The sequence below is a fragment of the Natronoarchaeum philippinense genome, from assembly GCF_900215575.1.
In the GTDB taxonomy this organism is placed as follows: domain Archaea; phylum Halobacteriota; class Halobacteria; order Halobacteriales; family Natronoarchaeaceae; genus Natronoarchaeum; species Natronoarchaeum philippinense.
On the sequence record NZ_OBEJ01000002.1, the window covers coordinates 106314 to 161163 of the forward strand.

61 protein-coding genes and 1 tRNA gene (2 of these 62 only partly in view) are annotated in these 54850 nt (G+C 64.6%); 38 read left to right on the plus strand and 24 right to left on the minus strand.

Annotation, left to right across the window (positions count from 1 at the left end; translation table 11 throughout):
* Together CRO01_RS07250 and CRO01_RS07255 are read left to right on the plus strand one after the other, a co-directional pair.
* Positions 1 to 390, plus strand: the 3' portion of a protein-coding gene (locus CRO01_RS07250; protein ID WP_097008476.1) for a tyrosine-type recombinase/integrase. It extends 150 nt beyond the left edge of the window; the window shows 390 of its 540 coding nt (coding positions 151-540); the start codon falls outside the window, past its left edge; it ends in the stop codon at positions 388 to 390.
* Positions 391 to 497: 107 nt separating this feature from the next.
* Positions 498 to 3389: an ATP-dependent helicase gene (locus CRO01_RS07255; protein ID WP_097008477.1), complete on the plus strand. Its 2892-nt coding sequence runs from the start codon at positions 498 to 500 to the stop codon at positions 3387 to 3389.
* Positions 3390 to 3393: 4 nt separating this feature from the next.
* Here CRO01_RS07255 and CRO01_RS07260 read toward each other — a convergent pair whose 3' ends face one another.
* Complete coding sequence (locus CRO01_RS07260) at positions 3394 to 4542, minus strand: DNA cytosine methyltransferase (RefSeq protein ID WP_097008478.1); 1149 nt, start codon at positions 4540 to 4542, stop codon at positions 3394 to 3396.
* A gap of 417 nt (positions 4543 to 4959) precedes the next feature.
* Complete coding sequence (locus tag CRO01_RS17110; protein WP_097008480.1) at positions 4960 to 5271, minus strand: PhiH1 repressor; 312 nt, start codon at positions 5269 to 5271, stop codon at positions 4960 to 4962.
* 212 nt (positions 5272 to 5483) lie between these two features.
* Here CRO01_RS17110 and CRO01_RS16350 point away from each other — a divergent pair, with 212 nt between their 5' ends.
* The 7 genes from CRO01_RS16350 (at position 5484) to CRO01_RS07300 (ending at position 10862) form a co-directional block, all read left to right on the plus strand.
* Positions 5484 to 5693: a hypothetical protein gene (locus CRO01_RS16350; protein ID WP_143824926.1), complete on the plus strand. Its 210-nt coding sequence runs from the start codon at positions 5484 to 5486 to the stop codon at positions 5691 to 5693.
* Positions 5686 to 6408, plus strand: a complete 723-nt coding sequence (locus CRO01_RS07275) for a hypothetical protein (protein ID WP_097008481.1) — start codon at positions 5686 to 5688, stop codon at positions 6406 to 6408. Before CRO01_RS16350 ends, CRO01_RS07275 begins: the two co-directional genes overlap by 8 nt.
* Positions 6405 to 7283 (plus strand): hypothetical protein, encoded by an 879-nt coding sequence (locus CRO01_RS07280; RefSeq protein WP_097008482.1) that lies wholly within the window; start codon positions 6405 to 6407, stop codon positions 7281 to 7283. The genes CRO01_RS07275 and CRO01_RS07280 overlap by 4 nt, the downstream gene beginning before the upstream one ends.
* Positions 7276 to 7665 carry a hypothetical protein gene (locus tag CRO01_RS07285; RefSeq protein WP_097008483.1) on the plus strand — a complete coding sequence of 130 codons (390 nt, stop codon included), beginning with the start codon at positions 7276 to 7278 and terminating at the stop codon, positions 7663 to 7665. The genes CRO01_RS07280 and CRO01_RS07285 overlap by 8 nt, the downstream gene beginning before the upstream one ends.
* A complete protein-coding gene (locus CRO01_RS07290) occupies positions 7662 to 8531 on the plus strand; it encodes a deazapurine DNA modification protein DpdA family protein (protein WP_097008484.1) in 870 nt (289 codons plus the stop codon). Before CRO01_RS07285 ends, CRO01_RS07290 begins: the two co-directional genes overlap by 4 nt.
* Before the next feature lie 41 nt (positions 8532 to 8572).
* A complete protein-coding gene (locus tag CRO01_RS07295) occupies positions 8573 to 9568 on the plus strand; it encodes a tyrosine-type recombinase/integrase (RefSeq protein ID WP_097008485.1) in 996 nt (331 codons plus the stop codon).
* A gap of 457 nt (positions 9569 to 10025) precedes the next feature.
* Complete coding sequence (locus tag CRO01_RS07300; RefSeq protein ID WP_097008486.1) at positions 10026 to 10862, plus strand: hypothetical protein; 837 nt, start codon at positions 10026 to 10028, stop codon at positions 10860 to 10862.
* A gap of 173 nt (positions 10863 to 11035) precedes the next feature.
* On the opposite strand, the gene CRO01_RS07305 is transcribed toward CRO01_RS07300, so the two are convergent.
* The 3 genes from CRO01_RS07305 to CRO01_RS17010 form a co-directional block, all read right to left on the minus strand.
* Positions 11036 to 11109: transfer RNA gene (locus CRO01_RS07305), tRNA-Lys, on the minus strand.
* A gap of 50 nt (positions 11110 to 11159) precedes the next feature.
* The gene (locus CRO01_RS07310) at positions 11160 to 11891 is read right to left on the minus strand and encodes a DUF7119 family protein (protein ID WP_245838525.1); all 732 of its coding nucleotides are present in this window, start codon (positions 11889 to 11891) and stop codon (positions 11160 to 11162) included.
* Between the two features lie 66 nt (positions 11892 to 11957).
* On the minus strand, positions 11958 to 12089 hold the full coding sequence (locus tag CRO01_RS17010; protein WP_259370011.1) for a hypothetical protein: 132 nt from the start codon (positions 12087 to 12089) through the stop codon (positions 11958 to 11960).
* Positions 12090 to 12405: 316 nt separating this feature from the next.
* Between CRO01_RS17010 and CRO01_RS07315 the strand changes: the two genes are divergently transcribed.
* From CRO01_RS07315 to CRO01_RS07325, 3 genes are all read left to right on the plus strand, one after another.
* Positions 12406 to 12720 carry a hypothetical protein gene (locus tag CRO01_RS07315; RefSeq protein WP_097008487.1) on the plus strand — a complete coding sequence of 105 codons (315 nt, stop codon included), beginning with the start codon at positions 12406 to 12408 and terminating at the stop codon, positions 12718 to 12720.
* A gap of 196 nt (positions 12721 to 12916) precedes the next feature.
* Complete coding sequence (locus tag CRO01_RS07320; RefSeq protein ID WP_097008488.1) at positions 12917 to 14692, plus strand: nitrite/sulfite reductase; 1776 nt, start codon at positions 12917 to 12919, stop codon at positions 14690 to 14692.
* 74 nt (positions 14693 to 14766) lie between these two features.
* Complete coding sequence (locus CRO01_RS07325) at positions 14767 to 15051, plus strand: DUF6360 family protein (RefSeq protein ID WP_097009151.1); 285 nt, start codon at positions 14767 to 14769, stop codon at positions 15049 to 15051.
* A 58-nt stretch (positions 15052 to 15109) separates the two neighbouring features.
* On the opposite strand, the gene CRO01_RS07330 is transcribed toward CRO01_RS07325, so the two are convergent.
* Positions 15110 to 15529, minus strand: a complete 420-nt coding sequence (locus CRO01_RS07330; protein WP_097008489.1) for a hypothetical protein — start codon at positions 15527 to 15529, stop codon at positions 15110 to 15112.
* 197 nt (positions 15530 to 15726) lie between these two features.
* Here CRO01_RS07330 and CRO01_RS07335 point away from each other — a divergent pair, with 197 nt between their 5' ends.
* Positions 15727 to 16794, plus strand: coding sequence for a hemolysin family protein (locus tag CRO01_RS07335; protein WP_097009152.1), 1068 nt, complete (start codon positions 15727 to 15729; stop codon positions 16792 to 16794).
* Here CRO01_RS07335 and CRO01_RS07340 read toward each other — a convergent pair.
* A complete protein-coding gene (locus tag CRO01_RS07340; protein ID WP_097008490.1) occupies positions 16780 to 17172 on the minus strand; it encodes a hypothetical protein in 393 nt (130 codons plus the stop codon). The genes CRO01_RS07335 and CRO01_RS07340 overlap by 15 nt on opposite strands.
* A 105-nt stretch (positions 17173 to 17277) precedes the next feature.
* Here CRO01_RS07340 and CRO01_RS07345 point away from each other — a divergent pair, with 105 nt between their 5' ends.
* Both CRO01_RS07345 and CRO01_RS07350 read left to right on the plus strand, forming a co-directional pair.
* On the plus strand, positions 17278 to 17622 hold the full coding sequence (locus CRO01_RS07345) for a helix-turn-helix domain-containing protein (protein ID WP_097008491.1): 345 nt from the start codon (positions 17278 to 17280) through the stop codon (positions 17620 to 17622).
* 2 nt (positions 17623 to 17624) lie between these two features.
* Complete coding sequence (locus tag CRO01_RS07350) at positions 17625 to 17948, plus strand: DUF7521 family protein (protein ID WP_097008492.1); 324 nt, start codon at positions 17625 to 17627, stop codon at positions 17946 to 17948.
* Between the two features lies 1 nt (position 17949).
* On the opposite strand, the gene CRO01_RS07355 is transcribed toward CRO01_RS07350, so the two are convergent.
* The gene (locus CRO01_RS07355; protein ID WP_097008493.1) at positions 17950 to 18804 is read right to left on the minus strand and encodes an aldo/keto reductase; all 855 of its coding nucleotides are present in this window, start codon (positions 18802 to 18804) and stop codon (positions 17950 to 17952) included.
* A gap of 234 nt (positions 18805 to 19038) precedes the next feature.
* On the opposite strand from CRO01_RS07355, the gene CRO01_RS07360 reads away from it, so the two are divergent.
* Entirely contained in the window at positions 19039 to 20934 is a 1896-nt protein-coding gene (locus CRO01_RS07360) for an ABC transporter ATP-binding protein (RefSeq protein ID WP_097008494.1), read from the plus strand.
* 54 nt (positions 20935 to 20988) lie between these two features.
* Here the strand turns inward: CRO01_RS07360 and CRO01_RS07365 are convergent, their stop codons facing one another.
* A complete protein-coding gene (locus CRO01_RS07365) occupies positions 20989 to 21723 on the minus strand; it encodes a type 1 glutamine amidotransferase (RefSeq protein ID WP_097008495.1) in 735 nt (244 codons plus the stop codon).
* A gap of 135 nt (positions 21724 to 21858) precedes the next feature.
* A complete protein-coding gene (locus CRO01_RS07370) occupies positions 21859 to 22659 on the minus strand; it encodes an alpha/beta fold hydrolase (RefSeq protein WP_097008496.1) in 801 nt (266 codons plus the stop codon).
* 120 nt (positions 22660 to 22779) lie between these two features.
* Between CRO01_RS07370 and CRO01_RS16260 the strand changes: the two genes are divergently transcribed.
* Positions 22780 to 23058, plus strand: coding sequence for a DUF7577 domain-containing protein (locus tag CRO01_RS16260; protein WP_099458952.1), 279 nt, complete (start codon positions 22780 to 22782; stop codon positions 23056 to 23058).
* 59 nt (positions 23059 to 23117) lie between these two features.
* Positions 23118 to 24032 carry a CPBP family intramembrane glutamic endopeptidase gene (locus tag CRO01_RS07380; protein WP_097008497.1) on the plus strand — a complete coding sequence of 305 codons (915 nt, stop codon included), beginning with the start codon at positions 23118 to 23120 and terminating at the stop codon, positions 24030 to 24032.
* Positions 24033 to 24093: 61 nt separating this feature from the next.
* On the opposite strand, the gene CRO01_RS16585 is transcribed toward CRO01_RS07380, so the two are convergent.
* The gene (locus CRO01_RS16585; RefSeq protein ID WP_179747424.1) at positions 24094 to 24267 is read right to left on the minus strand and encodes a DUF7535 family protein; all 174 of its coding nucleotides are present in this window, start codon (positions 24265 to 24267) and stop codon (positions 24094 to 24096) included.
* A gap of 78 nt (positions 24268 to 24345) precedes the next feature.
* Positions 24346 to 24891: a CDP-2,3-bis-(O-geranylgeranyl)-sn-glycerol synthase gene (locus CRO01_RS07385; protein ID WP_097008498.1), complete on the minus strand. Its 546-nt coding sequence runs from the start codon at positions 24889 to 24891 to the stop codon at positions 24346 to 24348.
* Positions 24892 to 25039: 148 nt separating this feature from the next.
* Here CRO01_RS07385 and CRO01_RS07390 point away from each other — a divergent pair, with 148 nt between their 5' ends.
* Positions 25040 to 25876, plus strand: a complete 837-nt coding sequence (locus CRO01_RS07390) for a proline dehydrogenase family protein (protein ID WP_097008499.1) — start codon at positions 25040 to 25042, stop codon at positions 25874 to 25876.
* 110 nt (positions 25877 to 25986) lie between these two features.
* Positions 25987 to 26709, plus strand: a complete 723-nt coding sequence (locus tag CRO01_RS07395; protein WP_179747425.1) for a DUF502 domain-containing protein — start codon at positions 25987 to 25989, stop codon at positions 26707 to 26709.
* Positions 26710 to 26817: 108 nt separating this feature from the next.
* Here CRO01_RS07395 and CRO01_RS07400 read toward each other — a convergent pair whose 3' ends face one another.
* The 6 genes from CRO01_RS07400 to CRO01_RS07425 all read right to left on the minus strand — a co-directional run bounded on the left by CRO01_RS07400 (position 26818) and on the right by CRO01_RS07425 (position 31080).
* A complete protein-coding gene (locus CRO01_RS07400) occupies positions 26818 to 27747 on the minus strand; it encodes a branched-chain amino acid transaminase (protein ID WP_097008501.1) in 930 nt (309 codons plus the stop codon).
* A 277-nt stretch (positions 27748 to 28024) separates the two neighbouring features.
* The gene (locus CRO01_RS07405) at positions 28025 to 28630 is read right to left on the minus strand and encodes a GTP-dependent dephospho-CoA kinase family protein (RefSeq protein WP_097008502.1); all 606 of its coding nucleotides are present in this window, start codon (positions 28628 to 28630) and stop codon (positions 28025 to 28027) included.
* 6 nt (positions 28631 to 28636) lie between these two features.
* On the minus strand, positions 28637 to 28834 hold the full coding sequence (gene spt4 / locus CRO01_RS07410; RefSeq protein WP_097008503.1) for a transcription elongation factor subunit Spt4: 198 nt from the start codon (positions 28832 to 28834) through the stop codon (positions 28637 to 28639).
* Positions 28834 to 29406, minus strand: a complete 573-nt coding sequence (locus tag CRO01_RS07415) for a DNA-directed RNA polymerase (RefSeq protein WP_097008504.1) — start codon at positions 29404 to 29406, stop codon at positions 28834 to 28836. Before CRO01_RS07415 ends, spt4 begins: the two co-directional genes overlap by 1 nt.
* Positions 29407 to 29408: 2 nt before the next feature.
* The gene (locus CRO01_RS07420) at positions 29409 to 29846 is read right to left on the minus strand and encodes a PIN domain-containing protein (protein WP_097008505.1); all 438 of its coding nucleotides are present in this window, start codon (positions 29844 to 29846) and stop codon (positions 29409 to 29411) included.
* A gap of 1 nt (position 29847) precedes the next feature.
* Complete coding sequence (locus tag CRO01_RS07425; protein ID WP_097008506.1) at positions 29848 to 31080, minus strand: translation initiation factor IF-2 subunit gamma; 1233 nt, start codon at positions 31078 to 31080, stop codon at positions 29848 to 29850.
* Positions 31081 to 31374: 294 nt separating this feature from the next.
* Between CRO01_RS07425 and CRO01_RS07430 the strand changes: the two genes are divergently transcribed.
* Both CRO01_RS07430 and CRO01_RS07435 read left to right on the plus strand, forming a co-directional pair.
* Entirely contained in the window at positions 31375 to 33084 is a 1710-nt protein-coding gene (locus tag CRO01_RS07430; protein ID WP_218839160.1) for an L-lactate permease, read from the plus strand.
* 59 nt (positions 33085 to 33143) lie between these two features.
* Positions 33144 to 34136: a DUF5787 family protein gene (locus tag CRO01_RS07435; protein WP_097008508.1), complete on the plus strand. Its 993-nt coding sequence runs from the start codon at positions 33144 to 33146 to the stop codon at positions 34134 to 34136.
* A gap of 20 nt (positions 34137 to 34156) precedes the next feature.
* On the opposite strand, the gene CRO01_RS07440 is transcribed toward CRO01_RS07435, so the two are convergent.
* On the minus strand, positions 34157 to 35104 hold the full coding sequence (locus CRO01_RS07440) for a hypothetical protein (RefSeq protein WP_097008509.1): 948 nt from the start codon (positions 35102 to 35104) through the stop codon (positions 34157 to 34159).
* Between the two features lie 198 nt (positions 35105 to 35302).
* On the opposite strand from CRO01_RS07440, the gene CRO01_RS07445 reads away from it, so the two are divergent.
* Positions 35303 to 36085: an AzlC family ABC transporter permease gene (locus CRO01_RS07445; protein WP_097008510.1), complete on the plus strand. Its 783-nt coding sequence runs from the start codon at positions 35303 to 35305 to the stop codon at positions 36083 to 36085.
* Positions 36075 to 36389: an AzlD family protein gene (locus tag CRO01_RS07450; protein ID WP_097008511.1), complete on the plus strand. Its 315-nt coding sequence runs from the start codon at positions 36075 to 36077 to the stop codon at positions 36387 to 36389. Before CRO01_RS07445 ends, CRO01_RS07450 begins: the two co-directional genes overlap by 11 nt.
* A 29-nt stretch (positions 36390 to 36418) precedes the next feature.
* Here CRO01_RS07450 and CRO01_RS07455 read toward each other — a convergent pair whose 3' ends face one another.
* Together CRO01_RS07455 and CRO01_RS07460 are read right to left on the minus strand one after the other, a co-directional pair.
* Positions 36419 to 37300, minus strand: a complete 882-nt coding sequence (locus tag CRO01_RS07455) for an MBL fold metallo-hydrolase (RefSeq protein ID WP_097008512.1) — start codon at positions 37298 to 37300, stop codon at positions 36419 to 36421.
* Between the two features lie 9 nt (positions 37301 to 37309).
* Positions 37310 to 38653: an ATP-binding protein gene (locus CRO01_RS07460; RefSeq protein ID WP_097008513.1), complete on the minus strand. Its 1344-nt coding sequence runs from the start codon at positions 38651 to 38653 to the stop codon at positions 37310 to 37312.
* 153 nt (positions 38654 to 38806) lie between these two features.
* Between CRO01_RS07460 and CRO01_RS07465 the strand changes: the two genes are divergently transcribed.
* The 5 genes from CRO01_RS07465 to CRO01_RS07485 all read left to right on the plus strand — a co-directional run bounded on the left by CRO01_RS07465 (position 38807) and on the right by CRO01_RS07485 (position 43400).
* Positions 38807 to 39949, plus strand: a complete 1143-nt coding sequence (locus CRO01_RS07465) for a thiolase family protein (RefSeq protein ID WP_097008514.1) — start codon at positions 38807 to 38809, stop codon at positions 39947 to 39949.
* Positions 39950 to 40075: 126 nt separating this feature from the next.
* A complete protein-coding gene (locus CRO01_RS07470) occupies positions 40076 to 40852 on the plus strand; it encodes an ABC transporter ATP-binding protein (RefSeq protein WP_179747426.1) in 777 nt (258 codons plus the stop codon).
* On the plus strand, positions 40849 to 42462 hold the full coding sequence (locus tag CRO01_RS07475) for a hypothetical protein (RefSeq protein ID WP_097008516.1): 1614 nt from the start codon (positions 40849 to 40851) through the stop codon (positions 42460 to 42462). Before CRO01_RS07470 ends, CRO01_RS07475 begins: the two co-directional genes overlap by 4 nt.
* An 87-nt stretch (positions 42463 to 42549) precedes the next feature.
* Positions 42550 to 42822 carry a DUF5808 domain-containing protein gene (locus tag CRO01_RS07480; RefSeq protein WP_097008517.1) on the plus strand — a complete coding sequence of 91 codons (273 nt, stop codon included), beginning with the start codon at positions 42550 to 42552 and terminating at the stop codon, positions 42820 to 42822.
* A 38-nt stretch (positions 42823 to 42860) separates the two neighbouring features.
* The gene (locus tag CRO01_RS07485) at positions 42861 to 43400 is read left to right on the plus strand and encodes an XTP/dITP diphosphatase (RefSeq protein WP_097008518.1); all 540 of its coding nucleotides are present in this window, start codon (positions 42861 to 42863) and stop codon (positions 43398 to 43400) included.
* A gap of 18 nt (positions 43401 to 43418) precedes the next feature.
* Here CRO01_RS07485 and CRO01_RS07490 read toward each other — a convergent pair whose 3' ends face one another.
* Together CRO01_RS07490 and CRO01_RS07495 are read right to left on the minus strand one after the other, a co-directional pair.
* The gene (locus CRO01_RS07490; protein ID WP_097008519.1) at positions 43419 to 43892 is read right to left on the minus strand and encodes a DUF7384 family protein; all 474 of its coding nucleotides are present in this window, start codon (positions 43890 to 43892) and stop codon (positions 43419 to 43421) included.
* A gap of 362 nt (positions 43893 to 44254) precedes the next feature.
* Positions 44255 to 44536 carry a winged helix-turn-helix domain-containing protein gene (locus tag CRO01_RS07495; RefSeq protein WP_097008520.1) on the minus strand — a complete coding sequence of 94 codons (282 nt, stop codon included), beginning with the start codon at positions 44534 to 44536 and terminating at the stop codon, positions 44255 to 44257.
* A gap of 169 nt (positions 44537 to 44705) precedes the next feature.
* Here CRO01_RS07495 and CRO01_RS07500 point away from each other — a divergent pair, with 169 nt between their 5' ends.
* Positions 44706 to 45023: an EMC6-like membrane protein gene (locus CRO01_RS07500; RefSeq protein WP_097008521.1), complete on the plus strand. Its 318-nt coding sequence runs from the start codon at positions 44706 to 44708 to the stop codon at positions 45021 to 45023.
* Between the two features lies 1 nt (position 45024).
* The gene (locus CRO01_RS07505; protein WP_097008522.1) at positions 45025 to 46839 is read left to right on the plus strand and encodes a ribosome biogenesis/translation initiation ATPase RLI; all 1815 of its coding nucleotides are present in this window, start codon (positions 45025 to 45027) and stop codon (positions 46837 to 46839) included.
* Positions 46840 to 46887: 48 nt separating this feature from the next.
* Here CRO01_RS07505 and CRO01_RS16590 read toward each other — a convergent pair whose 3' ends face one another.
* Positions 46888 to 47064, minus strand: coding sequence for a hypothetical protein (locus tag CRO01_RS16590; protein WP_179747427.1), 177 nt, complete (start codon positions 47062 to 47064; stop codon positions 46888 to 46890).
* Between the two features lie 747 nt (positions 47065 to 47811).
* Here CRO01_RS16590 and CRO01_RS07510 point away from each other — a divergent pair.
* The 7 genes from CRO01_RS07510 to CRO01_RS07540 all read left to right on the plus strand — a co-directional run.
* Positions 47812 to 48930: a hypothetical protein gene (locus CRO01_RS07510; RefSeq protein WP_097008523.1), complete on the plus strand. Its 1119-nt coding sequence runs from the start codon at positions 47812 to 47814 to the stop codon at positions 48928 to 48930.
* Positions 48927 to 49142 (plus strand): hypothetical protein, encoded by a 216-nt coding sequence (locus CRO01_RS07515; RefSeq protein ID WP_097008524.1) that lies wholly within the window; start codon positions 48927 to 48929, stop codon positions 49140 to 49142. Before CRO01_RS07510 ends, CRO01_RS07515 begins: the two co-directional genes overlap by 4 nt.
* 162 nt (positions 49143 to 49304) lie before the next feature.
* Positions 49305 to 50285, plus strand: a complete 981-nt coding sequence (locus CRO01_RS07520) for an AAA family ATPase (protein ID WP_097008525.1) — start codon at positions 49305 to 49307, stop codon at positions 50283 to 50285.
* A gap of 3 nt (positions 50286 to 50288) precedes the next feature.
* Positions 50289 to 51374, plus strand: a complete 1086-nt coding sequence (locus CRO01_RS07525) for a DUF58 domain-containing protein (protein ID WP_143824927.1) — start codon at positions 50289 to 50291, stop codon at positions 51372 to 51374.
* The gene (locus CRO01_RS07530; RefSeq protein WP_143824928.1) at positions 51371 to 53605 is read left to right on the plus strand and encodes a transglutaminase TgpA family protein; all 2235 of its coding nucleotides are present in this window, start codon (positions 51371 to 51373) and stop codon (positions 53603 to 53605) included. Before CRO01_RS07525 ends, CRO01_RS07530 begins: the two co-directional genes overlap by 4 nt.
* A 102-nt stretch (positions 53606 to 53707) precedes the next feature.
* Positions 53708 to 54001, plus strand: a complete 294-nt coding sequence (gene yciH, locus CRO01_RS07535; protein ID WP_097008528.1) for a stress response translation initiation inhibitor YciH — start codon at positions 53708 to 53710, stop codon at positions 53999 to 54001.
* A 169-nt stretch (positions 54002 to 54170) separates the two neighbouring features.
* Positions 54171 to 54850, plus strand: partial view of a DUF7504 family protein gene (locus tag CRO01_RS07540; RefSeq protein WP_097008529.1) — the 5' portion only. It continues 340 nt past the right edge of the window; the window shows 680 of its 1020 coding nt (coding positions 1-680); its start codon is at positions 54171 to 54173; the stop codon falls past the right edge of the window.

The following is a 54850-nucleotide window of genomic DNA, read 5'->3' on the forward strand; positions in this document are numbered from 1 at the left end:
TGGATGGACTGGCAGAACGAACAGCTCCGGGTACCTGCCGAACAGGACGGCTGGACGCCCAAGACCGAGCACGCCGCGCGGACGATCCCCGTTCGTGACCCCGACACATTGCGAGTGATCCGCGAGTTCTTCAAGCGCAACGAGGCTGTGGGCGTGGGCCGGCAGGCGGTGTATCACCGCGTGACGCGTGTTGCCGACGAGACGGAGATTCAGAAGAAGGTGACGCCGCACGTGCTCCGGCACACTTACGGGACGCTCATCGCATCGAAAGGTGCGACGCCACAGTACATCCGCCAGACGATGGGCCACGCCGATCTATCGAGCGCGAACACGTACATTGAGTACAGTGGCGTGCAGCTAAACGAGGAAGCGAGTGAGGTGTGGGGGTAATAGAAAGAGAGGGCCATACTGAAAAGGGCATAAGGCGTTGCCTTTGAATTCAGTAATAAGTTCATTTCTCCAATAGATTTAGGTACCCAGATTGCCCTTGTCGGTATATGCCCGACTTGACGGAAGATGACTTTTGGACGGACTCCCAGAGAAATGTAATTAATCACAAAGAAGGTCCAATTCAGGTGATTGCTTGCGCAGGTTCCGGTAAAACTCAAACAATCGCTGCTCGTGTCGCCCAAATGGTCCATGATGGTGTTGACCGAGACAGTATTGTCGCCTTCACTTTTACTGAAAATGCAGCTGAGGAATTGCAAGTTCGTATCCGGGACATGATGGATAAAGCGAATCCAGAAAACCCTATTCTCGGCGATATGTTTGTAGGAACTGTGCATGGCTTTTGTCTTGATGAGGTTTTGCACGAATTTGATCCAGACACACTCAGCTACGATGTTCTAAGTGACAACCAGCTCTCTGCATTTCTCTCTCGAGTATATCCATATATCGGGTTACATGAGATTGGCGACGACAGCGATCCGCCATACGGGAAAACTGGTCGAATACAACGCTTTATGAAGGATATTGACGCAATGCGTCGTGAACTGGTAGAAGAGGAAGTCAGGGCTTCAAATGATCCAGTTGCACAAGATTTCATTGAGGTGTATGATTCTTTTCTTGAAGAAATGCATGATACACATTTCTATGACTTTCAGGGGATTATTTACCAAGCAATTCATATCTTGGAAGAGAACCCCGAGATTCTTGAGAAGGTTCGTAATCAGTTTGAGTACCTGATAATCGACGAGTATCAAGACATCAATTTTGCTCAAGAACGCCTCATAGAGCTATTAGCTGGAGAAAAGAAGAATATTTGCGTAGTGGGAGATGACGACCAATCCATCTTTAAATGGAGGGGAGCGAGAACAGAGAATTTCCTTGAATTTGGAAACAGGTACGATGGAGAAGTGAGACGACTCGAGCAGAATTTCCGCTCAACGAGTGGAATCGTTGATATCGCTCAAGATAGTATTGAACGGAATGACCAACGTTTGGATAAGGAGATGTTCTCCAATACAGAGCCTGATATCGGAGACATCTATCAAAATTACTTTGAGACTGATAGCTCGGAATCTGAATTTATAGCTGACAAGATTCAGCACCATGTTCATACTTCCTTTGAGGATCCTGCTAGTGGGGAAGAGCGGCCGCTGAATTATGGGGACTTTGCGATACTATTCCGTAGAAAAAGGGACATGGAGATCGTCCAAGAAGAACTTGATGATCGTGAAATACCATATACTGTGCGTGGCCAAGAGAGTATCTTTGCCCGGCCAGAAACAGAGATAATCCGTCTTGCAATTGGCTTTATTGCTAGGGGTCATGATGACGATATAGAAGTTATTGATCTTGAAGAGTCGGGAAGTTCTCGATTTGATGAAACAGTAACTATGTCCGTGTCTGAAGAGGATCTCAGACAGACTATCCAGCAATCTGAATATTTGCGTGATAGAGAAGATGAGATCGTCTCTACACTATGGGAGAAAAGAGACTGGTTCTCTAATCCTTCCTCCAGAAGGATACACCCACAGGATGAACTTCATGATATCCTTGCAGCAATGGGAATGGGGGACGTTGAAAGCGATATCTCGTCTGATGATGAAGTCTTCCCAGAACCACTTATGTATGAGCTTGGGCAAGTGAGTAAGCTATTCCAAGACTTTGAAGCAGTATATGAAATCATATTCCCAGAACAGATTCATGATTTGGTTCAATTCCTAGATTATGCGGCACAAAACTCTAATCCGAGGATTGAAGATCCAACTTTAGTTAATGCGGTAAATCTCATGACAATCCACTCGGCAAAAGGAACAGAGTATCCCGCAGTGTTTATGCCGGGACTCTCTACGTATAAATTCAGTACGAGTTCTACAGGAGCAACAAGAGATACTTGGCTTCCAGATGATGTCTTTGATCCAGATATTTACGAAGAGGATACAGAAGACTATCGTCGACTGTTCTATGTCGGCCTCACACGGGCCAAAAAATTCCTGTTTCTAACCGGAGCTCGAGAGAACAGAGGATATGAAATCTCTCAGAACCCTAACCAGTTCTTTGAGGAGGTCGAATCTGAGGAATATAGCCATGTAATGGATGAGGTGAGGTCAGACCCAACACCTCGACGACCGTCTGATTCAGAAGCAGAAATGGAGGACATTGTCTATCCAACCTCATTCACCGACCTCCGATATTTCCAGAAATGCCCATATGATTATAAAATGAGGCACATTTATGACTTTGCACCGACTATCGACTCTGCATTCGGTTATGGGTTTGCTGTACACGATATCTTGAGAGAGGTACACCAGCGATTTGCTGATGATGAACAAGGGCTTCTACCAAGTCCCGGAGAAATCAAGCAGATGGTTCAAAATCCCGATCGCTTCTATCTACGACATGCTAGAGGTGAAGTTGACCAACTGTTACGAGATGAGGCACAAAGAGTCCTCGTAGACTACGTGACAGAGTACTCTGAGGACATCCCTCTCACTTACAAGGCAGAAGAGCCCTTTGAGTATCTGATTTCTGGATCAGGTACGAACGGAGAGGCTCTGATCTCTGGAGAAATTGATCTACTGGAACGACGAGACCCGGAGACTGGAGAAATTGAAGAAGTAAATGTGCTCGACTTCAAAACAGAGCAGGAGCCAGATTCACCTCACGATCCCAAGCTAGTTGCGTCAGAGTTCCAAGTTCGTCTGTATGCAGCTGCAACTCAGTCTGAATTTGACCTCTCGACTGTCGATGGGTATATCCACTACCTAAGCGACGGAGAGCGACGCACAGTAGACCTTTCTGATTCGAAGCTTGAACAGGTTGAACGAAATGTTGAACAGAACGTTGACAATATAATGGATCGAGAATTCTTCGCAACTCCAGACAAGGAGAAGTGTGGAACATGCGATTTTAACGACATCTGTCCTCACGCCGAAACAGAGTAAGGCGTTACCGATAATCCTCTAGAACATCTGTGGGTTCTCTTTTTGCAGTAGTGAACTTCTCATGTGGGAGATTCTCATCCTTCTTTTTTTGTCCTTCTAATCCATCGAGATGAGACTTAACGGCAAGAGCAATATGATATGCTAATTTTGGCGGTACGGCGTTTCCTATAAGGCGTGCTCTATGTACCTGATAGTTTGTCCCGAACTCGAAATTGTCAGGGAAGGTTTGTAACCTAGCCCCCTCTCTTAAAGTCAGTGTCCTAGGAACGAAACTCTCCGGATACAGGTGTCTCCCTTTCATCGGCTTATGGAATGAGGTTCGTATGGTTACCGAAGGTTCAGACCATTCTAGCCTACCAAACAGGTCTGTACCACTTCCCTCATAATCCTTCCAGCAATCTGGAAGCAGGTATCGAGGAATTTGATATCTGTTTTCACCCTCAGCTACATATCGCATACGATCTCGCTGGAGTTTACTGAAATTTCGCGTTTCGTGTAGATTTTCGTCTGTTGGCTTTTGGGGAAGATCGCCAATTGCATCTCTTACTGTCCTTGTTTCTTGATCAGTTGCCGCTGGCAAGAACGGTGTTCCGATCCGGCTCCCGATTATGAAGCCTCTCTCTCTTCGTTGCGGGACTCCATAATTAGCGGCGTTAAGAACGTCTACTATCGTATTATATCCCAGTTCTTCAGCCTTCTCTACAGCAGCCAAGCCTTCTGCTGAACGTAAAAATCGGGAAACATTCTCAATCACAAAGACCTTAGGACGGATTTCATCTACCGCTTCCAGAAAGACTTCCCAGAGTCCATTGCGATCATCAGATAATTTTTCGGTTTTTACACTATTCAGATTGGAGAAGCCCTGACAGGGTGGTCCCCCTATAACAACATCTGTGTTTCCCCATCCCGGATAGGCTTGAATATTTTCTACATCAGCACAAATGACTGGGCAGTCAAAATTCTTCGAGAAGGTTTCAGTGGCTTCCTCATAGTTGTCGATAGCAAGATCCGTACTGAACCCACCGGAATTGAAGCCAATCTCCGAATAGTCCAGATTTCCGAGACCTTCTAATCGCTCTGGTTGGTCAAAACCAAGAGAAAACCCACCTGCGCCACTGAATAGATCAACTACACTATATTCATTATTAGACATCCTACTGGTTACCACCTGATTGAAGTTATGTTATTATCAATCTTGGCGCGCCGGCGAAGACCACCGATATACTGCCGTATGGCGATTAGGTCATTCATCCGTATGGTTAGAACGATCGAATCATAACTCAGTGAACTGGACGTTGTGAGGTCACAGATAGATGTTCTGCATCTAACTCTCCCTCAAGGTACTGCTGCCCATCACTCGTAATATCGTACAAATTAGCATCCTCGTAGATTGGCGCGATTAGCCCTGCCTGCGTGAGCTTTCTACAACGTTCTTCTACCCGTCCCCGTGATGCGTTGAACCGGAATTCCTTCGACATATACCGCGGTGTCGACCACGAATCTTCCTCGAGATGCTCAAGTATTCGCTCATCCAGTGTACACATCCATCGGGCTTGCTTCCGGGCCATATCTATGATTTAGAGGTTTCACTCGCAGAAGGTCCATTTCTATCATCAGCACCATTAAGATACGCTCCAGCTTCGGCATCGTATTCGCCGTCAAGATATGCCTCTCCCTCCTCTGTGATGACATAGACGCCATTGCCAAGTGGTTGTAACAGCCCGTTCTCTGCGAGTTTTTTGAGCCGGCGAGAGATGTGTTGCCGGGATACCCGAATTGTGTCTTGATCAGAGAGTTCAGTGGGTGCCCCCGAATCCTCCTCTCGTATGACTTCCAAGAGGCGATCGTCCCAAAGCGTCATCCACGTTCCAGAATGTCTCATTGAGCACTATTGTGTGCTCGCTTCATCTACTTCTACCGGAGAGAACTCTTAGGAACGAATTAACTCTGAAAGTGCCAGCGTAACCTATATGTGACAAGCGCTCATCGGTGGGTGTACGGAGCAACTAACTGGGACGTAGATGAGTCTTGTCGGGCGGTGATGCCGGGGCGCGCTGCAACGCGCCCCGAGAAGGTGGCTCCGTTGGAGAACCCATGTACGGAACCGATGCGGGGCATCAGCCCCACGACCAGACAGAGGTATCGCCTGCCCAAAGACCTGACGACGCTGGACGCTGCCCGTGCGGTGCGGAAGCGGACGGTTACGACGCCCAACTGGGCGAAGCCACCTGCGAGGACTGTGCGGAACTGTGGGCCGACGGCGGCCTGACCACGACCGACGTTCGAGGTGGTGCCGATGCGTAAGGGCGTCCCACGGGGCTACGTCGTCGACCACGAGGATCCCGACGAGTTCTCTGTTCGGTGTACCGACTGCGGCCTGCTCAAGCTCCACAGCTCCCGCGCCGGAGCACACAGTCACGCCGACAATCACGGGATCACGTGCGCGCCGACCGCGGTCAAGCCCCTAACGCGGAAGTCCGAACGTCCCCAGCCCGGCGATGTCGCCACACTCACCTACGAAAGCATCCGGAGCGAGAACCCGATCGACGTGGGCGGGCCGATTCTCGACGTGAACGCGTTCGACGGCGATGATCTGGAGACCGAGACTGCCTGCGAGATCGCCGTCGACGACTCCCGCGAGGACCGCGTTGTGCTCGCGCGCTTCGATCCTGCCGGCGGCCAGATGCTCGACGCCTACAGCATCACTGAAGGCCAGAACACCCGACTCGGTGAGCTGGTCGACGTCGACGTGAAGCCGGTCGCAACCGACGGCGGGACCGACCGCGAAACGAAGACGTTCTATCGCGCGGTGTGCTCGTCGTGCGAGTCCGCGCACGGGATCAATCGCCCGCATATCCACAAGGTGGGCGCGAAAGTCGATCAAAAGTCGCACAACGAGAAAGCCCACAACGGCAGTACAGTCGCCGTCATCGACTCGTTCGATGCTGACGCCGTCGGTCACGTTCCTGCCGAAATGCCACCCACCACTGACGAGAGCGAACAGGGGGTGGACGAATGAGCCAAGCCGTCGAAGCCGACGACCGAAGCGACGAGCTGGACGTGACCACCGACGAGGACGCCGCAGTGAGCATCCTCACGAACGGTGATCCGATCCGCTCGCTGGTTCAACTTCTCAGCCCGGTCGCTGAGGAGTTCCGCGTTCGGCTCGACGGGGACGGCCTTCACACCCGCGCGGTTGATCCGGCGAACGTCGGACTCATCGACTTCACGGCCCACGCCCAAGGCTTCGAGCAGTTCGATGTGACTGAGCCAACGACGTTCGGCCTCTCCCTCTCGGCGTTCAAGAACGCCGTTTCATGGGCTCGAAAGCGCGGCGGCGACGGCGACCCCGTCGCTATCGACATCTACGACGACCCGGCGCGGATGCGCGTCCGCGTCACACGTCCGGACCAAGAGATCACCCGCGTTACGGAGTGGTTCGGCGTCGACCCAGAGAAGATCCGCGAAGAGCCGAACATGCCCGATCTCTCCCTGCCGGGGCGAGCTGATCCCGGCGTCAAAGCGTTCAATCAGGCGGTGAAGGCGATCGACAGCAATCACGAGGAAGCCTACGTGACCCGCGACGGATCGACCTTCGTACTCGGGAGTCAGGATGGCGGCGATACGACGCCTGACGACGACGAAGACGATCCACAGGACGCAGTGATGTTCACGAACTGTGCGTGGGACGAAACCGGCGACGGCGAACCCTGCTCGACGCTGTTCAGTCTCGACTACCTGACGGACATCGCGGCGTCGATCAAACGCGGGAAGTCCGACCGCCTGCTCGTCAAGTGGGGCGACGAGTTCCCCGCGAAGTTCGAAGTCGAACACGACGACTGGGGCTTCGAGGCAACGTACATGCTCGCTCCACGGATTCAGAACGATGAGTGAGGACTCCACGAGCGGTGCTGAGCGGTTCGATCCTGTCGAGTACGACGGACCGGAGGCCCTGCTCGACGAGTGGCAAGCGAACTTCGAGCGTCTGATGGACGGCCGTTGGCCGGACGATGAGGTGTCCTTAGAGTGGGACACCACCGACGACGAGGCCGTTCTCCGTCTCGAAGAACCGCCAGAAAACGCCACTCATGTCGACCGACCGGGCGGCGGTCCACGCCGGTCGATATGGGTGTACTTCGACCACGCGATTAACGCCGCCCAAGAGTCCGAGCGGTTCATTTCGGCGCAAGAAAACCCGATGGGGACGGGCGACCGCAAGCACAGCGCCATGCTGGCCGTCCCCGTCGCCGACAACCGGGAGGCGATGCTGGCATGATGCGCGAGTCCGCAGACCGCTTCACGTTCTACTTCGGCGCCGCCAGTGGCAGCTCTCGAAAGGCGCTTCGAGAACTGCACGAACCCAACGTGATGCTGAACTATGCCACCCAGAACAACACCCCTTGGGACGGCATTGATCGGCTGTTCATCGACTCTGGCGGGTACTCCTTCATGAAAGGGAAAGGGGAGTACACCACGTCAAACGCGGCGTATCTGGAGTTCCTCGAAGATCACTCGCCTACGCTGTATGCGCTCCGTGACTACCCGTGTGAACCCGAGGTACTGGAGACGCATGGGAGGACGGTTCGTGAACATCAGCGGATGACGACGGATCGTCACCGAGAACTCATCAACAGCCTCAGCGGGTTTGAGATCTCTGGTCAACCAATCTCGGTACTCCAAGGCTGGACCATAGATGACTATCTCAACCACGTCGACGAGATGCGGGACGCTGGTACACTTACGGACTACGTCGGCATCGGTTCGGTCTGCCGCCGAAACCGCGAGGCTGAGATCCGTCGAATCATTCTCGCGGTTCGTAAGGCGCTTCCGTCCTCTACACGCCTGCACGCGTTCGGCGTCAAAGGGTCCGTCCTACAGTATCCCGATGTTCGGGACGCTCTCACGTCGGCCGACTCGCAATCCTACGAGATGCAGGCCCAGTGGAGTGTGCTGAACGATCTTGACGCTGGGTCGAAGACGTGGCGAGATTCCGCGCTGGAATATCTCAAGCAAAAGCGGCGTATCCGGACAATCCTCGCGGCAAAGGATGACGCGGATACAGAGCAGGCGACCTTAGCTCCGACCACCGACGGTGGGACCGCCAGATACGCCGAGACGAGTCTACATCGGGGGGAGCGGTAGTGACCGATCTGGAACCCCTCTCCCCAGAGCAAGCGGTCCAGATGTATCTGGACGGTCGCAAAGACGAGCTGGCCGCCGCGACGCTGAAGGGACAGAAGTATCGACTCCGTGCGTTCGTCGCGTGGTGCGACGAAGAGGAGATCGAGAACCTGAACGACCTCGGTGGGCGCGATCTGTACGAGTACCGCATCTGGCGACGCGAAGGCGGCTACTCCGAAGACGGCGCGGAACTGAAGACCGTCACGCTACGTGGGCAGCTCTCGACTGTCCGGGCGTTCCTTCGGTTCTGTGCGTCGGTCGACGCCGTCCCAGAAGACCTCGCTGAAAAGGTGCCGGTGCCGTCCGTTTCCGGTGCCGGCGGCGTCAGTGACAGCACGCTCGCACCGTCGCGTGCCGTCGAGATTCTGGAGTATCTGGGGCGATACCACTACGCCAGCCGGAAGCACATCACGGTGCTGATAGCGTGGCACACTGGCGCTCGGTGCGGGGCAATCCGTGGGATCGACATCGAGGATATCGACCTCGAAGGTGACAGCCCCGGCATCGAGTTCTTACACCGTCCAGACACCGACACGCCGCTGAAGAACGCGGACAAAGGAGAACGCTGGAACGCGATCAGCCAACACGTCGCGCACACGATACAGGACTACGTCAACGGTCCGCGGAACGATGTCACCGACGAGTACGGCCGGAACCCACTCCTGACGACGGCGCATGGGCGTCCGTCCGGTTCAACGATCCGCGACACGATCTACTCGGTGACGCGCCCGTGCTGGCGCGGGGAAGGCTGTCCGCACGACCGCGACATCGAGACGTGCGAGGCGACGCACTACCACCACGCGAGCAAGTGCCCGTCGAGCCGGTCGCCCCACGACGTTCGTAGCGGGCGGGTGACTGCCTATCGACGGGAGGACGTGCCGCGCGAGATCGTCAGCGATCGACTGAATGCGAGCGAACAGATTCTTGACCGCCACTATGACCGCCGTTCGGAGCGTGAGAAGTCCGAACAGCGGCGCAAGTACCTGCCAAACACATGAGCTACGAGATTACTATCCGAGCGCACCGACCAATCGGTTCCGAACGTCCGAGCGGGCCCATCTCGCAACGAGGCGTTTCGTAGCCGATAGCGACGATGCTACTCGTGGTCGACGGCTCACCGTCAAATTCAACTCAGGCCGTCCTGTCACTTTGTGTATATTCGCGCCGGTCAGCAACGCTCGGCACGTCGTACAACGGGACGGCGGGACTCGCCCGCCCGCGGGAACCCGCGTATTACGTCCGATGCCCGACCAGTCGACGAACGCGAGGATACACAGCTGGACGTGGCATCCCAGCGAGCGCTGGCGATGCTACGTTCGTCTGGCGAGATATTAATGGCTTCGATATATCGGATAAAAATAACTATCGCGGGCCGATCTATGGTTTCGTGCGCTACCAGCAGCTAGCTTCGAGCAAAAGGTAATCGTTATACGGTACGCGTACCACCTCCCGAACATGCAACGACGAGCAGCGGCGGTGTATGTCGCTCTCTTTCTCGTCATCGCAGTCGGGGCGTTCGCGTACGCAGGGGCGGCTCAGAGTCCTCCCATCACGGTCGATAACCCCGACTACAATCTCACGGCAGACGAGGAACTCCAGATCAACGGGACAACCTACACCGTAGCCAGCATCGGCGAAGTCGAACCCAGCGGCGGCGGCCACGGCGGTGGCGGCAGCGCCCACCTCGAAGCGACAGTCGAGTGGAACACCTCCGCCGAGGCGAGCGAAGAGTGGCTGACCGGCCCCGACAACGCCGTCACGTATCAGGACAGCGACTACGAAGTCGTCATCGAGAACGCCACGAACGTCTCGCAGTTCACCCTGCGCGAGGTTCCTGGCGACAACGTCACTGTCTACACCGACGGTGACGGGGACCGAGTGGTCGAAGTCGAACGCGGGGGACAGACCGATATCGTCCCGATCGATCAGTATCAGGGCCTCCAGCGGTACGACTTCAGCGAGGGCGATGCGATCCAGTACGACGGCCAGAACGCAACTGTCGGCAACGTGACCAACGGATCCGCGACGATCACGTGGACCGCCCAAGAGACCCAAGATGTCGCGCTCGCTGAAGGCGACACGACCGAGCGTCTCGGCGACCAGATGCTGGTCGCACACTTCCCCGACAGCGACCATCTCGTGCTGTCGAGCAACGTCGCGGCGTACAACGACCAGGCCGACCAGCAGGCGTTCTTCCACGATCGCACTGACGGACTGCTGATGATCTCGTTCCTCTCGGGAGCGACCGGGTTCATCCTGCTCGCGACGGCCTACTTGCCGCGCCGCGAATAACGCCGTTTTCGTTTTTGTCGCTTGACGCCGATCCGAGAGCAGTCGCTCGGCGCTTTTTCCCTGATTCCACCGGCTCGGTTAGTTGGCCGCTTCGCTCGTCACGTCTGTTTTTCGTGACTCACTACGTTCGTCACGGCGTCCCGCTCACTCTGTTCACGAGACCCTCACAAAAGCGGGCCGGGAGGGAGTTGAACCCCCGACCGTCTGGTTAAAAGCCAGACGCTCTCCCTAACTGAGCTACCGGCCCCGTGTCCCCCGTTTGGAGGAGCGAGGTTTAAACGCTTTTGATGTGCTCGATCAGTGGCGGTCGAACTCGCGGGCGAGCGCTTGGGCGGCGAGTTCGTCGGGATCGGTGCCGTCGAGGGCGGCGCGACGCCGAAGCTCCCGATACAAATCCGGCGGGAGGTCGAGCGCGATGCGGCCCAACCGCACCTCGTGGCCGCTGAGCGCGCGTTCGGCGTCGGTGCCGTCGTTGATCTCGCTGGCCAGCGTGCGCACCTCGCGGACGGTGAGGTCGTTGTCGAGGACGGCCCACGCGAGATCGAATCGGGCGTCGCCGCTGACTCGCGCGATGTGCTTTGCGGCGGTCGGCGCGATATGGCCCATGGCGACGTGTCGGCGGATCGACTGGGGAAGATCGTGGACGCGCGCCCATTTGCGGATGAAGGCGACGCTCGCCTCGCCACCGGCGCGCTCGGCCGCGGCCTTGTACGATCCCTCGCCGCGAACCAGCGCGGCACAGGCTGCGGCGCCGCGAAGCATGTATACGTTGTCGTCGGCGCCGGCCGTGTTCTGCGCGAACGCTTCGACGGTCTCGGCGGCCTGCTGGAGACTATCGGCGTCGTCCGGGTTGAACTGGACGGCTTCCTGCGCGTGCTGGCCGGTGACCGCCTCGTCACCGCGGACGACCGGCGCGCCGACCGGCTCCGCGCGGTCCGACGGCAGCGGGGCTTCGCCCGCCCGTTCGGCGGCGTCCCGCCGGTCACCACCGTCCGTCTCAGGCTGGTCGCCCGACCGGTCTGCAGTCATTGCTGCGAGGTAGTGGCGGCAGCGTAAAAAAGCCCGCTACTCGGTCCGTCTCCGAGCGTGCGGTCGTCAGTCCTCGTCACGCTGCTCCGAAAGATGCTCCCAGATCTCGGTGCAGCCGGCGCCCTCTTCGATATCCGCGAGATGGTCGTCGTCCGGCTCCTCGTCTTCGGCGTCGTGCGTAGCAGTTGCGTTAGTCATTCTGAGCCTCCGTTCGTAGTCCCTCGTAGAGCTCGGGCGCGGCGTCGGCGGGCGCGTGTTGCCGCGACGCTGGCTCTCCGCGGGAGTCGTCTGTCATCACTCCCTCGTTACGGCTATAGCATCTTAAAAAAGGGCTTCACCACCAAGCCCTACCCTAGCTCCCGATTACCGGGTTCTATCTCCGGTTTCTCGGTCGGGCAAATCCGAAGAAATTGTACTGCAGTATTGCGATTGTGTGGTCTGAGTGGCGTCATACCAGCGGTAAGGTTTGTAGTCGGCGAGAGGCTAAGGTGACTGGAGCAATAGTACTTAAACCATGCCCGTGGCCGTCCGGACGCTCGACGACGGAGCTTGGATCAGCATCAACGATTCGCGTGCGGTATCGAACAGCGGCATCTGGCCGCTCACGCACTACGAGTTCTGCGACTGTGAGGTCTCATACGTCCTGCTGGAGTCGTTCTACGATGTCGGCGTCGACCGCCACCGCGTCCTCGTCGGAGCGATCGGGCAGTGCATCGAGTGCGGTCGGCAGGACTCGATCGACGACCTCGCAGTCGGGCGGATCGTCGACGGCGAGTTCCACGCCTACGAGCCCAGTGAGTTCCAGTCACTGCTCGAACCCGACAGCTGAGCGACTGCACACTGGTTGGCGAGCGTCCAAAGCGCTGATTGCGGTCGCCTCGGCGTCCCGACGCCGCGGCGTGAGGAACCGACTCGCACGGCACGTCAGGACGTGTCAGGCAACGTTTTCCGGTATGCACGAGACGAGGGGAGAACTGACGGGAGACGGGGTCGTATATGCCGGGACCGTTATAGGGAAATCATACATGCCCACTGACGTCGAGGAATGGAAAGAGGAGGTCTACGGAACCGAAATCCGTGACCACATGGAGCGGTTCGCCGAGGAGGGATGGGACGCCATCCCGGACGACGAGCACGACGCTTGGTTCGAGCGGTTCAAGTGGTACGGCCTGTACCACCAGCGCGCCGGCCAAGAGAGCTACTTCATGATGCGGATCGGCCCGCCGGCTGGCATTCTCGAACCCGGTCAGCTTCGCAAGATCGGCGAGATTGCCAAGGAGTACTCGACCGGTCCCGCCGAGAACCCCGTGTTCGGCAACGGCTGGGCGGACTACAGCACGCGACAGGCTATCCAGCTCCACTGGATCAACATCGAGGACGTACCCGATATCTGGGACGAACTCGAAGAAGTCGGTCTCACGACGCTGCAGGCCTGCGGTGACTCTTGGCGGAACATCGTCGGCTGCCCGGTCGCCGGCAAGGACAAGCACGAGCACGTCGACGCCATCGACACCATCCACGAACTCAACGACACGTTCAAGGGCAACTCCGAGTACTCGAACCTGCCCCGCAAGTGGAAGGTGTCGGTCACCGGCTGCCAAGAGGGCTGTGGACAGGGCGACATCAACGACCTCGCCTACGAACCGGCGACCAAGGAGATCGACGGCGAAGAAGTCGAAGGGTACAACGTCCGCGTCGGCGGCGGCCTAGCGCGCAACGAGCCTCGACTGGCCCGCGACATCGACGTGTTCGTCACGCCCGAGCAGGCCTCGGCCGTCGCGGGCGGGATGTCCGCGCTGTTCCGTGACTACGGCGACCGCGAGAACCGCTACAACGCTCGCATCAAGTTCCTCGTCGACGAGTGGGGCACCGAGAAGATGCGCGACGTGCTCCAGGAGGAGTACGTCGACTTCGAGCTCCACACCGCGGGCGAGGACTACCGCGAGGAGTACTCCTACAACGCCGGCGTCGACCACGGCCACGCCGACCACGTCGGCGTCCACGAGCAGGCAGACGGCAACTACTACGTCGGCCTAGACGTGCTCGTCGGCCGGATGGGCGCCGACGACGTGATCGAACTCGCAGATCTCGCAGACGAGTACGGCAGCGGCGAGGCCCGCGTCACCCAGCGCCAGAACATCATCCTCACCGACATCCCCGAGGAGAACCTCGATGACCTGCTCGACGAACCCCTGCTGGAGGACTACAGCCCCGATCCCCATCCCTTCCAGCGCGGTTCGATCGCCTGTACCGGCACCGAGTTCTGCTCGCTGTCGATCGTCGAAACGAAGAACCGACAGGTTCGCTACTCGCGCTGGCTCAAGGACAACGTCGACCTGCCCGACGATATCGAGGACTTCCACATCCACCTCTCGGGCTGTACGGCCTCCTGCGCACAGCCCCAGATCGCCGACATCTCCCTGCGCGGCATGAAGACGCGCAAGGACGGCGAGCCCGTCGAAGCGCTCGACATCGGCCTCGGCGGCGGCCTCGGCGAGAATCCCGAGTTCGCTTCTTGGGTCGCCGAGCGCATCCCCGCCGACGAGGTCCCCGGCGCGATCGAAAACCTCGTCGAGAGCTTCAAGGACCTGCGCGAGGACGGCGAGACGTTCCGCGAGTTCGTCGTCGACCGCGACGACGAGGAGCTGGCCGACCTGATCGAGCCCGAGGAGACCAGCTACGACGACCCGTTCATGCACAACACCAAGCGGACGTGGTACCCCTACGCCGACGAGGACGACATGGACGCCAGTCCGGCGCCGACGGCGCCCGAGGACGAGCCCACTCCGGCGGACGACTGATCGGCGACGTTTCTTTTTCTCTGCCAGTGTCGGCAGTCGCGGGGGCTAAGTGGATTCGTCCCGACCGCTCGTACATGACCGACCGACTGATGAAGGTCAACGCCTACACGACGTTCGATCTGGTCGACGCGACGGTGACCGGACAGGACTTCGAGGACGACTCGCTGGCGGTGCTAAATGCGACCTCGCCGCGCAAGAACCCCGACGAGGTCAAGCTCCAGTTGGAACTCGACAACATGACCGAACAGCACCTACCGGCCCACATGGAAGAGGTCCACCTCACGCCCGAACAGGCCCGGACGCTGGCCGCCGATCTGGAGAAACACGCCGAGAAGGTCGAGGCCGCACAGTCCGAGTAGTTCGACGCGACGCCGCTGGGCCCTCGGCGGGACGCCGTTGTTCAACGATACAATGCCGCTACTCCTCGGACGTTCCGCCGACCCCGTCGTCGGCGTCACCGTCGGCGCGCTCGCGGAGCCGGTCGCGCTGTCGTTTCTCGGTGATGTGGCGCTCGCCGGCGGCCAGTTCGTCCCGCACCGCGGCTTCGTAGTCCGTGAGATCTGCATAGAAGCCGTCGCGGAACTCCTCGACGATCTCGTAGGTCCACTTGTTCTCGATCGCGCCGGCCGGGAGGTGCTCGTGGCGGAGTTCGTCCGCGAGTTCTTCGTGGCCGGCGTTGCGCAGCAACTCCTCGGCGTCGGCCATGCGATCCATCGCGTGGCCGACCTGATGGTGGGACTCCAGCAGGGCGCCGTAGGCGCGCTGGAGATACTCCGCAGCCAACTGGAACTCGTGCAGCGCGTCGCGCTCGCGGTCGGTGAGATCGGCGTCGGACATACGATACTATCGTCGAGACGAACCAAAACCGTTGCAGCCCACCGTCGGACAACCGAGTGCAGCCGCGGAATCGCCGAACGTGCCGTCGGACCCGATCACTCTTCGTTTGACGGGGATGCCGGGCCTTTTCGTGGCGAGGGATTGTCGTGCCGTTCCACCAGACTTTCAACGGGCCCGACCAAACCGTCGCCCGACACATGGAACCGCTCTGGATCGTCGTCCGAATCGTCGCGGGACTGGCGTTGATTTTGGCCAACGCCTTCTTCGTCGCCATCGAGTTCGCCCTCACGCGGGCGCGACAGTACCCCGAATCGGAGTTCGCCGAGGCCGGTCTCCAGCGGGCTTGGGACATGACCGACGACCTAGAGATCTATCTGACGAGCTGTCAGGTCGGCATCACGGCGTCGAGTATCGCGGTCGGTATCGTCGCCGAGCCGGCGCTGGCGGCGATCTTCGAGCCGCTGTTTGCGAACACAGCGCTGGCGTCGGTCGGCGCCGGTGCAGTCATCGCGTTCCTGATCATCAACCTCGTCCACCTCACTCACGGCGAGCAGACGCCGACGTACCTCGGCGTCGAGCGCTCAAAGACGGTCTGTCGGTACGGGGCGGCGCCGCTGTACTGGTTTACCTACATCATCTCGCCGATCATCAGCGTCGGCGACACGGTTGCGAAGTGGACGCTCGGGCTGATGGGCGTCGAGATGACCGGCGCGTGGCTCGAAACCGAGGCTGATGTGATCGAATCCCGCGCCGAACTTCGGAACAAGCTCGGGGAAGTTCTCGAACAGGGTGACCTCCCCGAGGAGCGCCGCGGTGAAGTGATGAACGCCTTGGATATCGGCGAGACGCCGGTCGCGGATGTGATGGTCCCCCGTGAGGAAATCGTCGCGCTCTCGACGGCCGCCGATCCCGAGGAAAACATCCGACGGGTCAACGAGTCGCCCCACACCCGCTTCCCGCTGGTCGGTGACAGTCTCGACGATTTCCGCGGCATCGTCTACGTCCCCGAACTGACCCGCCAGTGGGAACAGCTCGGTAAGGGAGAGGTCGACCTCGAGGAGGTTGCCTACCAGCCGATGGTCGTCGACGCCGACGAGTCGGTCAGCGACGCGGTCGACCAGTTCCAAGAAGCTGGTCAGGAGCTCGCACTCGTCCGCGACGGCGAGGAGACCGTCGGGCTCGTCACGACGACTGACACCGTTGAGGAAGTGATGGGCGAACTCCGGGACCCGCTCGACGAGCAGTACGGCTCAAATCAGGTTTGACCCGACGAGCAGCAACTCGGATCCAAACAGCGCGAGCGCGGTGAGCGCCGCGACGCCGTAGGCCAGCGCGCCCGCAGCGCGGTCGCGGACGAGTCTGGCGGCCACCACACAGACGAGCAGCGTGGCGGCCGAGAACCCCGGGATCAACAGGGCGCCGACGACCGGGCCGGCGGTTCGGTCGGCGACGAGACTGCCGTCGGCGCCGATCGTCCAGTGGATCGTCATCGGATCGGACAGCGTCGCGGCCGCCCAGACGCCGACCGCGACGGTGAACGCGGTCAGCACGACGGCGGTGGCCTGCAGGGGGCGGTACGCCCGCGCGAGTCGGTCGAGGATCGGTTCCGCGGCGTCGCCGTTCGAGGTGACGGTGATCGGCATCTCGTACGAATGGACGACGTGCAGGGATGTAGTACCGCGAGCACGACTTCAGTCGCTGCAGTCGGCGGTACTGATTTATGGTGGTCTCGTGTCGAGTGTGCTACAGTGAGTGAGGACTGCGAGATCGAAGCCGTCGCGGCGGTGCTCGAAGACGGGACGGCCCGGACGATCCTCACCCAGACGAGTCTGGAACCCATGTCAGCGACCACGTTGAGCGAGCGCTGTGACGCCTCGAAGCCGACGGTGTATCGGCGGCTGGACGACTTGCGAGAACTCGACTTGCTGGTCGAGCAGACCGAGCCCGATCCGGAGGGCGGCCACCACCAAACAGTGTACGCGACGAATATGGAACGGATCACCGTCGAACTGCGCGACGGCGAGTTACACCTCAGCGTCGACCGGCGGCCGGACATCGCCGACCGGTTCACGCGGCTGATCGAGGGGATCTGACCGTGGAGACCGTCCCGCTCCAGCTGGCCGAGACGTTCCGGCCGCCCGACTACGTTATCCTGTTCAGCCAGCTCAGTGGCCTCGCAAGCGCAGTCATCGGACTGTTCATCGCCTATCAGGCCTATCGGGGCTACCGACGCAACGACTCCCGGCCGATGTTGTTTATCGCAATCGGATTCTTCCTCACGCTCGGCATCCCGCTGGCGCTGTTTCCGGCCCAACTCGTGCTTTCGACCGCCGGACGCACTATCGCGCTCGTTATCCAGCAGTGCAGCCAGCTTGCCGGGCTGTTGACGATCCTCTACGCGCTCCGGATGGAGCCCTGACTCAGGCCGTCAGGCGCTCGTACTCCTCGTCGGTGAGTTCGATCGACGACGCCGCGACGTTCTCTTCGAGATGCTCGATCGAGGACGTGCCAGGAATCGGCAGCATCACGTCGGAGTGTTCGAGCAGCCACGCCAGCCCGATCTGGTAGCGGGAGGCGTCGTGGGCATCGGCGACCTCGTCCAGCACGGCCTCCTTGTCGCCGAGGTCGCCCGCGCCCAGCGGGAACCACGGAATGAAGCCGATGCCGGCGTCCTCGCAGGCGTCGAGCACGGCTTCGGACTCGCGGTTGCCGAGGTTGTACTCGTTTTGGACGGTGACGATGTCGGTGATCTCGCGCGCCGCGTCGAGCTGTTCGGCGTCGACGTTGCTCAGCCCGACGTGACGAATCAGCCCCTCGTCTTGCAACTCAGCCAGCGCCGTCACCGAGTCCTCGAACGGCGTCTCGGGATCGGGACGGTGGAACTGATAGAGGTCGATCGTCTCGACGCCGAGCCGGTCGAGACTCGACAGGGCGGCGTCCCGCAGGTAGTCGGGATCGCCCATCGGCAACCAGTCGCCGTCTCGGTTCCGGAGCAGGCCGCCCTTCGTGGCGACGAGCACGTCGTCGCGGTACTCGGGATCGTCGAGCAGCGCCTCGCGGAGCAGTCGCTCGCTGACGCCGGGGCCGTAGGAGTCGGCGGTGTCGATGAAGTCGACGCCGATATCGACAGCACGTCGGAGCACCGCCTTCGCGTTGTCTACGTCGTCGGGTTCGCCGATGATCCCTTCGCCCGTGATTCGCATGGCGCCGTAGCCGAGTCGGTGGATCTCGTCGTCGCCGCCAAGCTCGAACGTGTCGCTCTGGTTTTCGACCATACTGTGACGGTGGACGCTCTGCCGGTTAGGGCTGAGGGTAGCGGCGTGCGCGACCGGCGGTCGAAGCGGTCGTGGTCACGTTCGTCGACCCCGTGGTGCTGACGGCGTCACGACGCCGCGGCGAGGGCAGCGTCCTGCAACGGTACGACGCCGAAGTTGGGGACGCGACGGCGTCCCGGCAACATCCTCGTCGGTCGCGGGGTCTTTGAACCGGGAGAGAGTGCCGGTCGTGTAGTGAGCACAGACGACTCCAGCGCGTTCGATCGCTACCGTGAGGACGTCGACCGGCCACTGGCCCGACTGTTTCGGGAGTACGGCGTCCCGCGGTGGCGGCTGTTGTCGCTGGGGTTGGTAGCGAACGTGATCGCGCAGGCGGCGTCGCTGGTGCCGCCGGTCGTACTGGGCGCGGCGATCGACTCGCTGTTTCGGGGCGAGGAGGCCTACAGCCTCCTCTTCGTCCCGCAGGCGTGGATTCCAGCCACGCCGGAGGCCCAGTTCTGGTTCTCGGTGGCGCTGATCGCCGTATCCTTTCTCGCCACGGCGCTTTTCACGTGGATCTACGGCGTCGTCGGCAACGAGTTCGCCCACGGCGTGATGTACGCCGTCCGGTCTGACAGCTTCGAGAAGCTGCTGGCGCTGGACATGGCCTTCTTCGACGACAAGCAGACCGGCGAGGTGATGGCGATTCTGAACAACGACGCCTCGAATCTGGAGCGGTTTCTCGACGACGCCTTGATGAACTCGCTGCGCTTGGTCGTGATGGTCGGCGGTATCGCCGCGGTGCTTTTCGGGCTCCACCGCCAACTCGCGGCGGTCACGCTCGTCGCGGTCCCGCTGATGGTCGGGTTCACGTGGTGGTTCATGCGCGCGATCGCGCCGCGGTATCGCCGGCGTCAGGAGTCGGTCGCCGCGTTCAACACCCGGATCGAGAACGGCGTCAGCGGCGTCGAACTCGCCAAGACGACCGCGAGCGAGCCCCACGAGATCGAGCGGGTCGACGACGCCGCCCACGACCTCTACCGGAAGATTATGTCGGTGTTGCGCCTGAGCTATCTCTACCGGCCGGGGATGGAGCTGCTGGCGGGCGTCTCGTTCGCGGTGACGTTTCTGGTCGGCGGATACTGGCTGCTGACCGACACGGCGCCGCTGTTTCTCACCGGCGAGTTGCGGGTCGGCACGTTCGTCACGTTCGTGTTCATGAGCCAGCGGATCGTCGCCCCGCTGGCGGAGGTGTCCGACATCGTCGACCAGACCCAAAACGCCAAGGCTTCCGCAGAGCGCGTGTTCGGACTCTCGGACATCCCGACTCACGTCGACGACCGAGACGACGCCGTCGAACTGACCGACGCCGACGGCCGCGTCGAGTACGACGACGTGACTTTCGCCTACGACTCGGCGCTGACCGCCGACGGCGACGAGGAGACGGTGATCGACGGTGTCTCGGTCGACGCCGCCCCCGGCGAGACGGTCGCGCTCGTCGGGCCGACCGGCGCCGGAAAGTCGACGTTGGTCAAACTGCTCGTCCGGCTCTACGACGTGACCGACGGCGCGGTGCGGGTCGACGGCCGGGACGTGCGCGAGTACTCGCTCGCCAGCCTGCGCCGGCAGGTCGGCTACGTCAGCCAGGACACGTTCCTGTTCGACGGCACCATCGCCGAGAACGTCCGCTACGGACGCTTCGACGCCGAGTACGACGCCGTCGTCGAGGCGGCGAAAGCGGCGGAGGCCCACGAGTTCATCCAGAGCCTCCCCGACGGCTACGACACCGAGGTCGGCGAGCGCGGCGTCAAACTCTCGGGCGGCCAGCGCCAGCGCATCGCCCTCGCCCGGGTGTTCCTGCAGGACCCCGCGATGCTCGTCTTGGACGAGGCGACGAGTGCGGTCGACACCGAGACCGAGCGGCGCATCCAGAGCGCGCTGGATCGGCTCGCGGCCGACCGGACGACGTTCACTGTCGCTCATCGGCTCTCGACGGTGACCGGCGCTGACACGATCGCAGTGCTGGAGGACGGGCGCGTCGTCGAACGCGGGACGCACGAGGAACTGATACAGGAAAACGGACGCTACGCCCGACTCTGGCGCGCACAGGTCGGAGACACTGGAACGGTCGAGACTGGCAGTGGCAACTGATCGACAGGGTCTGGAAAAACGGCCTGTGGGTCGGGAACGCTCGCTTGGAACCGGTCAGTCTGCACCCGCGGAACCGGCCGAGCCGGCGCTCGAATCGGCGTCGGCGGACGCACGAACGTCCTCGACGAATTCGAGCCAGTTCTCGAAGACGATCTTGGCCTCGCAGGCCGCGGCGTAGTTTTCCTCGGTGATGCCGTCGAGCACGCGCTGGATGCGCTCGTCGGGCAGGTCTTTTCCGAGTGTTACGTCACGGGCGGTTTCGGGGTCGTACTCGGGGTGGAACTGGACGCCGAAGGCCCGGTCCTTGCGGAACGCGTGGATCGAGTAGTCGTTCTCGGCGAGCACGTCGGCTCCCGGCGGCACCGCGGCGACCTCGTCGGAGTGGGTCGTGAAGGCGGTGAAGCGCTCGTCGATGCCGTCGAACAGCACCGAGTCGCCGCCGTGGCTGATCTCGCGGTAGCCGATCTCGTACTCGCCCATCGCCGCGACCTCGCCGCCCAGCGCCTCCGCGAGTAGCTGGTGGCCCCAACAGACGCCCAGACAGGGGATCCCGGCCTCTGCGGCCTCCCGAACCCACGCCTTCGTGGGCTCGATCCACTGTTCGTCCCAGTATACCGACGACCGGGAGCCTGTGACGACGACGCCGTCGAACGGCTCGGCCGACGGCGGGAGTTCGGACGCGTTGGCGTCGAACTCCGCCAGATCGGCGTCGAGTTCCCGGCGGAAGTTCCGCGGGGTGTGGGCGTCGTCGTGGGCTGCGTTGAGCACGGCGATTCGCGGTCGACTCATCGGTGTCAGTGACAAGTAGACCGCGCACAAAAGGGGTTTCGCCGCCCGCGAATGGTGCCTCCAGCTGTGATCCTCGCTTCGGCGTCGTTCCAGCCACGATCCGCTTTGGCGTCGAGCAGCTTCTCCGGTGCGCGCCTACAGGTCCACGTCGCCGTGCTCTTCGAGGAAGCCGAGCAGCCGGTCGTTGACCGCCGCCGAGTATTCGATGCCGACGAGATGCCCCGCATCGGGTGCGATCTCTAGTTCCGCCTTGGGAAGCCCCTCGGCCAGCGCTTCGGCGTTCGAGGGCGGGACGACCCGATCCTCGGCGCCGTGGACGACCAGCGTCGGCAGCGTCGTCTCGTACAGCGGCCCCTCGTGCTCGTAGGTGGCAAAGGCCCGTTCCTGAGCCTCCCAGCCCGCTCGCTCGGCGTCGTCGTCGGCGCGCCACTCGGCGATCCGGTCGAGCGCCTCTGGATGACTCTCACGGAAATCAGCAGAAAACACCGGTTCCAGCGACGACCGAAGCGCCCGCTCGTCGTCCGGCGGCGCGAACATCGAAGTTCGGGGTTCGGCAGGAAGGTCGGCGTCGGGCCCGCCCGAACTGGTGCCAAGCAGCGTCAGCGTCTTCGCGCGACCGTACCGGCGAGCGTGTTCGAGGGCGACCATCCCGCCGAGGCCACAGCCGACGAGATGGGCAGTCCGCGCACCGGCGTCCGACAGCACCGCCTCCAGATCGGCCGCAAGCTGGGCAACGTCGTAGGGGCCTTCCGGGGTATCGGACTGCCCGGTTCCTCGCAGGTCCCAGACGAGCGTCTCGAAGGGGCCCGCCAGCGCGTCGTACTGCCAGCCCCACTGCCAAGCGCCGTAGCCCAGATCGTCGATGAACGCGACGGTCTCGCCGTCGCCCTCGCACTCGTAGTACAGCGAGACGCCGTTTCGCGTGGTCGTCGGCATGGGTTCCGGTCGTGCCCGCGCCGGTTAGTATCGTTCGGTCCGGCCGGTCGTCGCGCAACTGTTCGGTACGCGGCGTTGGCCGGGCCAACCGTTAAGTGCGATTCTGCCATCGGTTTCGATATGGTCGACCCCGCGGCGCTCCCACAGTGGGTCTACGGGTACGCGGTCGCGTTCGTTCTGGTTCACGGGACAATTCTGTACTATCTCTATCGTTCGAGTGGCGCTTCGAGTTCCGACACATCGTCCGACCCTGTCGAGACCGTGACGGTCGTGTGCGACCACTGCGGCGCCGAAAACGAGGTCGGCTACCGCTACTGCCGGAACTGCGTGCAGGAGCTCTCCGAGACGGACGGCACGGGTGACGCCGAGCAACTGGCAGACACCCGCGAAAGCCTCTGAGCGTCTCTCGAGGTGCCGCGATAGTAAACGTCAACCGTCGTCACGCCGTAGGAAAACCGATGGCTGACTGGGACAGCGACGACCACCGGGACGACGACGGTGACTGGGGCCAACGAGACGGCGACGGCCGGGCGCAGAGCGACGGCGGCGATTGGGACACCGGCACCGATCCACAGCCTCGGGGAGCGTCGCCGGACGCCGCCGGTGGTTCCGGCGATACCGATGCGACGGCGACGCTCGGCAGCGTGCTCAAGATGTCGGGCATCTCGCTCGGTCTCGTCGGCATCGCGCTGGTCGTGAGCAACGCCGCGTTCCTGCTCGTCGCCGTGCTCGCAACGGCGGTCGGCGTCAACGTGCTCGACGACCTCGCGCTCCAACTCGTCCTCAGCACCGTGTTGCTACAGGGCATCGGCTTCGGTACCGCCGCGCTGGTGTATCTCCGGTACAACGATCTCGGCTTCGAGTACGTCCGCGCGCGGATGCCGACGTGGAACGACATCAAGTGGACGATCGGGGCGTTCGTCGCCGGCTACGGGTTGCTGATCGCCGGGAGTCTCCTCCTCACGGCACTTGGTATCTCCAGCGAGGGCCACTCGATCGCCGAAACAGCCTCCGGAAACCCCGAGATCCTGCTGGTGTTGATCCCCCTGTCCTTTCTGCTCGTCGGGCCGGGCGAAGAACTGCTGTTCCGCGGCGTCATCCAGAACGCCTTCGTCGATCGCGTCGGCGTCGGCGGCGGCATCGTCGCCTCCAGCGCGATTTTCGTCTCGATCCATCTGCCGAACTACGGCTGGACTGACGGGCTCCCGACGCTCGGCGTACTCTTTGTCGTCACGATGGTCTGGGGGTACGTCTACGAGCGCACGGACAGCCTGTTCGTCCCGGCGATGGCCCACGGCGCGTTTAATGCGGTGCAGTTTGCCGCACTGTACGCCAGTATGACCTCGGGTGCGGCGACCGGCTTGCTGTGGTGACGCCGCCGCTCGTCGAAAGCGCATCTTTGAAAATCATCTCGCGGTCGCCGCCCTGTGCGTGCTACTGCTCCGGCGTCTCGTCGCCGCTGCGAAGTTTGTCGAGCAGCCACAGCGCGATCAGAAACGGCGCGATCGGCAGCATCAGGAGCAGCGTTCCCGTAGCGACCAGCAGCCCGATCGCGCTCATTTCGGCGTTCGTCCCCGCCGGGTTCGGTTGGGTCGCTGAACGAGTCATACAGTCGAAACTAGCCGGCGATCGATCAAGAATGTTCTCCCGAACTGTGCCCCGACGGCAGGTTCGCTCGCGGTGCGGTCACCAAGGCTCGTCTTTGAGTCCGAGCGCGTAGGCGATGCCGTTTGTCAGCAGATGCAGTGCCGGCGTCAAGACGACGACGACGGCGAGCACCGGCAGCGTGAACACGTCGGTGAACCAGTCGAACGCGACGATTGCGGTCAGCCCCAGCGAAACGATGACGAAATCGAGCTGGTCGACGCCCGGAAAGGCGGCACCGCGCTCCCGTCCGGTCCGGCGCTTGAGGAACGAGGCGAGAATATCTCCGAGCATCGCGCCGAAGGCCAGCGAGACCATCACCGCCGCGGGAAACGTCGGGACGCCGATGCCCAGCGCGTCTTCGGCGCCGGGCGCGAGCGCGTTCAACAGCGCCGCGAGCGCGACGCCGACCAGCGTTCCGACCGCGGTACCGCGCCACGTCTTGCCGTCGCCGAGCACCCGCCGACCACCCCACGTCCGACCGCCGTCGATCGGCGCGCCGCCGCCCGCGAGGACTGCGGCGTTGTTCGGGACGTACGCCGGGAGCATCGCCCAGACGGCGACGACCACGGCTTCGATAACGCTCATAACCGGGACCAGTCGCGCCCGCGATAAAAACGCTCCCGATTTCGACGCGGCGATGCCACTGCGCGCCGGTGAATCAGGTCCCGCACGTATCACGCGTGGAATTCTCTAGCAATCAAACGTTACAAACTCTCGGCACGAAGTCGGCGTCATGCTGCCACCGATCGCCGACAACTTCGTCGCGGGCGAGACCGCGCCGGAGGCGATCGCCCACGCACGCGACCTCGACGGTCGTGGCGTCGGGACGATCCTGAACCTGCTTGGCGAACACTACGAGCGACCCGGCCCGGCCGCCGAGGACCGGGACGCGTACGTCCGCTTGATCGACGACATCGCAGACGCCGGGATCGACGCCTGCGTCTCGGTCAAACCCTCCCAGATCGGCTTAGACATCGGCGAGTCGACGTTCCGGTCGAATCTAGAGGTGATCGCCGAGCGCGCCGACGAGCGCGACGCGTTCGTCTGGATCGACATGGAAGACCACGAGACGACCGACGCGACGCTCGACGCCTTCGAGGAGCTGGCCCGGGCCCACGAGTGGTCCGTCGGCGTCTGCCTGCAGGCCAACCTCAAGCGCACGCGCAAGGACCTCGACCGCCTGATCGACGTACCCGGAAAATTCCGACTGGTCAAAGGCGCCTACGACGAACCGGACGACCTCTCGTACACGCGCAAACCGCGGGTGAACGAGGAGTACCGCGAACTGCTTCGGTACGCCTTCGAGCACCGCGACCGCGGCGTCGCCGTCGGAAGCCACGATCCGGTGATGATCGAACACGCCGCCGATCTCGCCGCCGAGCACGGCACCGATTTCGAGATCCAGATGCTGATGGGCGTCCGCGAGTCGGCCCAGTACGATCTGGCCGCCGACTACGACGTCTACCAGTACGTCCCCTACGGGAACCGCTGGCTGTCGTACTTCTATCGCCGGGTCGCCGAGCGCCGGGCGAACGCGCTGTTCGCGCTGCGGGCTGCTATCGGGCGGTGACGCCGCCGTACGCACGTCCGACGGCGATCGGTCGCGGCTGGAGTACCGTCGTGTCGTCACGCCGCCGACAATAACAGCGCTGATTAGGCAGGGTGCCAAAGGGAGTGGCAATGGCAACGTGGAAGCGGGACTTCGGGAGCGGTCTTGTCGTCCTCGTCCCGATCATCGTCACCCTCTGGGTCCTCGTCTGGCTGTTCAACTTCATCGCGGGCGCGCCGCTGGTCAACCAGATCAATCAGGAGTTGCTCGTCGATCTCGGTTTCGAGGGGATCAGCACCAGCGCGGTCAGCGCCGTGCGCGTGCTCGTGACGCTCGTCGTCTTCGTCACGCTCGTGTTCGCGGTCGGCTACCTGATGCGAACCGCGCTCGGCAACGTTCTCGAAGACCGGATCGACGACCTGATCAACCGCCTGCCGGGACTCCGCGTCGTCTATAACGCCTCGAAGATGGCCGCCGAAACCGCCCTCGGCGGAACCGAAGCGCTCCAGACGCCCGTCAAAGTCGAGGTCTGGGACGGCGTCCGCATGACGGCGTTCAAGACGGGCAAGCGCACCGACGACGGCCGCGAGCTGCTCTTTATGCCGACCGCGCCGAACATCACGACCGGGTTCGTGATCGAGGTCGAACCAGAAGACATCCAAGAGATCGACGAGCGCGTCGAGGACTCGCTGACCCGCCTGTTGAGCGCCGGCTTCGGCGACGCCAACAACCAGAGCGGCGGCCTCCACGGCGTCCCGATCGACGTGCACGAGTCCGACACGGGTCGTCTCGCCGGCTCTGATGCGGATCGGAGCAACGCGGACGGCCGGGCCGACGCTGGTGCTGACGAGTAGACTCGTCACTCACCGATTCGGCGCTGCCCTCGCGAGGATACGGACAAACAGGCGTCGCTGGCTGCCGGATTTCGTCCGAAAATCAGCGCCGCCGAGTCGCAACCGTAGTTAGACGTAGGTGAACCAGTCGGCGTACTCGTCGCTGGGGTCTTCGACGAGGTCGAAGAACGTCTGTTGGATCTCCTCGGTGACCGGACCGCGCGTGCCCGACCCGATCTCGACGTTGTCGACCTGCCGGATCGGCGTCACCTCGGCGGCGGTGCCCGTGAAGAACAGCTCGTCGGCGGTGTGGAGCTGGCCGCGCGAGATCGTCGCTTGGTCGTGGACCGTGTAGCCAAGATCGCGGGCGACCTCGATGACGCTCTGGCGCGTGATACCGTCGAGGATCGACTGGGAGAGCGCCGGCGTATAGAGCTCGCCGTCTTTGACCATGAAGATGTTCTCGCCGGGGCCTTCCGCGACGTAGCCCTCCTTGTCGAGCACGATGGCCTCGGTGTAGCCGTTGCGCCGGGCCTCCTCGCCGGCGAGCATGCTGTTGACGTACAGCCCCGTCGTCTTGGCGTTGGTCGGAATCTGGCTGGAGGAGTGCTTGCGCCACGACGAGACCATCACTTCGACGCCCTTCTGCAGGGCGTCCTCGCCGAGGTACGTACCCCACGGCCAGCACGCGATGGCGACCTGCGTCGGGCAGTCCTTCGGGCTGACGCCGAGGCTGTTGTAGCCATAGAACGCGACCGGCCGGATGTAACACGACTCCAAGTCCTGCCGGCGGATGAGCTCCATCGTCGCCTCGGTGAGCTCCTCGCGGTCGTGCTCGATGTCCATCTCGTAGGGCTTTGCCGACTCGTAGAACCGGTCGAGGTGGGCGTCCCAGCGGAAGATCGCCGGGCCGTCGGCGGTGTCGTAGCAGCGAACGCCTTCGAAGATGCCGGTACCGTAGTGGAGACCGTGCGTGAGGACGTGCACCTGGGCGTCGTCCCAATCTTGGAACTCGCCGTCCATCCAGATGGTGTCGACGTCCATCTCGTCAAATCCCATGGGTGAGCCATTGATGCCCCGTCGTTAAGAGTGTTCACGATTTGCACGCGACGGCGGACTCGCACGCTTCCGAACGATTCGTGCTCATCTCTGGTGAGGCGACGCCGAACGAGGGATCGAAGCGTCTTACGCTTCGGCGTCCTCGCGAACGCCAGTGAGCGAGGGCTCGGAGGACGCATCGCGTCCTCCGGCGTCCTGACGAGGAAGGCGAGCCGGGGTTCGACGAGTTTACTCGTCGGTACCCTGACGAGGAAGGCGAGTCAGGGCTCGAAGCGTCTTACGCTTCGGCGTCCAGCAGCGCCCACAGTCGCTCGCGGTCGCCGTCCATCCGCTCTAGAAGATCGCGGAACTCGGCGCGCGTCTCGGCCGTCACGTCGACGGCGACCATCCCGCGGTCTGGCTGGCCGTAGACGACCGTCGCGCCCTCGGGCGCGGCCAGCACCGCCGGGAGCGTCGCAAGATCTTCCTCGCCGTCGACGACGACGGTCGTCGGACCGTCCCGGGCGACGGCGTCGCCGAGCGCCGTCAGCAGTTCGACGGTCAGCGTGCCCGCTGGATTGGTGGCGGCGATGCGGTCGGGCGGGGCTTCGACCGTCTCGCGCACCTCGTCGTCGACGGCTTGGCGTTTCGTGCGGCCATCGACCAGCGCGACATCGGGCCGTCGGTCGGCCTGCTCGAAGTGGTAGGTGACGATGTCGCCGACGGCGATCAGGGGCTCGCCGGCGTCGGAGAGTAACTCCTCGGCGTCGGTGTAGAGGGGGCCAAGCGGGTCCTTGAACGCCGATCGAAGCTCGTCGGGAAGCCGAACGACGATTGTGGCGTCGCTCTCGGGACGGGCGGCGTCAGCGGCATCGTTCTGGGAAGCGCCGTCCTCGGGAGCCACGCTGCGTTACCGGACTTTCAGCGCGTACGCGCCGGGCTCGGTCACTTCCATCTCGTCTGCGATGCCGCTCTCTTCGGGGTGGGCGATGAACACGTAGCCCGCCCAGTCCTCGGTGAGGCTGCTCGACCCACAGCCATCGCAGGTCTGCTGGTCGGGATCGTTCACGCGGTGGCACTCGCGGCAGACGAGTCGGTCCTCGGCCATCAGCTCTCACCGGCTTGCGCCTGACGCTTGCGCCGCTCCTCTTCGAGCCAGCCGTGCTTGCCGAGGCCGGGCTGTTTGGCCGTCAGGCCGATCTTGGAGTCTCGCGGGTTGCGCTCGTCGATGCTCTTGGTGACGATGCGCGCCCGGACGGCGTCGTCGGTCCCCAGCGCGCGGTCGGACTCGTTCGAGGCGAGCCGCTGGTTCTCCGAGTCGAAGGCCAGATACTCGTTGGAGATCTGCGAGACGTGAAGCAGGCCGTCGACGGGGCCGATCCCGACGAACGCACCGAACTCCACGGTCTCGACGACCGTCCCGTCGACGACCTCCTGCATCTGGGGGTCGAACGTGACGGCGTCGAACTCGGCCTCGTAGTAGACGCCCGGCCGGTTCGGCAGGACGGCGCCCTGACCGATGTCGTGGACGTTGACGACGCTGACGACGGACCCGACGTCCTCGTCCATGCGCCCTTCGAGCTTGTCTTGGAGTAGCTTCTTGACGAGCTCCGGCGTGACGTTTGCGAGCTCGCGCGGCGGTACCTCGACCGTATCCTTCAATCTGACCCGTTTGTACATTGCTATGGTTGAGTAACTGCGAGTTTGTTCTTGCCCCTTAAACCAATTACTGCGACGCCCGCGTCGAGCGTGCGCTCTTGGAGCGGCTGGTCGTTCGTGACGACGTAGTCGGCGATGCCCTCGCGGGCGAGCTCGACGACCGCGTCGTCGGCGTACGACGCCTCGGTATCGACTATCAGACACCGTTCCGTCGCCAGATCGTGTCCCACGCTCGCGGCGATGCCTTCCTCACCGCCCTTCTCGGACAGCTTTCGGAGCTCTTCGACGACCGACTGGGGTGTAGTCGGCTCGTACCCGTCTGCTCGCGGCTCATCGCCGCTCGCTTGTTCCGGTGCGCGCGGCGCACCGTTGAGCAGCCGGTCCAGCTCGTCGAACAGCCGGACGTCGAGTTCCACTGGCATCATCAGCGCGTTCGTGTCGACGACGACGGTCGGTGCCATCCTATCCCTGTAGCGTGCCGATGCCGATCAGCCGCCAGCGAGCGCCCACACGGCGGTTGATCGCGATTTTGGCACCCTCGGCGGCGCAGACGGGCCGCTTGAGCGCGACCTCGCACTCGTCGCCGCGGGCGCTCGTGACCGATCCGACCGTCGTCGCGGTGCCGATCGTCAGCATCAGCGGCTCGCCGGTCGAAATCTCGTCGACCTCGCCGCTGTCCTGCCCGACGATCCGATCGAGCAGATCGACCTCCATCTCGAAGGAGTTCCACGTCGGCGGGAGCGTCTCCGGCGGTCCGGCGAGCTGTCCCGCGAGCGCGTCGCCCTTGGTGAGACTGGGGTCGAGCCCGGTGCCGACGCCGAGCAGTCCGCCCGGCGAAACTGTGTCGACGTTCTCGCCGCCGGCCTGCAGCGATCGGATTTCGGTCGTGATCGGGCGGTACTCCGACTGCCCGCCTTCCTCGACCTCGCGGCCGGGGCGGATCTCGATCTCCTCTCCGTCGTTCAGTTCTCCCTGTGCGAGCGAACCGCCGAGCACGCCGCCGGTGAGGTCTTCCCAAGTCGTCCCCGGCCGATTGATGTCGAAGCTCCGCGCGACGTGCATCCGGGCGTCGGCGTCGGGATCCCGATCCGGCGTCGGGATCTCCTCCTCGATCGCTTGGATCAGCACGTCCATGTTGACCTCCTGCTGGGCGCTGATCGGGACGATCGGCGCGTCCTCGGCGACCGTGCCCTCGACGAACTCTTGGATCTCTTGGTAGTTCTCGCGGGCGCGCTCGGCGTCGACGAGGTCGACCTTGTTCTGGACGACGACGATGTTGTCGATGCCGATGATATCCAGCGCCATCAGGTGCTCTTCGGTCTGGGCCTGCGGGACCGGCTCGCTGGCGCTGACGACAAGCACCGCACCGTCCATGATCGCGGCGCCGGACAGCATCGTCGCCATCAGCGTCTCGTGGCCGGGCGCGTCGACGAACGACACGGTGCGGAGCGGCTCGCTCTCGGTGCCGTCCTCGCAGGTTTCCTCGGCGGTGTAGCGTTCGGGTGCCTCCTTGTCCGGGCACTCGCGGAACGTCGCGTCCGCGTAGCCGAGACGGATAGAGATACCCCGCTTCATCTCTTCGGAGTGCTGGTCGGTCCACTCGCCGGACAAGGCCTGCACGAGCGTGGTCTTGCCGTGATCGACGTGGCCGACCAGTCCGATGTTCACCTCCGGTTGTCGGTGATCGTCTGACATATGGGGAGTAATCTTGGTAGGTTTTCGCCCCGAACGACTGATAAACCTACTGTTCTCGACGCGCCCCGGCGTGACGACGCTCGCCCTCAGCGCAGCCAAGCGCCGCCACGGAACAGTCGCGGCGCGATCCGTCGACCGCCGCCGATTATTAGATTTCGAGAATACGGTGTGACTTAATGGCGGCTGCCGATAAATTTCCGCGTATGTGCCGAATGGAAACGCCGGTCGGTCGGAGCGGCGCGCTCGTCAGAACTGGCGGCACCGCCAGCCGGGAGGCTGTCGGAGGGGATCACCGTGGTTGACCCGCTCTTGGCGCTGGCCGCGCTCTCGCCGCTCGCAGTCGTCGCTGCTCTGCTCGTGGGTGCGCTGTGGCCAGCGACGAGGGCCATGCCGGTCGCGTGGGCGACGGCGGCGATCGTCGGATTCGTCGCTTGGAACATGCCGGTCGAGTGGGTGCTAGCGGCCAGCATCTCGGGCGTTCTGACCGCCATCGAGATCCTTTGGATCGTCTTCGGCGCGCTCGCGCTGCTGTACACGCTGATGCGCGCCGGCGCGGTCGACCGGATCAACGCCGGGTTCGTCGCGATCAGCGAGGACCGACGGGTCCAAGTCGTCTTGGTCGGATTCTTCTTGGCGACGTTCCTCGAGGGCGTCGCCGGGTTCGGGACGCCCGCTGCCGTGGTGGCGCCGCTGCTGCTCGCGCTCGGATTTCCGCCGCTGGCCGCGGTCGTCGCCGCGCTCGTCGGCCACGCGATCGCGACGACGTTCGGCGCCGTCGGCGTTCCGGTCCGGCCGGGCGTCGAGGAGCCCCTCGGGGCTCTCGAGTCGCTATCGAGCGCCGAGGCGATCGACGTCACGCTCCAAGCTGCCGGCGCGGCGGCGCTGTACCAAGTCGCCGTCGGCGTCTTCATGCCGCTGGTAGCCGTCGGGATGATCGTCCACTTCTTCGGCGACCCCGAAGAGCGGTCGCTGTCGGCGATCCTCGAGGTCGTTCCGCTGTGTCTGTTCGCAGGAATCGCGTTCGTCGTCCCCTTCGCCCTGACTGCGCTGTTCGTCGGGCCAGAGCTGCCGTCGATAGTCGGCGCGATGGTAGGCGCCGCCGTCGTCGTCGCCGTGTTGCGCGCGGGCTACCTGCACCCCGACGAGGAGTGGACGTTCCGGACTCGGGAGCACTGGCCGGATCACTGGATCGGGTCGATCGAACCCGGCAGCAACGGCACGTCGAGCAGCTCGGACGCTACCGACGGTCTCTCCGACGACGCCCCGGCGGCGTCGATGTCGCTCGCCCGCGCCTGGACGCCGTACGTCCTCCTCGTCGTGCTGTTGATCGCGACGCGGGATTTCACGCCGATCGGCGTCGCGCTCACCGAACTCTCGGCGCTGGCGCCCGCTTGGGATGCCATTCTCGGCACCGACATCGGCGGCGAGGTTCGGTGGGCGTACGTGCCGGGAACCTGGCTGGCTCTGAGTGCGCTGGCGGCGATCCCGCTGTTCGGGATGGACCGCGGGCAGGTCGAGAGCGCGTGGCGCGAGGCAGGCCAGAAACTCGTTTCGCCGGCCGTCGCGCTCGTGTTCGTCATCGCGATGGTCGGGATCATGACCGAGTCCGGGGCGGCGCCGAACGCGCCCAGCGGTGACAGCATGATGATCGTACTCGCTGACGCGACGGCGTCGGTCGTCGGAGACGTCTACCCGGCTGTCGCGACGGTCGTAGGCGTCCTCGGGACGTTCATCACCGGCTCGATCACCGTCTCGAATCTCACCTTCAGCCAGCTCCAGTACGACGTCGCCGTCCAGCTCGGCCTGCCGACCCACCACATCCTGGCCGCCCAGATGGTCGGCGCCGCCATCGGCAACGTGCTGGCGATCCACAACGTCATCGCCGCGCTGGCGACGGTCGGGCTCGTCGGACAGGAGGGACGGGTCGTCCGTCTCAACCTGTTTCCGGTGCTGTACTACGTCGTCGCGATGGGTGCGCTCGTCTCGGTCGTGACGCTGCTGTAAACCTGCCAGAAGAACCCGCCCGCCGGTCGACTTTTGTCCATCCACACCTACGGACGACCGTGCGCGAGTTCGCGTTCGAGCTGTCGCTGTGCGCTCACCTCGAAGCGACGACCGAAGACGTCGTGAGCCGCCAGCTCGGCGCCGGCGTCGACCGGCCGGGCAAGCGAATCGTCGATGTCGTCTGCGTCGAGCAGGGGCCGGCGTTCGACGAGCGGACGGCGATCACCGCCGCCGCGATTCCCGACGCTGCGATCGAGTGCGACGCCGGGTCGGGCCGGTTCCAGCCCCGCGGACGAGTCATCGAGGGGTCCCCGGAGCGCAAGCGCCGCGTCGTCGAACGCGCCGTCGAGGCGGGCTTTTTCGAGCGCGAGCGCCGCGGCGGGCGCGAGCACGTTCGGCAGGTCGCGCGCTACCCCGCCGACTGGTTCGACCGGATCGTCGGCATCGAGAACAAGCCCGATCTCGGGACGCCCGGCGACCTCGAAACCCAACTCCGCAAGGACGCCAGCCTCGGGCTGGTCGACGAGGCGATTCTGGCGACCGAAAGCCACGTGACGGGCGCCCATCTCAATCGGATTCCCGACGAGATCGGCGTTTGGCGCGTCGATCTCTCGGCCGGCGCCGCCGAACGGATCGAGGTGCTCCGCGAGCCGACGCCGCTCGCCGTCGACGAACCGGGAATCGAACTCCACGACGAGCATCCCGGCCGGGCCGAGATCTATCCGGCGACTGCGGCCGAAAAAGCGCGGGCGCGGCGTCGCCTCGCCGAGCGCGCCTACGGAAAGGGGTGGCGCACCTACGAACTTCCCGGCTGTGCGGCAGCCGACGCCGCCGAGCGCGAGGGAGTCGCCGGGCTTCCCTACTGTGCGTGGAAAGGGCGGTTGGTCGATCCGGCGAGCGAGTGTGGGCCGGCCTGTGGCGGGTACGACGCGGCCGAGCCGCCGGACGCCGACCTCGCCGCGGCGCGCGCGGCGTCGTCGCCGTGGGTCGCTGATCCCGAGGGACAAAAGCGGCGACAGGCGGGTCTGAGCCGGTTCATAGACAGGGAGTGACGGTTCTGGGACAGACCGCCTCACACCGGAGACAGCGATTCGTCGAGCAACTGCTCTCCCCCCGAGTAACAGAGACACGCGACGAACGCCGTCGTCCCGAGTTTGCCCCCGGCACCGGGAAACGCGCCCGCGACGAGGACGAAGACGACGCCACACAGCGCGCCGGTGAGCGCGACCGGCACCTCGCCGTCCAGCCGCCCGGACGCCGACATACCGACGAACGACGCGCAGAACGCGACGGCGGCCAGCGTGTCGCCCGCGGCGGGCACAGCGGCCGGGAGCGCGACGGCGGCGACGGCGCCGACCAGCGCCGATCCGATCACGGCGCCGAGTCCAAGGCGGCGGCTCAGGAGGGCGGTTGCGACCGCTCCGGCGGCTGCGACCGGGACGACGAGCCGGGCGTCGTGCCAAGCGAGCGGACTCGCCGCGGCGTAGGTCGCGCCGGTCAGCGACGCCGTCGAGACGCAGCCCAAGAACGCGATCGTCCCAAGTTTGCCGCCGAAGCCGTCGAACGCCCGGTCGGCGGCAACGTACGCGAGACCGGCCACCGTACCGGCGGCGGCGACGTATGCGACCGACGGAAACAGCGCGGGCGAGGCCATCCCCGCGAACGAGCCGCAGTACGCCGGGACGCCGATCTCCTCTGCGGCGACGCCGACACCCAATCCGACGAGCGCCGAGGCGAGTACCGGCCCCGGCGCGGCGTGGACGTGCAGTAAGTACGTGGCGAGCGCCCCGGCGACGACCGCCCCGGCGTCGACGGCGTCCGACCGTTCGACCGAGACCCCGTCCATCGGCCCGAGCGCCCGGTCGTACTCGGCACCGACCGCGACGGCGCCGACCAGAACCAGTCCGATCCCGACGGGTCCGGACTGGACGGCGTCGGAGACGCCGACCGCGCCTGCGAGCAGCACCGCCGGCGTCAGCCCCAGCGCGGTGTACCCGAGCCCGCGCGGCAGTACGTTCATGCCTTCGATAGTTCGAGTACCGCTGTAGAGCGTTACGATCTGCGACGAAACTATCTGTCCGATGAGGCTCAGGGGAGTGGACGGCGCACCGTCTGCGTGGTCGTCCGGATGCGAGCAGGTTCGTAGAAGATATGGCACGCGACGGCGTAGGCAGAGAGGACTGGCAGGCAGTGCGCCGTCGATCTTCCCTCCAACACAATGCGATCTGACAGCTACCATTCGACAGACAGCGGCGACCCCACCGCCGTGAACGACGCGCCGACAGGCTCCGACGACGAGCGTGCCGACCACGAGCGATCAGTGACGTTCACCCGAAGCGGGCTCCGGGACGGCTTCATCAAGTGCGTCCCCGTTTCGCTCGGCGTGGCGGGCTACGGCGTCGCCTTCGGCGTCCTCGCCCAGCAGGCGGGCCTGAGCGTCGCCGAGGCAACCCTGATGAGCGCGACCGTCGTCGCCGGCGCGGCCCAAGTCATCGCGGTCGAACTCTGGGCGGACCCGATCCCGGCTGCGCTGGTCGTCGGCACCGCATTCATCGTCAACCTGCGGTACACGCTGATGGGCGCTGCGCTGCGGCCGTGGCTGCGCGAGCTGACGCCGCTGCAGGCCTACGGGAGCGTCTTCTTCATGGCCGACGAGAACTGGGCGTTGACGATGGGCGAACTCCAGTCGGGGAGCCGGAAGGGGGCGTTTCTCCTCGGGAGCGGCCTCGCCATCTGGGCCTTTTGGATCGGCTCGACGGTGCTCGGCGCGACGGCCGGCGCGGCGGTCGGCGAGCCCTCCCGGTACGGGTTGGACTTCGTACTGGTGGCGGTGTTCCTCGCCATCGCGGTCGAACTATGGGACGGCGCCTCGGACCTCGCGCCGTGGGGCGCCGCGCTGCTCGCGGCCGTGCTGGGCGCCCAACTGCTCCCAGGAAGCTGGTACATCCCGCTCGGCGGCGTCGCCGGCTTTCTCGTGGAGGTGATCCGAGTTGAGTCCTGATCTCTCGCTCGATCCGGTCGTCGTCGCGGTCGTGCTGGCGATGGCGGTGTCGACGTACGTCGCCAAGGCCGGCGGGCTATGGTTGCTCGGCCGGATCGACGTGTCCGAGCGCGCCGAGGCAGGGCTCGAAGTGCTCCCCGGCGCGATCGTCGTGTCGATCATCGGGCCGGAACTCGCCGCCGGCGGCCCGGCAGAGTGGGCTGCAGCGGGGGTCGCGCTGCTGGTCGCGTGGAAAACAGAGAGCGTGTTGCTTGCGATCGTCGTCGGCGCCGGAGCCGTCGTCGGATTCCGGGGACTCCTGTAGCCGTCGGCGGTGGCCAGCGCTTGCCCGGCTCAGAGTTCGTAGCGCTCGCCGTCGATCGCAAGTGGCTCCTCGAACGCTTCGTCTGCGGGATAGAAGTGCGCGAGATGGACCAGCCGCGTCTCCGTGGCGTCCAGATCGTCTGCCAGATCGAGCGCGCCCTCGCGGGTCATGTGCTTGGTGCCGAAGGTTCGCGGGACGCCCGCGTCGTCGTGGTGCGCGCCGCCGGCGGGATGGTACTCGCAGAGGTCGGCCGGGACGATGGCGTCCGCGAGAAAGAGGTCCGGATCGGCCAGCATCTCCCGGGAACGCTCGGGGATGCCGTAACTCGTATCACCGGACAGCGAGAGCTTCGCGCCCGTCTCGGGGTCCTCGATCACGAGGCCGTAGCAAACCAGCGGCGGGTGATCGACCGGGACGAGCGTCACGTCGAGCCCGCAGGTCCGTATCGTCTCGAACGGCGAGCGCGGTCGCACCTCGATCGCGTCGAGGTAGTCGAACTTGTCCTCGATCGTCTCGGCGACGCTCTCGCCGGTGTTGGGATCGGTCTCGTCGGCCGCGTAGACGGGCACGTCCTCCAGCAGGCGGTAGGCGTTGCCCAGTCCGTCGAGGTGATCGAAGTGGACGTGCGAGACGACGACGGCGTCGGGCAGGTCGACGCCCTCGCGGAGGAACTGGTAGCGAAAGTCGGGCGAGGCGTCGATCAGCAGCGACTCGCCGGTGCGCTCGTTGTGGACGTGGACCGAAAAGCGCGTGCGCTCGACATCTCGTTCGCGCGGCGAGTCGACGCCTCGCTCGCGCAGTCGGCGACGCAACGCGTCGCCCGGGTCGCGGCTTCGCTCGCAGGTGTCACAGTCACAGCCGACCGTCGGCGTCCCCGTCGTGTCGCCCGTCCCGAGCAAGGTGACCTGCATGCGGTCGGGTCAGTGCTCGTGGGCGTGGTCGTGGGAGTGGCCGTCGCCGCCGTCGGCGCCGATATCGCCCCCGGCGACCAGCGCGTCGTGGTCGCCGTCCATCATGTCCATGTTCTTGAGGTTGTCACGCTCCTCGAAGTCCTCGACTGCGTCGACCAGATCGGCCTGCGTGAGCGTGGTCCGCTCTTCGGTCAGCGCGTCGAGGACGGCCTCGCGGAGCACCATCCGGAGGTCGCTGCCGGTCAGTCCCTCGGTGATGTCGGCGATCTCGTCGGGATCGAACTCGTCGATGTCCATCGCGCGGGTGATCACGCGCAGAATGTCGGCGCGCATCCCCGCGTCGGGCTTGGGGAAGTTGACGATCTCGTCGAAGCGACGCCACGCCGCGGCGTCCAACTGGTCGGGGTGGTTCGTCGCGCCGATCAGCAACACGTCGTCCTGGATGAGGCTCACGTCGTCGATCGATTTGAGCAGGGTGTTGACCGCGCGCTTGATCGCGGCGTGCTCGTCGGAGGCCCGCGTCTTGGCGACGAAGTCGAACTCGTCCATAAAGAGGATACACGGGGAGAGCCGCTTTGCGACCTCGAACACCTTCTCGACGTTCTTGGCCGTTTCGCCGAGATACTGGCTGGTGATCATCGAGAGCTTGACTTCGACGAAGGGGAGATCGAGCGAGTGGGCAAGCCCTCGCGCGGTCGAGGTCTTCCCGGTGCCCGGCGGGCCGACGAAGAGTAGCTTGCCGATCTCGCGCAGGCCGATCTGGGCGAGGTAGTCGCGGTGCTCGATCGCCTTGACGATCTTGTGGATCTCGTTTTCCTGATCGGTCGTCAGCACCAGATCGTCGAGCGTCATCTCGATCTCCTCGGGCGCGTGGATGTCGACGAGGTCGAGCATCTCCTCTTCTTCCTCGTCCTCGAAGTACTCCTCGAGCAGGCTGTCGATCCACACCCGGTCGGCCTCGATCGGCCGGTTCGCGTCCCGAACGCGCTCGTAGTCGATGTCGAACTCCTCGCCGAAGCGGTACGCCAGCGTCGGGTTCGAGCGCAGGCGCTCGTCGTCGACGCGCTCGGTGAACCACTGCTCGGCCATCTCGGGCTGGTTGATCGAGATCGACCCCGAGAACTCGTCGCGCTCGGTGAACATCAGCTCGGAGACGGCCTCCCAGGGCTGGTCGACGCCGGTGCCGGCCCGCGCGGTGCTGTTCGTCGCCGATAGCGGGCGCTCGATCTCGCCGTCGGTCCAGAACACCCGTCTGAACCGCGGAGGCAGGTCGTTGGCGTCGAGGTCCCGTTCGTCCGTGAAGATCCGCGTCGTCAACAGAAACTCGACGACGTCCATCGCCGCGTTGCTCATTCCCCGATAGGTTGGACCGGACTGCCCTTAAGACCGTCGAAGGGTCGTACGCACCGGCTGGCAACCGAGACGTTCGATCGCGCCAGTAAACTCCCAGCGCGAGCGGGGCGAGTTCTACGCCCATTTAAGTTCACGAAAGACGATTCGGATCGTATGAGCGACGAGACGACTCCGGTGATCGCGGCAGCGTACCGAACGCCCCAGGGCAAAGAAGACGGCGCCTTCGCGGACCTGCGCAGCGAGGACCTCTCGGTCCCGCTGATCGACGAGATTCTCGCCGAGACGGGACTTTCGGGCGAGGATATCGACGACCTGATGTGGGGCTGTGCTCAGCAGCGCGACGAGCAGGGCAACAACCTCGCCCGCGTGATCGCGCTGCTCTCGGAACTGGGCGAGTCGGTGCCCGCGACGACGATCAACCGCTGGTGTGCCTCCTCGATGCAGGCCGTGATCTCGGCGTCCGACGCCGTCCGCGCCGGGCAACGCGACGCCGTCATCGCCGGCGGCGTCGAGTCGATGAGCCGCGTGAAGATGGGCGAGAACACCCACAAGGTTCACCCGCGCCTGAACGACCTGTACAACGTCGGCGAACTTCAGATGGGGATGACCGCCGAGAAGGTCTCCGAGGAGTACGACGTGAGCCGCGAGGCCCAAGACGAGTACGCTCTCCAGAGCCACCAGCGCGCGGCCGCCGCGACCGAGGAGGGTCGCTTCGACGACCAGATCATCCCGATCGAAACCGAGGACGGCGTCGTCGACGAGGACGAGGGGATCCGCCCCGACACCTCGCTCGAACAGCTCGCCCAGCTCCCGACCGTGTTCAAGTCCGACGGCACGGTGACGCCGGGCAACGCCTCGCAGGTCAGCGACGGCGCCGCCGCGACGCTCGTGACGAGCAAGGCGTTCGCCGAGGAGCACGATCTGGACGTGCTCGCCGAGATCGGCGCGAACAACGTCGCCGGCGTCGACCCCACCGTCATGGGCATCGGCCCGGTCCCCGCGACCGAGGGCCTGCTGGAGCGCACGGGTCGGGACATCGACGACTACGATCTGGTCGAACTCAACGAGGCCTTCGCCAGCCAGACCGTCTACGCCCGGCGCGAACTCGGCATCGACGAGGACCGCTACAACGTCAACGGCGGCGCCATCGCGCTCGGTCACCCGCTGGGCGCAAGCGGCGCGCGCCTGCCCGTGACGCTGGTCCACGAGATGATCGAGCGCGACGCCGACCGCGGGCTGGCGACGCTGTGTGTCGGCTTCGGCCAAGGTGCGGCGATCGAGTTCCGGCGTCCCTGAGCCGGCGACGCGTTCGCTTCGGCGCCTCGTTTGGCCTGACAGCATAGCCATGCACGACGCCGGCGCGCGGTTCGGTTCACGCGCAGCGGTAGACATTTTATGATCGGACAATAAATCGCCGGTACCGTGCCCGACCTCGCTATCGAGACGCAAGCCCTCACGAAACGCTACGGCGACGCGACCGCCGTGGAAGACCTCACGCTCTCGATCTCCCGCGGGAGCGTCTACGGCTTCCTCGGCCCGAACGGCGCCGGCAAGACGACGACGATGCGGATGCTGACGACGCTGACCCGCCCCACCTCGGGCACCGCGAACGTCGCGGGCGAGTCGATCGAGGACCGCGACGCAGTGACGCCACACATCGGCTATCTCCCCGAGGAACCGCCGCTGTACGACGAACTGACCGGCCGCGAGCAGCTAGAGTACATCGCCGGACTGCGCGATATTCCCGAGGCCGAGGCCGACGAGCAGATCGAATCGATGCTCGACCGGTTCGGCCTCGCCGAGGACGCCGACAAGCGCATCGACGCCTACTCGAAGGGGATGCGCCAGAAGGTCGGCGTCATTCAGGCGGTGCTCCACGAGCCCGACGTGGTCTTCCTCGACGAGCCGACCAGCGGCCTCGACCCCCGCGCCGCCCGGACGATGCGGGACACCATCGCCGAACTCGCAGATCGGGAGATGACCGTGTTCCTCTCGACGCACATCCTCCCCGTCGTCGACGAACTCGCCGACACCGTCGGCGTGCTCCACGACAGCCGGCTGGTTGCCGAGGGGACGCCGGATGGCCTGAAAAACCGTGCCGAGGCCGGCGACGAGCGCAGTCTGGAGGATGCCTTCCTCGATATCACCCACGACCACGGCGCCGAGCGGATCGAGGAAGAGACCACGACGACCGCATGACCGGCCGGCTCGGACAGGCACTACAGATCGCGCGCGTCGAGACCGTGCGCCACTACCGCCGCCAGCGCGAGCACTCTTGGCGGTCGTTCTCGGAACTGTTCTTGGTCGTGACCGCCGCGCTCGTCGTCGTCGGACGCGTTCCCGTCGCCGGCGGCGCGCTCTACCCAGAGCCGGGGGCGTACTACTACGCCGAGGCCGTGGCGGCGGGCCGCCCCGGCGCCGCCGACGCCGTCCGCGGCTTCGCAGGTATCGCCTTCGTACTCGTCGCGCTGGTGACGATACTGTGGACGATCAAGGGACAGGGCTGGCGCGAGCGCTCCGACGGCCTCCTCACGACGCTGCCCATCGGTGCGATCGTCGCGGGCGACGCCGCCGCGAAGGCGATCAAGGCCGGCCGATTTCTCTCCGTGGCGATCGTCGGCGGCGCCGCGGCGTTCGCGCTCGGCGCAGGCCGGCCACTCGGCGCTGTCGGCGTCCTCGTCGGCGCCGTCGGCCTTGTCGCGGTCGCGGTCGGCGCTGGCTACGTCGTCGGGCTCGCTGGACTAGCTGCCCTCCGGCGATGGGCCGTCGTCCGGGAGCATCGTCTGCTCGTCGGCTCGCCGCTGGCCGCGCTGTACTTCGGGCTGTTCGTCGGGAGCCGACAGGCCGGGGCGGCGCTCGGCGATCTCCCGATCGCGTGGTACGCCGACCTCGCGCTGGCGTCGATCGGCGGCGGCGACCCGCTCCGGGCGGCCGGCGCCGTACTCGGAACGCCGGTCGCGCTCGCAGGGCTCTGGGCCGTCGGGACGCCGCTGGCGCGTCGGGCGTGGCTCGTCGATCCGCCAGCCGAGCCGACCGACGCCGAAGCGGAGGCGTCCGGTCTGCTCGGTCTGTTCGATCGGTTACTCGCGGCCACGTGCTCGCGGCCGACGCGCGCAGTCGCCGGTGCGCTCTGGCGGCGAGCGCTCCGGGAACCGCAGGCGCTTTTGTACGTGCTGTTACCGGTCGTGTTGCTCGTCTCCGTCGGTGTCGAGTTCGCCCGCGCGTTGCCCGCGTCGGTGCCGGCGCTGGTGGCCGTCTACGGGGCGGGCGCCGCCGGCGCCGGCGCGACGCTGAACCCGCTGGGCAACGAGGGGCGCGGGCTTCCCGCGACGCTGACGACGCCGGGGAGCGCTCGCCACGTCGTCCGAGGATATCTCGTCTCGGCGGCGCTGCCGGGCGCCGGCGTCGCCTCGGTGCTGACCGTCGGCGTCGCCGCGGCGGCGTCCGGTTCGATCGTCGTCGTTATTGGTGCCGGCCTGCTCGCCGTCGCGCTGGCCGCGTCGCTCCCCGCGATCGCGCTCGGCATCGGCACCGTCCTCCCGGAGTTCGACGCGATCCGACCGGCCGAGAACGCCGGCATGACCGCGCCTCACGTGTACGCCGTGGTCGCTTACTCGACGGCGATCGGAACCGTCGGCGCACCGGTGCTCGCGGGCCACTATCTGGCCCGCGAAGGCACGGCAGCGGCGCCCTCCAGCGCGGTCGTCGTTGCCGGCACCGCGGCGACGGCGCTCGTGGCGATGGGCCTCGGCGCGCTCGGCTATCGGCGAGCGGTTCGAACGTTCGAGACGTACTTGATCGGAGGCTGATCGACGCCGAGAGCGCCCGCGCTGATCGCCGGCGTCGCGCGGTTCCAACCACTAACCGTTTTAACCTTCTGTGCCCTAATCTCTCGCATGGCCGACAAGCCGACCTCCGGTGAGATCCTCGGCGTACCGTACAACTTCGAGCGACCCGAATTCCGGCGCATGCTGTCGTCGTACTGGGAGCCCGGCGAGGGGATGCTCGTCGAGAAGCCCTTCGGCATCGGATACACGCTGAACCTCGCCAACTGGCGCTCTTGGGTCGTGCTAGCGATCGCGGGCGCGCTTCTCTGGCAGGAACAGGGCAGCAGCGAGGACGCCGACGCGAAGGACGACCCCGTCGAAGTCGTCGTCGACGACGACTGATCGACGGCTATTTTCGCCGCCGGCGTCGACCGCCGGGTATGATCCGTTTCGTCACCGGGAACGAGGGCAAAGTCGCGGAGGCCCGCGAGTACCTGCCGACCGAGGTCGAACAGGTCGAGTACGACTACGCCGAGGTCCAGAGCGACGACTTGGAGACGATCGTCCGCCGCGGCGCCCGCGAGGCCTACGAGGAGTTGGGTGCTGAGTCGGGGATTTTTGTCGACGACACCGGCCTGTTCGTCGAGGCCCTCGACGGCTTTCCGGGCCCCTACTCGGCGTACGTCGAGGACACGCTGGGCATCGAGCGCGTTTGGGAACTCGTCGAGAACGAGTCGAACCGCAAAGCGGCGTTCCGGACCGTGCTGGCCTACTACGACGGCGACGATCTCGTCACGTTCGAGGGCTCGGTCCGCGGGCGGATCGTCGCACCTCGCGGCGAGGACGGCTTCGGCTACGACCCGATTTTCGAGCACGACGGGTCGACGTTCGCCGAACTGTCGACCGAGGAGAAAAACGCTATCTCTCACCGCGGCCGGGCACTCGCAGCGTTCGCGGACTGGCTTGCCGAGCAGGAGTAGCGCTGCAGCGGTCGGCGGTTACTCTCTCGGATTGCGGTCGGGGCCGGGATACTCGCCCCCGACGACGGCGTCGTAGAGGCCCGCGGGATCGAACACGGCGTCGAACGCCTTCGGATGCCGGACGCTCATCGCGGCCCGACCCTTGAGTCGGGCGCCGGCCTCGACGCTCCCGAGGCGGTCGTCGAACGACAGTACGTGCGCGGCGTCACCGTGATACGCGCTGGCCAGCGCCGGATGATCGCCTTGCGGATGTTCGACCGGAACGCGCTCGCGCTCGATTCGCTCGCGCCAATCGGCGGCTAACTCGGCGTCGGCGAGGTCGGCAAGCACTGCTTCGGCGTCGTCGAGCAGTGGATCGCTTGCGACGAGGTCGATCCACGAGTGCGAGCGAACGTGATCGAGCGCTGCGCGGGCGGGCCCGCCGACCAGCACGTCCGCGGCGAGCACGTCGGCGTCTGCGACGACCCGCGCCGGGTCGGACGTGTCACTCATCGGTGGCGTCCTCGCGGCGGCGCGCCAGTGTGTCGCTCACTCGCTGTTCGTCGGCGTCGTACCCCTCGGCTCGGTCGAACAGATCCGCCCACGTCATGCTCCGAAGAAAGCGTCGGCGCCACAAAAACGGCCCGGAGACGACCGTCGTACGTCCGTCTGACGGGTGTTTAAGTCGTCTCCCTGCCATCTCCCGTTCGGGCGCGCACTGGCCACTTTCCCATCCTCTCGAATCGCGCGCCCCACACCGCTCTCCCCACTCCGCTGGCGGCGTGTCCCCCGCACGCCGCGCTGTTCACCGGAGCGCGAACAACCGATCAGACAGCGACAGAAACGAGACGTGTCAGAACTCGACCGAAGCGCCGTTACTCCGCGCAGGTGCCCTGCTCGGCACAGCCCTCGGCGGCAGCCATGGCGTCCTCGTCGAGTTCGTAGAGGCTCTGGCGGGCGTCGGCGAAGTAGACGTCTTCGTCGACGATGCCGATGTCTTCGAGCCGCTCCAGCGCATAGCGGACGGTCCGGGCTGACAGCATCGACTCTTCTACGATCTGTTTCTGGGTCAGCGGACCGTCGTACTCCAGTACTTTGAACACTAGTTTCGCGCTCGGCGGAAGGTCTTCGATCTCCTCCCCGTCAGTGCCAGCCATCGTTACGAATCGAACGGTCCCAGAAGCATAAAGATTGATACGACGGGTTCGTTGGGCGGCTTGAGGCGGTCGTGTTCGGTGTCGACGCCGCCATCCCGAGACCGTGGCGCCGACAGACCGTCGGCGTCCAAGCGAACGGCTTTTTAGGTGCGGTCACCGAGCACACGGTATGTCGACCGAATCCGCCGACCAGAGGGAGTCACACCTCAGGTCGGTCACCATCACGACGATCACCGCGCTCGCGGGCGTGGGCGCCGCCCTCGCGTCGGCCGCTCTGGCCGGTGACGTGAGCGCGGCCGAGGCCGCCAAGAACCAGCAGGCCCAGCTGGTCGTGCTGGCGGCAATCGTCGTACAGTTCCCACTCTACAGCATCTTGGGCTACGACGACTTCGGCGGGGTCAAAGACTTCCTGTTCGTCGTGTTCATGACGTTTTCGCTGTGGTTTCTCACGTGGGGAATCATCCTGATGACCGGCGTCACCGTCTAACATGGCAAAGGATAGTATCGCCGTCGTCGACCTAGAGCGGTGCCAGCCCGACCGGTGCAACTACGAGTGCAAGAACTACTGCCCGCCGAATCGCACCGGCAAGGAGTGCATCACGCTCCGGGGCGAGGAGGCCGAGGAGGGCCAGCCCGAACAGGTGCGCATCTCCGAGGAGATCTGTCTGGGCGAGACCTGTGGTATCTGCGTCGAGAAGTGCCCCTTCGACGCCATCGAGATCATCAACCTGCCACAGGAACTCGAAAACGATCCGTCGCACCGCTACGGCGAGAACGCGTTCTCGCTGTACGGACTCCCGGTCCCGGAGGAGGGTCAGGTGACTGGCATCCTCGGGCCGAACGGCATCGGGAAGACGACCGCCGTCCGCGTGCTGGCGGGCGAACTCGTCCCGAACCTCGGTCAGCACGAGGAGCCCCCGGACTGGGACGACGTGTTAGACGAGTTCCGCGGCACCGAACTCCAGGACTACATCGCCGCCGTGCGCGACGGCGACGTGAGCGTCGCGCGCAAGCCCCAGTACGTCGACGAGATCCCCGGCCAGTTCGACGGCAACACGCGTCAGTTGCTCGACCGAACCGACGAGCGCGGCGAACTCGACTACCTCGTCGAGCGCATGGAGATCGGGCCCGTCATGGACCAGAACATCGACAACCTCTCGGGCGGCGAACTCCAGCGGGTCGCCATCGCGGCGTGTCTCGCGCGGGACGCCGACTTCTACTTCCTCGACGAGATCACGCCGTACCTCGACATCGGCCAGCGGATGACCGTCGCGCGGCTGATCCGCGAACTCGCCGAGGAGGGCGACCGCTCGATGCTGGTCGTCGAGCACGACCTCGCCATCTTGGATCTGCTGGCGGACACGCTCCACGTCGCCTACGGGAGCCCCGGCGCCTACGGCGTCGTCACGGACCCCAAGTCGGTGCGCAACGGCATCAACGAGTACCTCTCGGGCTATCTCGAAAACGAGAACATGCGGATCCGACCGAACCCGATCGAGTTCGAGGAACACGCCCCCCGTCCCGTCAGCACCGCCGACACGCTCGTCGAGTACCCCGACATCTCGAAGAGCTACGGCGAGGGCGAGTTCTCGCTCGACGTGGAGGGCGGCGAGATCCGGCGCAACGAAGTGCTCGGCATCGTCGGCCCGAACGGCATCGGGAAGTCGACGTTCGCCAAGCTGCTCGCGGGGTCACTCGAACCCGACGAGGGGAACCTCGACTTCGCGCTCGACATCGCCTACAAGCCCCAGTACATCGACATCGACCAGCCGATGCGGGTCGACGCGTTCCTGTCGTCGATCACCGACCAGTTCGGCTCGTCGTACTGGAACACCGAGATTGCCGAGCCCCTGCAGCTAGAGCGGATCATGGAGCAGAACCTCACCGACCTCTCGGGCGGCGAACGCCAGCGCGTCGCCATCGCGGCGACGCTGTCTGAGTCGGCCGACCTGTACCTGCTCGACGAGCCATCCGCGCACCTCGACGTCGAACAGCGCGTGCAGGCCACCAGCGCGATCCGGCGCTACGCCGAGCAGCAAAACGCCACCGTGCTCGTGATCGACCACGACATGTACATGATGGATCTGCTGGCCGATCGCTTGATGGTGTTCGACGGCGAACCCGCCGAGCACGGTCACGCCGGCCAGCCCCAAGAGATGCGCGCCGGCATGAACGAGTTCCTCTCGAACCTCGAAATCACGTTCCGACGCGACGAGCGCGTCGGCCGCCCGCGCATCAACAAGCCCGACAGCCAACTGGACCGCCAGCAGAAGAAAGACGGCGAGTACTACTACTCGGTGTAGACGCCGACGCGACGGCGTCGCTTCGCGGGCTGTCGGCGTCGATCGACCTCACAGTATTTTGGCTGCTCTGAGAAAGCCGACGAGCGCCAGTCCGCCCGCAACCATCGTCAACTCAAAGGAGTCGTACGGAATTGCGAGCACACCGGCGACGAGCCCCACCAGCGTGATTTCGATTGCAAACAGCAACTCTTCGAGATCCCCCATCGGCCTGTCGGGCTGCTCCATAGCGACACCTCCGACTCGATTACATTATTTGTTGATACATGGGCGTCTCCACGATTCTCGCGCTCAGCTGGCTGGCGCGCTTGGACTGGTACTTAGTGGGTTTCGGCATCTGCATCCAAACGTTTCCAGAAAGCTCAATTTACCGCGGTTAAGGTGTCCTTACTGCCGGATTTCGGCGTCCTCAAGCGACGGCGACAGCTGTCGGCCCCGCTGCGAGCGCGACGCCGTAGTGAACTGATCGACGCAGTTGTAGAATGGTCGACGCCGCTGTGGAGTCGTGGCCAGCGATTCAGCGGCCGATAGCTGACTGTCGATCATCTATTGGAGTCTCTGCGCCCACGCACGTGTGTGCGCCGCCTCCCGCGTCGAGGTGACGTTCACGTCGAGGAGCTCCGCGCGTCGATGTAAGCGTCGCGCGAGCGATACCGTTCGAGCATCGAGTCGCCGATCGCGGTAACGGCGTCGTACTCGTGGTGTGGGCACTCATAACACTCGCCTCGACGTGGTCAATATGGCCGTAATAGGTCTCGAAGACGGCTTACTCGAGGTAATCGTATCGTGCTCTCGCGTAGGACCGCATTTCGCGGCGCCGGTCGAACGCCCGGATTCGCGCAAGTATCCGAAAGCGAGTCCGCCGGCGTCACGGTCGGCAGGCACAACAACTCGCAACCAAGAATCGCTATAGACGCATCTTCGGATGGTAAACTCGCGAAAATCACTTTATGTATACCTCGATCCTACCCGTGTATGGCAGAACGCCAGACCGACGATACCGCGACGATGTCCAAGCTTAACCGACGTTCCTACCTCGCGCTCGCGGGGGCAGCGGGAGTTGCAGCGGGTACGGCGGGCCTACTCGGTGGCTCGACCGGCTCGGCCAGCGCAGACCGGCAGACCGTCGACCTCGGTGCGGAGGGGCTACAGGACGGCGACGCGATCGACGACTATCTGGCAGAACACTTCGACAATGGGACAGCGGTCCATATCCCGCCCGGTAGCTACGAGTGGAACGGAGAGGGCCTCGACGGCGACTACGAGAACGCGGCGCTGATCGGCGACGGCAAGCCCGGCGCCGTCGAGTTGAACTTCCCCGAGGGCGAGCACCGGTACAACGCCGTCCGCGCGCAGGCCGGCGAGGTACGGCTGGAGAACTTCCAGATCCGCGGCGCGACCGGCGGCGAGGAGGCGAAGCTCCGTGCCGAGGCCCGCGGCGAGGACGCGACGATGGTGCTCGACAAGATCTGGCTCCCCGACGGCGTCGAGGATGGCGCTGACGGGGTCGGCATCTACGTCGGCGCCGAGCACGCCGGCACGATCCGAATCGTCGACTGTTGGGTCCAGAACTTCTCGGACAACGGCCTGTACGCCAGCGGTCCGGGCGCCGACTTCGACGACGCCGAAAACGGGAAAGTCATCGTCGAGGGCGGCCTGTTCCGGAACAACAACATCTCCAACGTCCGAATCGGTACCGACGGCGCCGAGGTCCGGAACGTCGCGATGGTTCACGACGGCCAGTCGCCCCCCAACGACGGCGTCTACAACCAGCGTAACCTCCGGATCCGCCAGCCCGGCCAGAACATGGTCGTCGACAGCTGTGACATCTACCACTCGATCGACCACTCCCAGCCGATCGACCTCTCCGAGGAGTTCTCGGGCGGCGAGGCCGTGATCAAGAACACGCGGGTCCTCACGAACTCCGACTCGCCGGTTGCTAACGAGCACGGCGGCGACTACCTGCTCAAAAACGTTCACCTGAAAGGTGATGGCAACCACGAAATCGCCGTCGAGACCGAGAACGTCGTCGAGGGCTCGAACGCTCAGAAAGCCACCCCGGCCGCCCAGAATCCCGTCGGTGATCGATCATGAGTTCGGACCAGCAAAGCTGGGAGCAGCTCCGCATGGACCCCGATCCCGAGTCCGATCTGGGCTACGAGTCGAGCGAGTGGGACGTGCTCCCCGTCGAGACGGGCGGTCGCGACCAGCGGCTGTTCCTGCCGGCCGACGAGGACGCCCTCCGGGACGACGCCTTCATCGTCGCCGACGCCACGGCGCTGTGTGACGTGCGCGACTGCCGTTGACCGCCCACACGCATTCCCCGAACCTGTGCGGTTTCGGCGGCTGAAGCGCCCGATCTCGCTGTTGTGATCGGCTGCCGGCGACACAAAGATTTTCACTGCTTCTTTCCAAACAATCGATAACGGATCCCCGGCACTGCGGGAGTTTCGGGGCGTCGTGCAATCATGACTGACGCCAACCACTCGGACGTGCTCGACGGGACCGCCCGCCCCGGCGAGGACGCGCTCTCCATCGACGAGGTCGGATCGCTCGCCACGGACGTTCTCGACAACGTGACGACGGTGATCGTCGGACAGGACGACGTGATCGAACACGTCGTCGTCGCCATGCTGGCGCGGGGTCACGTCCTGCTGGAGGACGTTCCCGGCGTCGGCAAGACGATGCTGGCCCGGTCGATCGCGCGCTCGTTCGACTGCTCGTTCAAGCGTGTGCAGTTCACGCCGGATCTGCTACCGGCCGATATCACCGGCGTGAACGTCTTTGATAAACGCTCGGGCGAGTTCGAGTTCCAGCCCGGACCGATCTTCGCCAACGTCGTGCTCGGCGACGAGATCAATCGCGCGCCGCCCAAGACCCAGAGCGCGCTGCTGGAAGCCATGGCCGAATCGCAGGTCACGGTCGACGGGACGACCCGCGAAGTCCCCTCGCCGTACACGGTGATCGCAACGCAAAACGCCGTCGAGCCAGGGCGGACCTACGAACTGCCACTCGCCGAGGTCGACCGGTTCATGAAGAAACTCCAACTCGGCTACCCCGGCACCGACGAGGAGATCGAACTGCTCGACCGCGTCGCCGGCGAGCATCCCATCGAGTCGCTCAGTTCGATCGCCAGTGCGAACGACCTCTCTCGTGCGCGCGACGCCGTCTCGTCGGTGACCGTCGAACGGCCGATCCGCGAGTACGTCACCAGCCTCGCGGGCTACACCCGCGAGAACGCCGAACTGGGCGCTAGCCCCCGCGCGGCAGTCGCCTTGCTGCGCGCCGGGCAGGCGCGGGCGGCCTTCGAGGGCCGCGCCTACGTCGTTCCCGACGACGTCAAAGTCGAGGCGTCGCCGGTGCTCGCCCACCGACTGCGTGCGGGCGACGCCGGGCGCTCGGGCGTCGATATCGTGGCCGACGCGCTCGAAACAGTTCCCGTCCCCTGACCGATGAGGCTCACACGCCGCGGTTGGGCAGTTGCCGCGACTGCTGCTGTGCTGTTCGCCCTCGCTGGCGCGAACGGCCCCCGCTCGATCAACGCCGTCGTCGCGCCCGCGTTGGTGGCGCTTCTCATCGCCGTCGTGCAGGTCGGACTGCGCGACAAGCCGCCCGTCGAGCGTCGCCTTCCGGAGACCGGCTTCGTCGACGAGACGGTCTCCGTCGAGTTTGCCGTCGGCGCCGACCGACCGTTCGGCGCGACGCTCGACGACGGAGTCGGTGATGGGCTCGTCGCCCGCGGGCTCCCCGTCACGGCGACCGTCGGTACCGCTGACGCCGCGGCGAACGGATCGGTCGGGTCTCCGGCATCGGCGCGGTACGAGCTATCGCTTCGCCGCCGCGGCGAGCGACGCGTCGGGCCGATCGAGCTGACTGCGAGCGGACTGCTCGGGCTGGCTCGCACGACGTTTTACTACAACGACATCGCGACGGTGCTGGTCTATCCACGAACATTCCAACTTGCACCCCCGGCCGACGCGCTGGCGGGGCTGCCCGCGAAGCGTCCGGCGGCGGGCACCGACGAGTTCGACGGGCTCCGCGAGTACGAGCGCGGTGACTCGCGCCGCGAAATTCACTGGAAAGCCAGCGCGAAACGCCCCGACGAGGAACTGCTCGTCCGTCAGTACGACACGATCGACGACCGGGGCACGCTGACCGTCGGCGTCTCGCCGGGCGAGCGCGGCGACGGCGTCGCGGCGGCGGCCGCGAGCATCGTGGTGTATCTGCTCGATGCCGGCTTCGACGTTGCCGTCTACACGCCCGAGAAGTCGCTCGATTCGGGCGCCGGACGGCTCCACCGGCGCACGGCGCTGGCCGCGCTCGCTCGTCTCGACGGCGGGAAGTTGTCGGACGCCGACGCCGAGCGAGCCGATCTTGTGGTTCGGGGGGCCGGCGGTGATGTCGTCGTTGCGGATGACGAGGGTACCGTCTCGTTCGACCAAATCGTCGCCACCGACGACGGCGACCGCGTCCGTCACGAGCGCCCGCTGGAGGGTGCCGGCAGCGCCGAGCGGGCCGGCGGCGAGGTGGTCGCGTGAGCGTCTCGATGCCTGCGGCTGGCCGGACGTACGACGACCAGCGGATGCTCCGCGGCGCCGCACTCGCCAGCGTCCTCGTCCTGACGGCGTCGTACGTCAGCGTTCTCAACGAGGTGGCGGTCATCGTCGGCGGGGGGTCAGACGTGGTGCCGGTCGCGCTGGTCACGCTGCTCGTCGCCAGCGTCGTCGCGGCGCTGGTCAGCGAACGCACCGCGATCAGCGCGGCGCTGCTCTTGATGCTCCTCGGGAACCTCTGGTATATCCAGTCGACGCCGGCGACGGTCGGCCTCCTCCTCGATGCTTGGCGGGTGTTGCTGTCCGACGCCGTGTCGCTGCTGACCGGACTGTCGGTGGTCCAACTGTCCAACGCTGGGGCGTGGGCGGTCGGCTCGGTCCCGGCACCCGTGTTCCTCTCGTGGTATCTCGCGGTGCGACGCCACTACGCGGTGAGCGCGGCTATCGGCCTCGCCCCGCTGATCGTGTTAGTGTTGACCGGTGATGCCGGGACGCTCGTGACACTCGCGGGCGTGCTCGGCGCTGCGGGTGCGGTCGGGTTCGGCGACCTCGAGCGCCGCGGGGCCTCGATCGAGCAGGCCGACGCGCTCGCCGTCACTTTTGCCGCCATGGCGGTGCTTTCGATGACTGTGACGGTCATCCCCGCCGGAAGCGGGAGTCCACTGTCGTTCCACGGCGCCTCGGGTGTCGGCGGGGGGCAGGGCCAGACGATCGAGGGCGGCGTCATCCAGAGCGGCGGCGAGTTCCAGATACAGGGCGGCGTCGAGCTATCGCCGGAAGTTCGATTCACCGTCGAGAGCAGCCAGCCGGGCTACTGGCGGACCGGCGTCTACGACAAGTTCACCGGCGACGGCTGGTACCGAACCGGCGGAACCAACGCGTGGGATGGCGCCGTCGAGTCGCCGCCCGGATCGACCGAGACCGTCGAGCAGGTGTACGAGATCGAGCGCCCGACCGGGGCGATGCCGTCGGTGTACCAGCCCGTCGAACTCAGCGGTGACGTGGCCGACGCGACCCAGATTTCCCGACAGGGATCGCTCGTCTACGAGCGCGCGTTCCAATCCGGCGACAGCTATCGCGTCACCAGCCTCCGCCCCGACGCCGCGCCCGCACAGCTCCGGCAGACGGACTGGGACTACCCCGGCTCGATCCGTGCGGAGTACCTGCAGGTCCCCTCGAACCAGCCCGGCCGTGTCGGCGACCTTGCCACGGATCTGACAGCCGACGCCGACAACCCCTACGACGCCGCCATCGCCATCGAGCGCTACCTCGAAGCCGAGAAGACCTACTCGCTCGACATCGACCGGCCCGACGGCAACATCGCCGACGCCTTCCTCTTCGAGATGGACGCCGGCTACTGCACGTACTACGCGACCACGATGACGACGATGCTCCGCGAGATCGGCGTGCCGGCCCGGATGGCTGTCGGCTACTCGACCGGCCAACCCGTCGACGACGACCGCTACGTCGTCCGGGGGCTCAACGCCCACGCGTGGGTCGAAGTGTACTTCGAGGGCGAGGGCTGGGTGACGTTCGATCCGACGCCGTCCGATGGACGCCAGCAGCTCCGTGAGAGCTGGGTCCAGCGCGCCCGTTCGGCCGGCAACGACGCCGTCGACACCGACGAGAGCCGCGACCAGCCACCGACGCAGTACGAAAACGAGACGGCCTCGACCCCCTCGATCGACGACCCGGACGACGATACGAACTCGACCAACACGACCGATCCCGAGGACACTAATCGGACGAACTCGAGCGTCCCCTCGATCGAAGAGTTCGAGGAGCAACCCGACGAGACCGGCGGCCCGCTCTCGTGGCTCCCACCGCCCGACATGCTCGCGGTCGCAGCGATCGCCCTGCTCGGGCTCGGAGTGCTGTCGCGCCGAACCGGGCACGCCGCCCGCGCCCGGCGTGCTATCGGCGTCCATCGGCAGGGCCGCGGTCGAACGCCCCGCGAGGACGTCGAGCGCGCGTTCACCCGGCTCGAATACCTGCTCGCCCGCGAAAAACGACCACGATCACCGACCGAGACGCCCCGGGAGTACGTCGACCGGATGGCCGCCGACCGCGACGACGAGCGGATCGACCAGCTCCGGCGGCTCTACGAACGGGCACGGTACGGCGATGACCTCGGGCCCGCGGAGGCAGACGAGGCCGTCGATGCCATCGATGACCTCGTGGCCGAGCGGACCCGGTGGATGCCCAACAACCGATAGCGCCGGACACCCGTGTCGGCCCAGCGACGGCGCGAAAACGGCCGCCAGCGCCATCCGGGTCCCGACAGTGTTTAATAGGACCCATTCGTACACCCGGTTGTAATGTCGGAAGTCTGCTCGACGTGCGGGCTGCCCGAGGAGCTTTGCGTCTGTGAAGACGTCGCCAAGGAATCTCAGCAGATCCAGATCCGCATTGACGAGCGCAGATACGGCAAGGAGGTAACGATCATCGAAGGGTTCGATCCGAACGACGTGGACCTCGACAGCCTGTCGTCGGACCTCAAGTCGAAGTTCGCCTGCGGCGGCACCGTCGAGGAGGGCCAGATCGAGCTTCAGGGCAACCACTCGGGCCGCGTCGAGGATTTCCTCCGCGACCGCGGCTTCAACGTCGCCTAGCACTGTTCGCCCGCGCTCGCCGGGCGTGTAGCGAGCAGACGATCGTTTCTCGTCTCCCCCACAGCTTCTTTCCGATGCCGGAACAGTATTGTTCGACGAGCGTCAGGTACGCACAGACGGCTTGTCGGCTGTCCAGTCCGGACAGTCATCACACCGCAATCGGTCATCCATGAGCGAGGAACTAATCGACGTTGCAGACGGGGCCAACGCACTCTTGCTCGGCGGCTCGGACCAGCAGACCGAGCGTTGCTGTGACGCCCTGCTCGACGTTGGCAGCGCCGACCGCCGCGGCGAGCTTTCGGTCACGTTTTCCGAGGATGTCACCGACCGGGAACGCCTCGACACCGGCTCGACGGGACGCCAGTCCGCCAAGCGCGGTCACATCACGGTCGGGGACGTGCTTCGGTCGGCCGACGACTCCGCGCCTTCCTTCGAGGAGCCGGTCGCAACCGATATCGTCGAAGATCCCGCGGACCTCAAGGGGCTCGGCACCAGCGTCAGCCAGTTTTGCGAGGCGTGGGCCGACAGCGGCCACCTGATGGTGCTCTGTTTCGACTCGCTGTCGGAGTTGCTGGACCACCGCGACCCGCAAGTCGTGTTTCAGTTTCTGCACACGCTGCTCGAACGCCTCTCGTCGGTCGATACTGTCGCGCACTTTCATCTCGATCCCGCCCAGTTCGACGACCAGACCGTTGCGACGTTCGGATCGCTGTTCGACGAGGTGATCGACCCCGAGACGGCGACCGATCTGGTCGACGAGTCAGCCCTCGAGGACGCCGAAAGCAGTGCGGAAGACGACGACGGCAGCCCGAGTCTCAGCAACGGCATCCCGGCGACGAGCGGCTCCAG

Bases quoted from the DNA above. Each gene is read 5' to 3' on its own strand.
- CRO01_RS07395 (WP_179747425.1), top strand. From the start codon at position 25,987: ATGGCAACGTGGAAGCGGGACTTCGGGAGCGGTCTTGTCGTCCTCGTC.
- CRO01_RS07295 (WP_097008485.1), top strand. From the start codon at position 8,573: ATGTATCTGGACGGTCGCAAAGACGAGCTGGCCGCCGCGACGCTGAAG.
- CRO01_RS07255 (WP_097008477.1), top strand. From the start codon at position 498: ATGCCCGACTTGACGGAAGATGACTTTTGGACGGACTCCCAGAGAAAT.
- CRO01_RS07315 (WP_097008487.1), top strand. From the start codon at position 12,406: ATGCCCGTGGCCGTCCGGACGCTCGACGACGGAGCTTGGATCAGCATC.
- CRO01_RS07385 (WP_097008498.1), bottom strand. From the start codon at position 24,891: ATGAGCGTTATCGAAGCCGTGGTCGTCGCCGTCTGGGCGATGCTCCCG.
- CRO01_RS16585 (WP_179747424.1), bottom strand. From the start codon at position 24,267: ATGACTCGTTCAGCGACCCAACCGAACCCGGCGGGGACGAACGCCGAA.
- CRO01_RS07465 (WP_097008514.1), top strand. From the start codon at position 38,807: ATGAGCGACGAGACGACTCCGGTGATCGCGGCAGCGTACCGAACGCCC.
- CRO01_RS07390 (WP_097008499.1), top strand. From the start codon at position 25,040: ATGCTGCCACCGATCGCCGACAACTTCGTCGCGGGCGAGACCGCGCCG.
- CRO01_RS07380 (WP_097008497.1), top strand. From the start codon at position 23,118: ATGGCTGACTGGGACAGCGACGACCACCGGGACGACGACGGTGACTGG.
- CRO01_RS07300 (WP_097008486.1), top strand. From the start codon at position 10,026: ATGCAACGACGAGCAGCGGCGGTGTATGTCGCTCTCTTTCTCGTCATC.
- spt4 (WP_097008503.1), bottom strand. From the start codon at position 28,834: ATGGCCGAGGACCGACTCGTCTGCCGCGAGTGCCACCGCGTGAACGAT.
- CRO01_RS07290 (WP_097008484.1), top strand. From the start codon at position 7,662: ATGATGCGCGAGTCCGCAGACCGCTTCACGTTCTACTTCGGCGCCGCC.
- CRO01_RS17110 (WP_097008480.1), bottom strand. From the start codon at position 5,271: ATGAGACATTCTGGAACGTGGATGACGCTTTGGGACGATCGCCTCTTG.
- CRO01_RS07260 (WP_097008478.1), bottom strand. From the start codon at position 4,542: ATGTCTAATAATGAATATAGTGTAGTTGATCTATTCAGTGGCGCAGGT.
- CRO01_RS07425 (WP_097008506.1), bottom strand. From the start codon at position 31,080: ATGTCAGACGATCACCGACAACCGGAGGTGAACATCGGACTGGTCGGC.
- CRO01_RS07520 (WP_097008525.1), top strand. From the start codon at position 49,305: ATGACTGACGCCAACCACTCGGACGTGCTCGACGGGACCGCCCGCCCC.
- CRO01_RS07370 (WP_097008496.1), bottom strand. From the start codon at position 22,659: ATGCCGACGACCACGCGAAACGGCGTCTCGCTGTACTACGAGTGCGAG.
- CRO01_RS17010 (WP_259370011.1), bottom strand. From the start codon at position 12,089: ATGACTAACGCAACTGCTACGCACGACGCCGAAGACGAGGAGCCGGAC.
- CRO01_RS07525 (WP_143824927.1), top strand. From the start codon at position 50,289: ATGAGGCTCACACGCCGCGGTTGGGCAGTTGCCGCGACTGCTGCTGTG.
- CRO01_RS07415 (WP_097008504.1), bottom strand. From the start codon at position 29,406: ATGTACAAACGGGTCAGATTGAAGGATACGGTCGAGGTACCGCCGCGC.
- CRO01_RS07400 (WP_097008501.1), bottom strand. From the start codon at position 27,747: ATGGGATTTGACGAGATGGACGTCGACACCATCTGGATGGACGGCGAG.
- CRO01_RS07335 (WP_097009152.1), top strand. From the start codon at position 15,727: ATGGAACCGCTCTGGATCGTCGTCCGAATCGTCGCGGGACTGGCGTTG.
- CRO01_RS07285 (WP_097008483.1), top strand. From the start codon at position 7,276: ATGAGTGAGGACTCCACGAGCGGTGCTGAGCGGTTCGATCCTGTCGAG.
- CRO01_RS07340 (WP_097008490.1), bottom strand. From the start codon at position 17,172: ATGCCGATCACCGTCACCTCGAACGGCGACGCCGCGGAACCGATCCTC.
- yciH (WP_097008528.1), top strand. From the start codon at position 53,708: ATGTCGGAAGTCTGCTCGACGTGCGGGCTGCCCGAGGAGCTTTGCGTC.
- CRO01_RS07280 (WP_097008482.1), top strand. From the start codon at position 6,405: ATGAGCCAAGCCGTCGAAGCCGACGACCGAAGCGACGAGCTGGACGTG.
- CRO01_RS07490 (WP_097008519.1), bottom strand. From the start codon at position 43,892: ATGAGTGACACGTCCGACCCGGCGCGGGTCGTCGCAGACGCCGACGTG.
- CRO01_RS07515 (WP_097008524.1), top strand. From the start codon at position 48,927: ATGAGTTCGGACCAGCAAAGCTGGGAGCAGCTCCGCATGGACCCCGAT.
- CRO01_RS07355 (WP_097008493.1), bottom strand. From the start codon at position 18,804: ATGGTCGAAAACCAGAGCGACACGTTCGAGCTTGGCGGCGACGACGAG.
- CRO01_RS07505 (WP_097008522.1), top strand. From the start codon at position 45,025: ATGGCAAAGGATAGTATCGCCGTCGTCGACCTAGAGCGGTGCCAGCCC.
- CRO01_RS16350 (WP_143824926.1), top strand. From the start codon at position 5,484: ATGTACGGAACCGATGCGGGGCATCAGCCCCACGACCAGACAGAGGTA.
- CRO01_RS07420 (WP_097008505.1), bottom strand. From the start codon at position 29,846: ATGGCACCGACCGTCGTCGTCGACACGAACGCGCTGATGATGCCAGTG.
- CRO01_RS07445 (WP_097008510.1), top strand. From the start codon at position 35,303: ATGCGATCTGACAGCTACCATTCGACAGACAGCGGCGACCCCACCGCC.
- CRO01_RS07460 (WP_097008513.1), bottom strand. From the start codon at position 38,653: ATGAGCAACGCGGCGATGGACGTCGTCGAGTTTCTGTTGACGACGCGG.
- CRO01_RS07485 (WP_097008518.1), top strand. From the start codon at position 42,861: ATGATCCGTTTCGTCACCGGGAACGAGGGCAAAGTCGCGGAGGCCCGC.
- CRO01_RS07310 (WP_245838525.1), bottom strand. From the start codon at position 11,891: ATGACTGCAGACCGGTCGGGCGACCAGCCTGAGACGGACGGTGGTGAC.
- CRO01_RS07500 (WP_097008521.1), top strand. From the start codon at position 44,706: ATGTCGACCGAATCCGCCGACCAGAGGGAGTCACACCTCAGGTCGGTC.
- CRO01_RS07330 (WP_097008489.1), bottom strand. From the start codon at position 15,529: ATGTCCGACGCCGATCTCACCGACCGCGAGCGCGACGCGCTGCACGAG.
- CRO01_RS07510 (WP_097008523.1), top strand. From the start codon at position 47,812: ATGGCAGAACGCCAGACCGACGATACCGCGACGATGTCCAAGCTTAAC.
- CRO01_RS16260 (WP_099458952.1), top strand. From the start codon at position 22,780: ATGGTCGACCCCGCGGCGCTCCCACAGTGGGTCTACGGGTACGCGGTC.
- CRO01_RS07365 (WP_097008495.1), bottom strand. From the start codon at position 21,723: ATGAGTCGACCGCGAATCGCCGTGCTCAACGCAGCCCACGACGACGCC.
- CRO01_RS16590 (WP_179747427.1), bottom strand. From the start codon at position 47,064: ATGGAGCAGCCCGACAGGCCGATGGGGGATCTCGAAGAGTTGCTGTTT.
- CRO01_RS07475 (WP_097008516.1), top strand. From the start codon at position 40,849: ATGACCGGCCGGCTCGGACAGGCACTACAGATCGCGCGCGTCGAGACC.
- CRO01_RS07480 (WP_097008517.1), top strand. From the start codon at position 42,550: ATGGCCGACAAGCCGACCTCCGGTGAGATCCTCGGCGTACCGTACAAC.
- CRO01_RS07325 (WP_097009151.1), top strand. From the start codon at position 14,767: ATGACCGACCGACTGATGAAGGTCAACGCCTACACGACGTTCGATCTG.
- CRO01_RS07455 (WP_097008512.1), bottom strand. From the start codon at position 37,300: ATGCAGGTCACCTTGCTCGGGACGGGCGACACGACGGGGACGCCGACG.
- CRO01_RS07495 (WP_097008520.1), bottom strand. From the start codon at position 44,536: ATGGCTGGCACTGACGGGGAGGAGATCGAAGACCTTCCGCCGAGCGCG.
- CRO01_RS07320 (WP_097008488.1), top strand. From the start codon at position 12,917: ATGCCCACTGACGTCGAGGAATGGAAAGAGGAGGTCTACGGAACCGAA.
- CRO01_RS07275 (WP_097008481.1), top strand. From the start codon at position 5,686: ATGCGTAAGGGCGTCCCACGGGGCTACGTCGTCGACCACGAGGATCCC.
- CRO01_RS07440 (WP_097008509.1), bottom strand. From the start codon at position 35,104: ATGAACGTACTGCCGCGCGGGCTCGGGTACACCGCGCTGGGGCTGACG.